At 48.6% G+C, this 57,671-nt stretch carries 55 protein-coding genes (2 of these 55 cut by a window edge); 23 read left to right on the top strand and 32 right to left on the bottom strand.

Annotated elements, in window-relative coordinates; translation table 11 throughout:
- Window positions 1-232, top strand: the final stretch of a protein-coding gene (locus GRF55_RS07185; RefSeq protein WP_220367774.1) for an NAD(P)-dependent oxidoreductase. The gene continues 686 nt to the left of window position 1, outside the view; the window shows 232 of its 918 coding nt (coding positions 687-918); its start codon lies off the left edge, out of view; the stop codon is at window positions 230-232.
- A gap of 76 nt (window positions 233-308) precedes the next feature.
- Here the strand turns inward: GRF55_RS07185 and GRF55_RS07180 are convergent, their stop codons facing one another.
- Complete coding sequence (locus GRF55_RS07180; RefSeq protein ID WP_220367773.1) at window positions 309-2,540, bottom strand: glycoside hydrolase family 5 protein; 2,232 nt, start codon at window positions 2,538-2,540, stop codon at window positions 309-311.
- A 141-nt stretch (window positions 2,541-2,681) separates the two neighbouring features.
- On the opposite strand from GRF55_RS07180, the gene GRF55_RS07175 reads away from it, so the two are divergent.
- From GRF55_RS07175 to GRF55_RS07155, 5 genes are all read left to right on the top strand, one after another.
- Window positions 2,682-3,671 carry an SUMF1/EgtB/PvdO family nonheme iron enzyme gene (locus GRF55_RS07175; RefSeq protein WP_220367772.1) on the top strand — a complete coding sequence of 330 codons (990 nt, stop codon included), beginning with the start codon at window positions 2,682-2,684 and terminating at the stop codon, window positions 3,669-3,671.
- 146 nt (window positions 3,672-3,817) lie between these two features.
- On the top strand, window positions 3,818-5,065 hold the full coding sequence (locus GRF55_RS07170) for a DUF1015 domain-containing protein (RefSeq protein ID WP_220367771.1): 1,248 nt from the start codon (window positions 3,818-3,820) through the stop codon (window positions 5,063-5,065).
- Between the two features lie 562 nt (window positions 5,066-5,627).
- On the top strand, window positions 5,628-6,905 hold the full coding sequence (locus GRF55_RS07165; protein WP_220367770.1) for a replication-associated recombination protein A: 1,278 nt from the start codon (window positions 5,628-5,630) through the stop codon (window positions 6,903-6,905).
- 18 nt (window positions 6,906-6,923) lie between these two features.
- The gene (locus GRF55_RS07160) at window positions 6,924-7,880 is read left to right on the top strand and encodes a D-2-hydroxyacid dehydrogenase (RefSeq protein WP_220367769.1); all 957 of its coding nucleotides are present in this window, start codon (window positions 6,924-6,926) and stop codon (window positions 7,878-7,880) included.
- Window positions 7,881-7,901: 21 nt separating this feature from the next.
- A complete protein-coding gene (locus GRF55_RS07155) occupies window positions 7,902-10,127 on the top strand; it encodes a BamA/TamA family outer membrane protein (RefSeq protein WP_220367768.1) in 2,226 nt (741 codons plus the stop codon).
- Here the strand turns inward: GRF55_RS07155 and GRF55_RS07150 are convergent.
- On the bottom strand, window positions 10,093-10,533 hold the full coding sequence (locus GRF55_RS07150; protein WP_220367767.1) for a hypothetical protein: 441 nt from the start codon (window positions 10,531-10,533) through the stop codon (window positions 10,093-10,095). The genes GRF55_RS07155 and GRF55_RS07150 overlap by 35 nt on opposite strands.
- Window positions 10,534-10,610: 77 nt before the next feature.
- On the opposite strand from GRF55_RS07150, the gene GRF55_RS07145 reads away from it, so the two are divergent.
- Complete coding sequence (locus GRF55_RS07145) at window positions 10,611-11,414, top strand: MBL fold metallo-hydrolase (protein WP_220367766.1); 804 nt, start codon at window positions 10,611-10,613, stop codon at window positions 11,412-11,414.
- Between the two features lie 20 nt (window positions 11,415-11,434).
- On the opposite strand, the gene recN is transcribed toward GRF55_RS07145, so the two are convergent.
- The 5 genes from recN to dnaN form a co-directional block, all read right to left on the bottom strand.
- Entirely contained in the window at window positions 11,435-13,105 is a 1,671-nt protein-coding gene (gene recN, locus GRF55_RS07140; protein ID WP_220367765.1) for a DNA repair protein RecN, read from the bottom strand.
- Window positions 13,106-13,145: 40 nt separating this feature from the next.
- Entirely contained in the window at window positions 13,146-14,048 is a 903-nt protein-coding gene (locus tag GRF55_RS07135; protein WP_220367764.1) for a DUF4835 family protein, read from the bottom strand.
- The gene (gene coaBC / locus GRF55_RS07130) at window positions 14,045-15,238 is read right to left on the bottom strand and encodes a bifunctional phosphopantothenoylcysteine decarboxylase/phosphopantothenate--cysteine ligase CoaBC (RefSeq protein ID WP_220367763.1); all 1,194 of its coding nucleotides are present in this window, start codon (window positions 15,236-15,238) and stop codon (window positions 14,045-14,047) included. Before coaBC ends, GRF55_RS07135 begins: the two co-directional genes overlap by 4 nt.
- Window positions 15,239-15,248: 10 nt before the next feature.
- A complete protein-coding gene (locus GRF55_RS07125; protein ID WP_220367762.1) occupies window positions 15,249-16,106 on the bottom strand; it encodes a 3'-5' exonuclease in 858 nt (285 codons plus the stop codon).
- A gap of 88 nt (window positions 16,107-16,194) precedes the next feature.
- Window positions 16,195-17,319, bottom strand: a complete 1,125-nt coding sequence (gene dnaN / locus GRF55_RS07120; protein WP_220367761.1) for a DNA polymerase III subunit beta — start codon at window positions 17,317-17,319, stop codon at window positions 16,195-16,197.
- Window positions 17,320-17,521: 202 nt separating this feature from the next.
- On the opposite strand from dnaN, the gene GRF55_RS07115 reads away from it, so the two are divergent.
- Window positions 17,522-17,947, top strand: a complete 426-nt coding sequence (locus GRF55_RS07115) for a DUF3127 domain-containing protein (protein ID WP_220367760.1) — start codon at window positions 17,522-17,524, stop codon at window positions 17,945-17,947.
- Window positions 17,948-18,340: 393 nt separating this feature from the next.
- Here GRF55_RS07115 and GRF55_RS07110 read toward each other — a convergent pair whose 3' ends face one another.
- From GRF55_RS07110 to GRF55_RS07045, 14 genes are all read right to left on the bottom strand, one after another.
- Window positions 18,341-20,800: a transglycosylase domain-containing protein gene (locus GRF55_RS07110; RefSeq protein WP_220367759.1), complete on the bottom strand. Its 2,460-nt coding sequence runs from the start codon at window positions 20,798-20,800 to the stop codon at window positions 18,341-18,343.
- A gap of 33 nt (window positions 20,801-20,833) precedes the next feature.
- A complete protein-coding gene (gene miaA / locus GRF55_RS07105) occupies window positions 20,834-21,760 on the bottom strand; it encodes a tRNA (adenosine(37)-N6)-dimethylallyltransferase MiaA (RefSeq protein WP_220367758.1) in 927 nt (308 codons plus the stop codon).
- 39 nt (window positions 21,761-21,799) lie between these two features.
- Window positions 21,800-22,570 (bottom strand): acyl-ACP--UDP-N-acetylglucosamine O-acyltransferase, encoded by a 771-nt coding sequence (lpxA, locus tag GRF55_RS07100; protein WP_220367757.1) that lies wholly within the window; start codon window positions 22,568-22,570, stop codon window positions 21,800-21,802.
- Window positions 22,571-22,608: 38 nt separating this feature from the next.
- Window positions 22,609-23,994, bottom strand: a complete 1,386-nt coding sequence (locus GRF55_RS07095; RefSeq protein WP_220367756.1) for a bifunctional UDP-3-O-[3-hydroxymyristoyl] N-acetylglucosamine deacetylase/3-hydroxyacyl-ACP dehydratase — start codon at window positions 23,992-23,994, stop codon at window positions 22,609-22,611.
- Window positions 23,995-23,998: 4 nt separating this feature from the next.
- Window positions 23,999-25,036, bottom strand: a complete 1,038-nt coding sequence (lpxD, locus tag GRF55_RS07090) for a UDP-3-O-(3-hydroxymyristoyl)glucosamine N-acyltransferase (RefSeq protein ID WP_220367755.1) — start codon at window positions 25,034-25,036, stop codon at window positions 23,999-24,001.
- Between the two features lie 101 nt (window positions 25,037-25,137).
- On the bottom strand, window positions 25,138-26,358 hold the full coding sequence (locus tag GRF55_RS07085) for an HD domain-containing protein (protein ID WP_220367754.1): 1,221 nt from the start codon (window positions 26,356-26,358) through the stop codon (window positions 25,138-25,140).
- A gap of 362 nt (window positions 26,359-26,720) precedes the next feature.
- Window positions 26,721-27,548 carry an orotidine-5'-phosphate decarboxylase gene (gene pyrF / locus GRF55_RS07080; protein WP_220367753.1) on the bottom strand — a complete coding sequence of 276 codons (828 nt, stop codon included), beginning with the start codon at window positions 27,546-27,548 and terminating at the stop codon, window positions 26,721-26,723.
- A gap of 35 nt (window positions 27,549-27,583) precedes the next feature.
- The gene (gene prfA, locus GRF55_RS07075; RefSeq protein WP_220367752.1) at window positions 27,584-28,693 is read right to left on the bottom strand and encodes a peptide chain release factor 1; all 1,110 of its coding nucleotides are present in this window, start codon (window positions 28,691-28,693) and stop codon (window positions 27,584-27,586) included.
- Window positions 28,694-28,767: 74 nt separating this feature from the next.
- Window positions 28,768-28,953, bottom strand: a complete 186-nt coding sequence (locus GRF55_RS07070; protein WP_220367751.1) for a hypothetical protein — start codon at window positions 28,951-28,953, stop codon at window positions 28,768-28,770.
- 21 nt (window positions 28,954-28,974) lie between these two features.
- On the bottom strand, window positions 28,975-30,159 hold the full coding sequence (locus tag GRF55_RS07065) for an AIR synthase related protein (RefSeq protein WP_220367750.1): 1,185 nt from the start codon (window positions 30,157-30,159) through the stop codon (window positions 28,975-28,977).
- Between the two features lie 12 nt (window positions 30,160-30,171).
- On the bottom strand, window positions 30,172-30,930 hold the full coding sequence (locus GRF55_RS07060; RefSeq protein WP_220367749.1) for a shikimate dehydrogenase: 759 nt from the start codon (window positions 30,928-30,930) through the stop codon (window positions 30,172-30,174).
- Window positions 30,931-30,958: 28 nt separating this feature from the next.
- Window positions 30,959-31,690: a bifunctional demethylmenaquinone methyltransferase/2-methoxy-6-polyprenyl-1,4-benzoquinol methylase UbiE gene (gene ubiE / locus GRF55_RS07055; protein ID WP_220367748.1), complete on the bottom strand. Its 732-nt coding sequence runs from the start codon at window positions 31,688-31,690 to the stop codon at window positions 30,959-30,961.
- Between the two features lie 4 nt (window positions 31,691-31,694).
- Window positions 31,695-32,642, bottom strand: coding sequence for a phosphoribosylaminoimidazolesuccinocarboxamide synthase (locus GRF55_RS07050; RefSeq protein ID WP_220367747.1), 948 nt, complete (start codon window positions 32,640-32,642; stop codon window positions 31,695-31,697).
- 87 nt (window positions 32,643-32,729) lie between these two features.
- Complete coding sequence (locus GRF55_RS07045) at window positions 32,730-33,686, bottom strand: PhoH family protein (protein ID WP_220367746.1); 957 nt, start codon at window positions 33,684-33,686, stop codon at window positions 32,730-32,732.
- 174 nt (window positions 33,687-33,860) lie between these two features.
- Between GRF55_RS07045 and GRF55_RS07040 the strand changes: the two genes are divergently transcribed.
- Window positions 33,861-35,276 carry a right-handed parallel beta-helix repeat-containing protein gene (locus tag GRF55_RS07040; RefSeq protein WP_370626701.1) on the top strand — a complete coding sequence of 472 codons (1,416 nt, stop codon included), beginning with the start codon at window positions 33,861-33,863 and terminating at the stop codon, window positions 35,274-35,276.
- A 43-nt stretch (window positions 35,277-35,319) separates the two neighbouring features.
- A complete protein-coding gene (gene cdd, locus GRF55_RS07035; protein ID WP_220367744.1) occupies window positions 35,320-35,802 on the top strand; it encodes a cytidine deaminase in 483 nt (160 codons plus the stop codon).
- Between the two features lie 8 nt (window positions 35,803-35,810).
- Here the strand turns inward: cdd and GRF55_RS07030 are convergent, their stop codons facing one another.
- From GRF55_RS07030 to GRF55_RS07010, 5 genes are all read right to left on the bottom strand, one after another.
- Window positions 35,811-36,917 (bottom strand): glycosyltransferase family 1 protein, encoded by a 1,107-nt coding sequence (locus GRF55_RS07030; protein ID WP_220367743.1) that lies wholly within the window; start codon window positions 36,915-36,917, stop codon window positions 35,811-35,813.
- Window positions 36,914-37,912 carry a glycosyltransferase family 2 protein gene (locus GRF55_RS07025; RefSeq protein WP_220367742.1) on the bottom strand — a complete coding sequence of 333 codons (999 nt, stop codon included), beginning with the start codon at window positions 37,910-37,912 and terminating at the stop codon, window positions 36,914-36,916. The genes GRF55_RS07030 and GRF55_RS07025 overlap by 4 nt, the downstream gene beginning before the upstream one ends.
- Complete coding sequence (locus GRF55_RS07020; RefSeq protein ID WP_220367741.1) at window positions 37,864-38,787, bottom strand: glycosyltransferase family 2 protein; 924 nt, start codon at window positions 38,785-38,787, stop codon at window positions 37,864-37,866. Before GRF55_RS07020 ends, GRF55_RS07025 begins: the two co-directional genes overlap by 49 nt.
- A 351-nt stretch (window positions 38,788-39,138) precedes the next feature.
- Window positions 39,139-40,347 carry a clostripain-related cysteine peptidase gene (locus tag GRF55_RS07015; protein WP_220367740.1) on the bottom strand — a complete coding sequence of 403 codons (1,209 nt, stop codon included), beginning with the start codon at window positions 40,345-40,347 and terminating at the stop codon, window positions 39,139-39,141.
- 1 nt (window position 40,348) lies between these two features.
- Window positions 40,349-43,120 carry a valine--tRNA ligase gene (locus GRF55_RS07010; RefSeq protein WP_220367739.1) on the bottom strand — a complete coding sequence of 924 codons (2,772 nt, stop codon included), beginning with the start codon at window positions 43,118-43,120 and terminating at the stop codon, window positions 40,349-40,351.
- A 165-nt stretch (window positions 43,121-43,285) separates the two neighbouring features.
- On the opposite strand from GRF55_RS07010, the gene mazG reads away from it, so the two are divergent.
- The 10 genes from mazG (at window position 43,286) to rpmA (ending at window position 50,058) form a co-directional block, all read left to right on the top strand.
- On the top strand, window positions 43,286-44,101 hold the full coding sequence (gene mazG, locus GRF55_RS07005; RefSeq protein ID WP_220367738.1) for a nucleoside triphosphate pyrophosphohydrolase: 816 nt from the start codon (window positions 43,286-43,288) through the stop codon (window positions 44,099-44,101).
- Between the two features lie 12 nt (window positions 44,102-44,113).
- The gene (locus tag GRF55_RS07000) at window positions 44,114-44,671 is read left to right on the top strand and encodes a lipocalin family protein (RefSeq protein WP_220367737.1); all 558 of its coding nucleotides are present in this window, start codon (window positions 44,114-44,116) and stop codon (window positions 44,669-44,671) included.
- Window positions 44,672-44,674: 3 nt separating this feature from the next.
- Window positions 44,675-45,592 carry a ribonuclease Z gene (locus tag GRF55_RS06995; protein WP_220367736.1) on the top strand — a complete coding sequence of 306 codons (918 nt, stop codon included), beginning with the start codon at window positions 44,675-44,677 and terminating at the stop codon, window positions 45,590-45,592.
- Window positions 45,593-46,058: 466 nt separating this feature from the next.
- A complete protein-coding gene (locus GRF55_RS06990) occupies window positions 46,059-46,310 on the top strand; it encodes a T9SS type A sorting domain-containing protein (protein WP_370626700.1) in 252 nt (83 codons plus the stop codon).
- Between the two features lie 116 nt (window positions 46,311-46,426).
- Window positions 46,427-47,860 carry a L,D-transpeptidase family protein gene (locus GRF55_RS06985; protein ID WP_255563744.1) on the top strand — a complete coding sequence of 478 codons (1,434 nt, stop codon included), beginning with the start codon at window positions 46,427-46,429 and terminating at the stop codon, window positions 47,858-47,860.
- 2 nt (window positions 47,861-47,862) lie between these two features.
- Window positions 47,863-48,414: an RNA polymerase sigma factor gene (locus GRF55_RS06980; protein WP_220367733.1), complete on the top strand. Its 552-nt coding sequence runs from the start codon at window positions 47,863-47,865 to the stop codon at window positions 48,412-48,414.
- A gap of 60 nt (window positions 48,415-48,474) precedes the next feature.
- A complete protein-coding gene (locus tag GRF55_RS06975; protein ID WP_220367732.1) occupies window positions 48,475-48,831 on the top strand; it encodes a hypothetical protein in 357 nt (118 codons plus the stop codon).
- Window positions 48,832-48,837: 6 nt separating this feature from the next.
- Window positions 48,838-49,269 (top strand): hypothetical protein, encoded by a 432-nt coding sequence (locus GRF55_RS06970; RefSeq protein ID WP_220367731.1) that lies wholly within the window; start codon window positions 48,838-48,840, stop codon window positions 49,267-49,269.
- Between the two features lie 200 nt (window positions 49,270-49,469).
- Window positions 49,470-49,787: a 50S ribosomal protein L21 gene (rplU, locus tag GRF55_RS06965; RefSeq protein ID WP_220367730.1), complete on the top strand. Its 318-nt coding sequence runs from the start codon at window positions 49,470-49,472 to the stop codon at window positions 49,785-49,787.
- A gap of 13 nt (window positions 49,788-49,800) precedes the next feature.
- A complete protein-coding gene (gene rpmA / locus GRF55_RS06960) occupies window positions 49,801-50,058 on the top strand; it encodes a 50S ribosomal protein L27 (protein WP_220367729.1) in 258 nt (85 codons plus the stop codon).
- Between the two features lie 114 nt (window positions 50,059-50,172).
- Here the strand turns inward: rpmA and GRF55_RS06955 are convergent, their stop codons facing one another.
- On the bottom strand, window positions 50,173-51,759 hold the full coding sequence (locus GRF55_RS06955; RefSeq protein WP_220367728.1) for a peptide chain release factor 3: 1,587 nt from the start codon (window positions 51,757-51,759) through the stop codon (window positions 50,173-50,175).
- 255 nt (window positions 51,760-52,014) lie between these two features.
- Here GRF55_RS06955 and GRF55_RS06950 point away from each other — a divergent pair, with 255 nt between their 5' ends.
- Window positions 52,015-52,278 carry a hypothetical protein gene (locus GRF55_RS06950; RefSeq protein ID WP_220367727.1) on the top strand — a complete coding sequence of 88 codons (264 nt, stop codon included), beginning with the start codon at window positions 52,015-52,017 and terminating at the stop codon, window positions 52,276-52,278.
- Between the two features lie 44 nt (window positions 52,279-52,322).
- Window positions 52,323-52,751 carry a PepSY-like domain-containing protein gene (locus tag GRF55_RS06945; RefSeq protein ID WP_220367726.1) on the top strand — a complete coding sequence of 143 codons (429 nt, stop codon included), beginning with the start codon at window positions 52,323-52,325 and terminating at the stop codon, window positions 52,749-52,751.
- Window positions 52,752-52,847: 96 nt separating this feature from the next.
- Here GRF55_RS06945 and rfbD read toward each other — a convergent pair whose 3' ends face one another.
- The 4 genes from rfbD to queC form a co-directional block, all read right to left on the bottom strand.
- Complete coding sequence (rfbD, locus tag GRF55_RS06940) at window positions 52,848-53,702, bottom strand: dTDP-4-dehydrorhamnose reductase (RefSeq protein WP_220367725.1); 855 nt, start codon at window positions 53,700-53,702, stop codon at window positions 52,848-52,850.
- A gap of 28 nt (window positions 53,703-53,730) precedes the next feature.
- On the bottom strand, window positions 53,731-54,282 hold the full coding sequence (locus GRF55_RS06935) for a DUF4924 family protein (protein ID WP_220367724.1): 552 nt from the start codon (window positions 54,280-54,282) through the stop codon (window positions 53,731-53,733).
- Window positions 54,283-54,286: 4 nt separating this feature from the next.
- Window positions 54,287-54,955, bottom strand: a complete 669-nt coding sequence (locus GRF55_RS06930; protein WP_220367723.1) for a LysE family translocator — start codon at window positions 54,953-54,955, stop codon at window positions 54,287-54,289.
- 82 nt (window positions 54,956-55,037) lie between these two features.
- Entirely contained in the window at window positions 55,038-55,697 is a 660-nt protein-coding gene (gene queC / locus GRF55_RS06925; RefSeq protein ID WP_220367722.1) for a 7-cyano-7-deazaguanine synthase QueC, read from the bottom strand.
- A gap of 497 nt (window positions 55,698-56,194) precedes the next feature.
- Here queC and GRF55_RS06920 point away from each other — a divergent pair, with 497 nt between their 5' ends.
- Complete coding sequence (locus tag GRF55_RS06920; RefSeq protein ID WP_220367721.1) at window positions 56,195-57,178, top strand: ROK family protein; 984 nt, start codon at window positions 56,195-56,197, stop codon at window positions 57,176-57,178.
- 106 nt (window positions 57,179-57,284) lie between these two features.
- Here the strand turns inward: GRF55_RS06920 and rpsA are convergent, their stop codons facing one another.
- Window positions 57,285-57,671, bottom strand: partial view of a 30S ribosomal protein S1 gene (gene rpsA, locus GRF55_RS06915; protein WP_220367720.1) — the final stretch only. Its footprint extends 1,386 nt past the window's final position; the window shows 387 of its 1,773 coding nt (coding positions 1,387-1,773); the start codon falls outside the window, past its right edge; the stop codon is at window positions 57,285-57,287.

Genomic DNA, 57,671 nt, shown 5'->3' with positions numbered 1-57,671 from the left:
CGAGCCTGAACTCGTGAAACTGATGACTGAGCGTGAGGACCTGAAGTTCGTTACCGACATCAAGCCCGATGCTGACGCAGACTTCGCTAAGTTCGAAGGACGCTACTTCGCAACACCGAAGAAGATGGGTGCTCAGACTGCAGAGGCAAATATCAATGCAGGTATTGCTGCTGCTAAGCAGATTAACGCTTACTTCGCTACGGGTGATACGAAGTTCCAGGTGAACAAATAAATAAAAGATAGAAAGCAAGTAAAAGAGGTAAGAACCATCGTTCTTACCTCTTTTCTTTTTACTATTATATTATTATCTACTTAATGATCATCTTTTTCCCATCAACGATATAGACACCTTTTTGGGTTGGTTGTCCGCTGAGACGCTTGCCGTCAATGGTGTACCATATACCGTTTGTGGTCTTATGATGTTCGTTCGTGATGGTTTCTATGCCATCAGTCTCGTTGAACGGATAGCTGAATGCTTTCGCCTGTGCGGCAGAGAGCGCAAGATAGGCTTTATGGGCACCGTTGGTAAATGCCGCGCCATTGGCTTTCGCATAGTAGAATCCTACAGAACTCGGATCGCTGTCGGCATTCAACGACAGCATATAGTAGCGGTCGCCACCAGTCGTCGTTTGTGCTTCGTCCGAACCGCACAACAGATTGCCCGTTGCTGGTTCACCCATTTCGTCAGATATACTGAACTTGTAGGTGTTTCCATTTTCGCTTGTAAGTACCACACCTATTCCTGCGGGAATCACATCCTTACTTTCATAGGTCTTTACAGGCTGCAACTTCTTTCCATCCACCGAATATGCCGTAGCCGTTACGTATGGCGGAACGACCAAATTCTTATCCCCATAATAAAGGGTAGAATATTTTAGGTCAGAGATTTTCGCTTTGATGTAGTTGGGGATAGAGTTGGTAGTTGCTTGAATTGTGGAATTACCTCCGCTAATAGTTTTTGGAACAACTTCAACTGTTGAACCATCATGTTTAATGAGATAAACATGTTTGATATTTATCGTTAAGCTACCATCACTTCTCCATTTTAGATTGATTTTATTGATAGGAGATTGTGAAACCGTACTGAAGTTCAATATCTCATCAGTAGATCTGACATAATTGTAATCACCATGTGTATTATCTGGCTTTATAGCTCTTATTCGTAATTCTTTATTGCTGGCAGGAGCTTCCGCCAAAACTAATCTAATCGCCTTGTAGTTAGTCTCAAGTCCATTAGCATCTTCTGCTAAGTTGATTTCTGCATATTGTTTTGCGAAATTAACTTGATATTCTTTATGATAATCATTTTGTGAAATCAGGTTAGGTTCATAATCCTCGCCATAATAAGCTTTGAGGATTTTTTCGGCAAGATCTGCTTGGTTGAATACGGGCAGGCTGCGGTTTGTCTTGTCGGAAAGTCCCATCCAGTAGAATGTGGCAATGTCATTCTCTTTCATCTTCTGGACAAAGTAGTCCACGAAATTGAACATATAATCTCGATGTAAATCGTAGTCGGTTTTTCCCGATCCGGCATCCACGTTTGAAGTTCCCCATTCACCGATAATGACAGGAGCGTTATATCTTTGTACAAAAAACGTATCAATGTTTGAAACCATGTAGTCAATTTGTCTTGCAATATACTCCATAGAGCGGAGTGTGTCATCGACAATGGGAGGGTATGTGTGGATTTCAAAAGCGATATGATTGCTGTCCTCCGGTTTCTGCATCTTAACAAACGGCTCTTTGTTATAAGTACCTTGGCTGCGTGCGTCGGCTGCAGCATAAGTGCTGACAATCAGGTTTCGATGAGCATTGTTCCCCCCGGTAGCCCTTACCGTCTCAACAAAACTTTTCGCATAAGCGTTTACGGCATCATAAGCCGATTGGGCTACGTCTGCGTCATACGGGATTTGTGCTACAACATCTCCTTGTTCATTTGTGATATTTATCCGTTTGTCAGTTTTATATGATGCATAATTAAATGAATCCAGCGTGTCGAGCATTTCGTTATATCCCTCAAAAAGTAGCAGGTGGTTATAGTCCTTAAACTCTGTCGCTATCTGTTGCCATATCATCTCAAAGCGCTCTTTGTTTTTCAAATAGTTTTCTCTTTTTGCCCGCAGCCATCCTTTGTTTTCGTCAGATTTGCCTGTCTTTCCCGTATCATGATGCACGTTGATGATGCAGTACATGCCTTGATTGATGACATAATCCACCACCTCACGAATGCGCGCCATCCATGCTGGGTCGATGTTGCCGGAAGCATCGAGATGCGGATACCAGGTCACGGGAACGCGGATGGCATTGAAGCCTGCCATTTTCATCATTTCCATCAACTCGGGTGTGGTGACAGCCTGACCGTTCTGTGTTTCTGTTTCCGTCACTCCTGTCACACCAATCTTGTGCGAATCAAACGTGTTTCCCAAGTTCCATCCCACCTTCATGTTCTTGACAGCCTCCGTTGCTGTTTCAAACTCCTGGGCATGGAGCGTGATGACTGTAATCAACAGGCAGATGATTGTAAATATGCGTTTGTTCATGGTAAGTCTATTATTATTAATAATGTTAGATGCTGCAAAAGTAAGAAAAATATCTGAATATAGCAATAAATCACGCTTTTTTGCATTTCAGTTTGATAAAAAAGTTTTATCTTTGTGGATTATAAAAAACAGAATTGAGAAATGAAATGTTGTAAGATGCTGTTTGCTGCCCCGATGCTTTTGTGGCTATTGGTGGGCTGTGGCGGTCAGCCGAAAGAGACAGGTGTTGCCGTGGTGGATTCGCTGATGAGCGACATGGTGGTCGTGGAGGGTGGTGTTTTTAAGGAAAAGAAGCTGGTTGCAGTGATAGATTCCGCAGCAACACGCAAGCAGCAGCCCGATGAGGAGGGCATGGTGCGCCTCGTCTATCTCCGCGATTCGGCAGGGCGTGTGGTACGCAAGACGCGTACACGCACTAAACCTATTAGTTCTTTCCTCTTGTTGCGCCATGAAGTGACGCAGGAGTTGTGGCAGGCAGTGATGGGAAACAATCCGTCGTTTACGAAAGGTAAGCGTTTGCCAGTGGAGAATGTGTCGTTGGCAGACTGTCTCGACTTTGTGGAACGGCTGAATGAGATGACAGGCAGGGAGTTTCGTCTGCCCACACGCGACGAATGGATGTGGGCAGCACACGGCGGCGTGAAAGGCAAGGGCTTCGCCTATGCCGGAAGCAATCAGGCGGACAGTGTGGCATGGACGGAAGAGAACAGCGACCTGCATACTCATGACGTGGGACTGCTTGCTGCCAACGAACTTGGACTCTACGATATGTCGGGCAACGTGGGCGAGTGGGCTGTGAAGGAATATCCTGAACCCATCCCGTCGATATGGATTCGAGGCATCAATAAGGTGAAACGGTGGCTGGGTATCAAACCCAAGAGACCTTCAAAAGAAGAAATCATGAAGGAAAGGCGCTCTCCCAAGCCCATTGAAACGGGGAAACTCGAGAAAGAAAGCATTCTCCGCGCGAATCAGTCGGCGGTGGTGCTTGGCGGCACCTTCTCCGTCAAGGCAGAACACATGGTTTTAACACCCGAACTGACAGACAGCCTTGCGCTGATAAATATGCGGGCACCTGCAAAGGAACGGCACATCATCTACGGCTTGAGATTGGCACTGACGAGCAAATAGCCGCGGGGGCTAAGGACTTTAAGGTCTTTAGGGTCCTTAAGGTTGCTTTGAAGTCTTTCCATACTTTTTTAGCCTTTTGCTTTTTTACTTCTCAAAAAAGCAGTATCTTTGCAGTCGGAATTTAATCTTAAACCTAAAATAAAACTATGGCAATCGTAAAACCATTCAAGGGCATCCGCCCTCCGAAAGAGTTAGTGGAGAAGGTCGAGAGCCGTCCTTACGACGTCCTCGACAGTGAAGAGGCACGCGCCGAAGCTGGCGACAACGAGATGAGCCTCTACCGTATTATCAAACCCGAAATCAACTTCGAGCCGGGCACGAGCGAGTATGATCCGCGCGTCTATGAAAAGGCAGCTGAGAACTTCCAGATGTTCCAGGACAAAGGCTGGTTGAAGCAGGACGACAAGGAGCAGTATTACATCTACGCTCAGACCATGAACGGAAAGACACAGTATGGACTCGTGGTAGGCGCATACGTGGACGACTATATGACAGGCGTCATCAAGAAACATGAGCTGACCCGTCGCGACAAAGAGGAAGACCGCATGAAGCACGTGCGTGTGAACAATGCCAACATCGAGCCGGTGTTCTTCGCTTATCCCGACAACAAGGTGCTCAACGACCTGATTATGCGCTATGCTGCCACCGAACCGGAATACGACTTTATCGCACCTATCGATGGCTTCGGACACAAACTTTGGATTATCTCCGACGAGAACGACATCAAGACCGTGACTGAAGAGTTCCGCAAGATGCCTGCACTCTACATTGCCGACGGACACCATCGCTCGGCTGCTGCAGCACTCGTCGGCGCAGAGAAGGCAAAGCAGAACCCCAACCACAAGGGAGACGAGGAGTACAACTACTTCATGGCAGTATGTTTCCAGGCAAGCCAACTCACCATTCTCGACTACAACCGCGTGGTGAAAGACCTGAACGGACTCACCAGCGAGCAGTTTATCGAAGCCCTGAAGAAGAACTTCACCGTAGAAGACATGGGTACGGGAATCTACAAGCCCGCTAAGTTGCACGAGTTCTCACTCTATCTCGACCAGCATTGGTATCGCCTCGAAGCGAAAGAAGGAACTTATGACAACAACGACCCCATCGGCGTGCTCGATGTGGATATCTCTTCAAGACTCATCCTCGATGAGATTCTCCAGATTGGCGACCTCCGCTCCAGCAAGCGCATCGACTTTGTAGGCGGTCTGCGCGGACTTGAGGAACTGAAACGCCGTGTGGATAGCGGTGAGATGCGCGCAGCACTCGCACTCTATCCGGTCAGCATGCAGCAGATTATGGACATCGCCGACAGCGGAAAAATCATGCCGCCGAAGGCAACTTGGTTCGAGCCGAAACTGCGCAGCGGACTGATTATCCATAAATTGGACTAATAATTTATTTTTTTCATAATTTTTTGTGAGCGGAAGCCTGCATCAGCAAGCTCTCCGCTCATTTCTTTTTTCAGATGCAGACGCTTCTCTTGCGAATGTCAGTCCGAGGATTTTTCATCGTGTCCAGCCGTCCGTCGTCCATTTCCCGATGTTGTATATTTATACATAGTCAAGTGTTTTGGATGTCCGTTTTTAAACATCTGTTTATCAATGCGTTAGGGTGTGCTTTCCAAAAGTTCAACTTTTAGCTTGCAAAAGTTGAACTTTTAGGCGATGAAAGTTGAACTTTCAGGACGCAAAAGTTGAACTTTTGGAATGTGAAAGTTCAACCGCATATTTATACGCCCTTTTCCGTATGTTTATACGTTGTGGGTTTTGTGTTCATTTTCGCCGAACTTTCGTTTTTTATTCACGCTTTGTAGTGACAAATAGGAGCGCATGCCGGAATCGCATTAAAAGGACTATTTTTAGCGTAGGACTGCAATAATTGAAAGAACCTTTGCACGGGTTGGATTTTTTTTGTAGCTTTGCAGGAATATCAAAAGGAGGCAATAGCAGAACTATGTCGGCACCATTAGCAGAACGAATGCGTCCACGCACGCTCGAAGAGTATATCGGGCAGCAACATCTGGTGGGCGAGGGGGCAGTCTTGCGGAAGATGATAGACGCAGGACGCATATCGTCGTTCATCCTTTGGGGTCCTCCGGGAGTGGGGAAGACGACGCTTGCCCAGATTATTGCCCATCAGTTGGAGACCCCGTTCTATACGCTCAGTGCGGTGACGAGCGGCGTGAAGGACGTGCGCGACGTGATAGAGCGTGCAAAGAGTGGCAGATTCTTCAACCAGGCGTCGCCCATCTTGTTTATCGACGAAATACACCGTTTCAGCAAAAGTCAGCAGGACTCATTGCTCGGAGCAGTGGAGAAAGGGGTCGTCACGCTGATTGGTGCCACGACGGAGAATCCTTCGTTTGAGGTTATCCGCCCGCTGTTGTCGCGTTGCCAGCTGTATGTGTTGAAGTCTTTGGAGAAAGAAGACCTCATGACGTTGCTGGAGCGTGCGGTATCGACCGATGTGGAACTGAAGAAACGCCACATCGAACTGAAAGAGACCGCTGCCATGCTGCGTTATAGTGGTGGCGATGCCCGCAAGTTGCTGAATATCCTTGAACTGGTCGTTGAGTCGGCAGGCGAGGGAGATGTCGTCATAACGGATGAAATGACCGTGGAGTCATTGCAGCAGAATCCGCTGGCATACGATAAAGACGGCGAGATGCACTACGATATCATCTCTGCTTTCATCAAAAGCATTCGCGGCAGCGACCCCGATGCGGCGCTCTATTGGATGGCACGGATGATTGAGGGCGGGGAAGATCCGCAGTTCATCGCCCGGCGGTTGCTGATTAGTGCGGCGGAAGACATCGGACTTGCCAACCCGAATGCCCTCCTGCTTGCCAACGCAGCTTTCGATGCTGTCATGAAGTTGGGCTGGCCCGAAGGAAGGATACCACTCGCCGAGGCGGTTGTCTATCTGGCTGCCAGCCCGAAGAGCAACTCTGCCTATCTCGGAATTGACACCGCGCTGGGCATTGTCAAGGAAACAGGCAACCAGCCGGTTCCCCTCCATTTGCGGAATGCGCCCACATCGTTGATGAAAAAACTGGGTTATAGCGACGGTTATAAGTATGCACACGACTATGACGGACATTTCGTGGAGCAGCAGTATATGCCCGATGAGCTGAAGACAACACGCATCTGGCATGCACAGCATTCGCCGTCGGAAGAGAAACTCTACCAGCAGATGCTGAAATGCTGGAAGGAACGATATAAAGAAGAATAACAAAAAAGGACGAGAAATATGAAAATCGTAGTTTTAGACGGATACGGAATGAACCCGGGCGACCTCTCGTGGGATGCGATGAACGCGCTGGGTGAACTGACGGTATATGACAGGACTGCCCCCGCAGATGTCGCAGAACGGGCAAAGGAAGCAGATATCGTGTTGACAAACAAGGTGGTGCTTGATAAAAGTAAAATACAGGCATTGCCGAAACTCAAGTATATCGGTGTGCTCGCCACGGGCTATAACGTGGTTGACACGGCGTTCGCACGCGAACGAGGCATCGCCGTGACCAATATTCCGGCTTACAGCACGGAGAGTGTGGTGCAGATGACTTTCGCCCATATCCTGAACGTGATGAATCGGGTGGGACATTATGCGGAACAGAACAGTCATGGCAGATGGAGCAGCAATCCGGACTTCTGCTATTGGGACACGCCACTTCCCGAACTGGCAGGGAAAACCATCGGTATCGTCGGGCTGGGCAATATCGGTCATCGGGTGGCGTGTGTTGCACGGGCATTCGGCATGGACGTGTTCGCTTGTACGAGCAAAAATGCGAGTGAATTGCCGGAAGGCATACAGAAGACAACGCTCGAAGGTCTTTTAGGCATCAGCGACATCCTGACCCTCCATTGTCCGTTGACAGACTCCACCCGTGAGATAATCAACAAGGAGTCACTTGCGAAAATGAAGCAGGGAGCCATCCTCATCAATACCGGCAGGGGACCGCTGGTCAATGAGCAGGATGTGGCGGAGGCACTTCACAGCGGACAGTTGGGCGCTTACGGTGCAGACGTCATGTGTCAGGAACCGCCGGAGGCAGACAATCCCTTGCTTTCGGCTCCCAATGCGTTTCTCACTCCGCATGTGGCGTGGGCAACCTATGAGGCACGCGTCCGCCTGATGGATATCGCCACCGCCAACGTGAAGGCATTCATCGAGGGAAAACCCGTCAATGTGGTGAATTCTTAGTGTTGATAAAAAATAAATAAGATGATAAGGAAGAAAGGCTGTCGCTTAGGAGTGGTTATCGGTTGCTGTCTGCTGGTAATGGCTTTCGTGTCTTCCTGCTCGTCAACAAAGTTTGTTCCCGAAAACGAATATCTGCTGGAGAAGGTCGAAGTCAAGTCCGACGTGAAGGGATTTGACGCTTCGGCATTGCTCCCCTATGTGCGTCAGCGTGCCAACTCGCGCTGGTTCTCGCTGTTCAAAGTGCCGTTGGGAACCTATTCCCTCGCCGGACGCGACTCGTTGAAATGGATTAACCGCACGCTCAAGAATTTGGGTGAAGAACCCGTGATTTTCGATTCGGCACAGGCACGCATCTCCTGCGAAATCCTGACATCGGCGTTGAAGAACATGGGTTATATGAACTCCCGCGTGAGTCTGAGTACTCACGTAAGAGGGAAGAAGTTGAAGGCGGTATATATGCTGCATCCGGGAGAACCCTATTTCATCCATAGCGTCAGTTACGACATTCAGGACGACAGCATTGCAGCCCTGCTGTCATCGGAGAAAGATTTCTCTTATGAGTTGAAGGCAGGGGTGCCCTTTACCGTGAACCGCCTGGACCAGGAGCGACAGCGGATAACGTCTTATCTGTCGGACCGTGGCTATTACCACTTCCATAAAGACTTCATCCATTTCGATGCCGACACCGTGCGGGGCAGCCGGTTGATAGACCTGACACTGCGATTGTTGAAATACAAAGCCAACGATGATGAAGAAGAAACGCTTCATCCGCGTTATCATGTGCGTAACGTGACGTTTCAGAGTTCCGACGGTGATGCACTTAAAATCAGGAAAGGCGTATTGGAGAACAGTACGGCGATAGAGTCGGGGAAACCATTCAGCACGTCTGCTCTGCAAAAGACCTACAACAATTTCTCCCGTCTGAATGCCATCAGATATACGAATGTGAGGTTCACGGAACTTCCTGACACGACGCTGCTGGACTGCCAGATACAGCTGAGCACGGGGAAGCGCCGCTCAATCATATTCCAGCCGGAAGGGACGAATACGGCAGGAGATTTAGGTGCTGCTGTCTCGTTGACCTACGAGGACAGGAACCTGTTCAAGGGGTCGGAGATGTGGAGTGTGCAGCTGCGCGGTGCCTTTGAGGCTATTACCGGGTTGGAAGGCTATAAAAATGAGGATTATGAAGAGTATGGGTTGGAAACAAAGTTGACCTTCCCACGTTTTGTGGCTCCCTTCCTCTCTCGCAGCTTCCGCCGTAACATCAATGCCACATCGGAAGTGTCGCTCAGCTACAATCTTCAGAACCGTCCAGAGTTCCATCGACGGGTCTTTTCCGCCGGATGGCGCTATCGGTGGGGAGAGCCCCATCATCACACGACCTATAAGCTGGATCTGCTGGATATGAACTATATCTATATGCCGTGGATTTCCGAGACATTCAAGCATGAGTATCTGGACAGCGTGAGCAGTAGGAACGCCATATTGCGCTATAATTATGAGGACCTGTTCATCATGAAGATAGGTTTCGGCTTGTCCTACAATAATGGCGTACGCGCCTTGAAAGCCAATTTCGAAACGGCAGGCAACCTGCTGAACCTCTCTTCAAACCTGTTCTCCTTCAAAAAAAATACCGACGGGCAGTACACATTATTTAATATAGCTTATGCGCAATATGTGAAAGTCGATTTTGATTATACCCGCATGTTTCAGTTCGATACCCACAATTCACTCGTCCTGCATGGAGGTATAGGTGTGGCATATCCTTACGGTAACAGTAAGATTCTGCCTTTTGAGAAGCGCTACTTCTCAGGCGGTGCCAACTCTGTCCGTGGCTGGGGAGTAAGGCGCTTGGGACCGGGAACATACCGACGCACCAACGGAGGAATAGATTTTATCAATCAGACGGGCGACATCAAATTGGATTTGAACGTGGAATACCGTACTTTCCTCTTCTGGAAAATCAACGGGGCGTTGTTTATTGATGCGGGTAACATCTGGACCATACGGAAATACGACGAGCAACCAGGCGGAGAATTCCGTTTCGACAAGTTCTATAAACAGATTGCTGTATCATACGGATTGGGATTGCGGTTGAACTTTGACTATTTCATCCTGCGTTTCGATGCGGGCATGAAGGCGATAAATCCTGCGTATGAGAATTCTCGCGAGCACTATCCGCTCTTACATCCGAAATGGAGCCGCGACTTCACTTTCCACTTTGCGGTAGGCCTTCCATTCTGATGCGCCAGTCACTTCCTTCCAGATATGCTTTCAACATGAATTGCGCTTCGTTGATGATTCGTCCAGGCTTTCCGATGCTGTCGTGCCATAGAAAGTTATGGACGGTGATGCGGATATCGGCATTGGTCTCCTGCGGATCAATAAACATGATGTCATCCACACTGACAGATGCCCCTTCCTCTTGTGACCGAAGGATATCCACATCCTCTTGCGTGACATTGGTGGCAACATATTGAAGCCATTTCTCAGACTCCTCATCCACATGTTTCATTGCCTCTTTGAACTGATAGTTGAAAAAGGCAGTAGAGAAGCTGTCGGCGCGCTCTTCCAACAACTGTTTGCTGCTCTTCTCCTGAGTGCAGCCGGCAAAGAGCACAAGCATGAGGCATATTAGGGAATTTTTCATGTTCGAAGTATTAAATCACGTCAAAGGTACGAATTATATCCAATCTTTTTGCTACTTTTGCACAAAATTTGTCACAAATGCTGAAATTTATATCGTTTGGAAGTGGAAGCAGCGGCAATTGCTACTATCTTTTCACGGAGAAGGACGGACTCTTAATAGATATTGGGATGGGGATGCGTAGCCTGAAGAAACGCTTTCAGGAGTACGGGCTTTCGCTCCATAATATCCATCACGTACTTATCACGCATGACCATGCTGACCACATTAAATCGGTCGGCAGCATCAGCGGTGACTATCATCTTCCTGTCTATGCGACGGAGAAAGTGCATAAGGGCATCACGGGAAACTATTGCATCCATCGCAATATACAGTCGGAATATGTGCGCTATATAGAGAAGGGAGAGACGGTGCAGCTCGGCGATTTCAAGGTTACGTCTTTTGACGTGCCGCACGATAGTTCGGAGAATGTTGGTTATCAGATTGAATGTGAGGGGATTGTGTTTTGCCTGATGACCGATGTCGGACATGTGACGGAGGAGATGTTGCAGTATATTTCAACAGCAAACTATCTGATTCTGGAGGCAAATTATGACGAAGAGATGTTGCGGACGGGAAATTACCCTCCCCATCTGAAGGTAAGGATAGAGGGACCGTCCGGCCATCTGAGCAATAAATGTTGTGGAGAGGCGCTCGTCAGTGCGGCTACTCCTGCGCTCCGCCATGTGTGGCTTTGTCATTTGAGCGAGGAAAACAATCATCCGGAACTGGCGCGCAAGACGGTAGAACAGGTCTTGCGTAGTCATGGCATTATCGTCGGTGCAGACTTTCAGCTCGATGTGCTGAAGCGGAAAGTGCCCAGCGGTATCTGTGAACTGGTATAGAGGGAGTTTCAAGAGAAGGTCTATTGTGTGGAGGAAGCCTGTTTGAGCAATGACCTTGCATTGTTGATGGCTTCCTGGGTGATGTCGCTTCCGCTGAGCATCTGGGCTATTTCGCTGACGCGCTCTTCTGCTGAGAGTTGCAGCATGTTGCTGATGGTCTCGTCTTTCGTGTCTTCCTTGAACACTTTGTAGTGGGTTGTGCCCATTGCTGCAATCTGTGGCAGGTGAGTGATGCTGATGACTTGCCGGTCGTTCATTCCCATCTCCTGCATAATGCGCGCCATCTTCTCTGCAATGGCACCGCTCACACCAGTGTCAATCTCGTCAAAAATAATCGTAGGCAGTTTGACAGCCCCGCTAATCATGGCTTTCAGTGAGAGCATGACGCGGGCAATTTCTCCACCGGATGCAACTTGTGAGACTGGTTGCAGGGGTGCATTCTTGTTGGCGCTGAACATAAACGCCACTTTGTCAATGCCATTCGCACTCAGTTGCTTTTCCTCGAGCGTGATTTGGAAACGTACGTTCGGGATGCCGAGCGGGATGAGTCGTTTTCCCATCTCTTCCTCAATCTTTCGTGCAGCCTTCTTGCGTGAGGTGGAGAGGGCATCGCCTTTCTGCTTACATTGCTCATGTAAGGAAAGCATCTGTTGTTCCGCTTCGCGCAACGTTTCGTCGCTATGGTCTATGTGGTTCAACTGTTCCTCCAAAGAATTCTTGATATCAATCAGTTCTCGGACGGAGGCGGCATGATATTTCTGCTGTAAGCTGTATATGGTGCTGAGTCTGTCGTCAGTCAGTCTGAGTCGTTCTCCATCGAAATCGATGCTCTCTGCCTTGTCAGCAATATCCTCAGCAATGTCTTTCAGCTCAATATAGCAGCTGTCAAGGCGCTTGATGGCAGAAGAAATTTCGGGATAGGGCTCAATGATTTCCGCAAGGTTTTTGGACACTTGCTTCAGGTCGTTAATCAGATTGCGCTCTCCGTTCAGCACATCTTCAGCGAAGAAAAGTCTTTTTTTGATTTCTTCGGCGTGGGTCATCATCCTGCTCGTCTGTTCCAATTCTTCCTGTTCGCCGTCAATCAGGGCGGCGTTGTTCAGTTCTTGTTGCTGGAAGCGAAGCAGCTCCTCGTTTTCCCTGCCTTTTTCTATTTCCTCCTTGAGCTGTTCAAAGTGCTGCTTGGCGTTCTGATATTCTTTGAAACAAGTTTGGTAGTCAACCAAGAGTTGTGTGTTTTCAGCCATCACATCGACCACGCTCAGTTGGAAATCCTCCTTGTTGAGCAACAGATTCTGATGCTGGCTGTGTATATCTACTAGTTTGTCGCCCAGTTCGCGCATCAGCGAGAGCTGTACAGGGATGTCGTTGATGAACGAGCGGCTTTTTCCTGCTGCCGTCAGTTCGCGCCGCAAGATGCAGTCGTTCTCGTCGTAGTCGATGTCGTTCTCTTCGAAGAAAGGTCTCAGGTTGTATCTACTGATGTCAAAATGTGCCTCAATCGTGCACCGGTCTTCTCCCGCTTTAATGCTTTTCGTGTCGGCACGCTGTCCGAGTAACAGTCCGATAGCTCCGAGAATAATGCTTTTTCCTGCACCAGTCTCTCCTGTAATGACCGAGAATCCGCGGTTGAACCGGATATCAAGTTCATTGATGAGCGTGAAATGTCGGATATATAGTTGAGTTAGCATAATCTTTTATTTCGTTTATCTCCTGCAAAGATAATGAAAACTATTCTTTGATTTTCTCCCACGTGTTGTTTTGTGAGGCGTTGATGGAGAAAAGAATGTCATAGACAAGTTCCTTCTCTTTCTGTGTGCCTTTTCCTTTATAAATATTGGCAAGTTCATCTTTCTTGTAGTCCGTCCATATTTGCGGGAGCATGCTGAGCGGCTTGTTCTCGTGGCATTTTTTCAATCCCTCTTCCAATGCTGTCGTGATGTTGGTGCGTCCGCGCTCCACATTGTTTGCCATTTCGTCGAGCCCTTTGCGGTAGTAGTCGTATTGCAGCTGTCGGAAAGGTTGCATGCCGCCATCGAGGTAGTCGTTGATGATAGCAAAGCGGTTGCGGTCGTTGTCGAACGATTTCCATCCTGGGAAGTTCAGGTTCTGCGCGTTGTTCGTAAGGTTCATGCACCGTTGGAGCACATCTTCGCCGCCCATGGGTGCAAAACTGTCAAGATTGAGTCCGATGATGAGATAGGCATAATAGGCGATGAGTGCCGTCAGTTGGTTGTCGATGTTTTCTTCATTGAACTCGAGTTGGTCGAACTGTGCGAATTTGAAATTGAAGTCGGCATCCCTATTATTATATAATGTGGTGGTGTATGCCGAGTTGTAAACCGGTCGGTTTGCCTGAATCAGTGCTGTACAGGTAAATGCGTCGTCCGCCTTTTCGTATTTTGTGACGGTGATGTTGAAATTGCATGCGATGCGTTCGTTTTTCTGGAATTGCAAATTGGTCCACTGCCGTTCGTTGATGAACTGCTCCAAAGTCCGTTGCAGACTTTCGAACACCGAAGCATCGGTGCCCTGTATCTGGCTGTGGTTAATGTTGACTTTCGCAATCAGTTCCTGTGCATGTAGATGGGCACAGAAGATGAGCCCACATACGGCGAAGAGCAGTTTTTTCATATGCGTTTCTCCAGTTCGTCAATGATGTCGCGTGCGACTTCGTTTTTGTTTTTCTTTTCGTAATCGACAATGTCTTTTTCAGAGAGGATAGATATCTGGTTGTCGTCGCTTTGGAAGCAGGTGCCTTTATTTCTCATGCTGTTGAGGACGATGAAGTCCAGATTCTTTTTCCTCAGTTTCTTCATGGCGTTGTCGCGTTCGTCGTTGGTTTCCAGGGCGAAGCCGACCAGCACTTGTTTTTTCTTTTTGATTTTTCCGAGTGCGGCGGCAATGTCTTGCGTGGGAAGCAGTTCCAGCGTGAGCCCGTCTTTTCCGCGTTTGATTTTCTTCTTTTCGGTCTTTGCTGTCTTGAAGTCGGCTACTGCCGCACAAAGGATGGCTGCATCGGCGTTCTTATAGTTGTCAACCGCTGCATGATACATCTCCTCGCAACTCTCAACATCAATGCGGTGAATATCTTTGGAGCATGACAGTGAGACTGGTCCGGCAATGAGCGTTACCTCAGCACCCCTTTTGTGGCACTCTTCTGCAAGTGCAAAGCCCATTTTCCCACTGGAGTAGTTGCCGATGAAGCGAACGGGGTCAATCTTCTCGTAAGTGGGTCCAGCCGTGATAAGTATCTTTTTTCCTTTCAGTGTCAGATCCTTGTTGAAGAAATGTTCCAATGCCTGCACGATTTTCTCAGGCTCTTCCATGCGCCCTTTTCCTTCCAGACCGCTGGCAAGGAATCCGCTTTGTGGCTGTATGATGTGGTTGCCGTAGTTTTCCAATGTTTTCAGGTTGGCTTGTGTCGAAGGGTGCGCAAACATGTCAAGGTCCATTGCCGGTGCAATGAATACCGGTGCTTTCATGGAAAGATAGGTCGTGATGAGCATGTTGTCGGCAACGCCCGTCGCCATTTTTCCCAGCGTGCTTGCCGTGCATGGCGCTATGAGCATGGCATCCGCCCACAGTCCGAGGTCAACATGCGAGTTCCATGTTCCGTCGCGTTGGGCGAAAAAATCGCTGATGACAGGTTTGTGGGTGAGTGCGGAGAGGGTTATTGGTGTGATGAACTCTTTTCCTGCCGGTGTGATGACCACCTGCACCTCAGCTCCTTTCTTTATACATTCGCGGATGATGAGGCATGCTTTGTATGCAGCGATAGAGCCTGTGATGCCCAAAACGATTTTTTTTCCTTGTAGTGTCATTTCTTCTGATTTATGTTTTGTCTTTCATGTCCCTTAGTCGGATGCGTGTGAGGACTTGTTTGGTGTCCTGCGTGAAGTCGCTGTTCAGTATCCATCCGTAATATCCGGGATCTTTCCGGAGTGCTTCGACGACAGCTGTCCCTTTGTATTTGCCGAAAGCGAAGGTTTCTTGCATTCGTGGTTTCCCGTTTTCATCAAGGACGGTGTTGCCGTTGCCGTCTTTCATCTCTTTCCAAACGATGCGCCCGGCAAAGTCCACATTGTTGTTGGCTTTCGAGAATGCAGCCAGCGCCTCCATGTCGTTTGGAAGCTGGCGGTCTTCCTCTGTCTGACGCTCCGGGTTGTACATCTCCAGCTGCCCTTGCAGGATGCGATAGGTTGCCTCCGTGTCTTGGTCTGCCTTGTGTGCAACGAAATCATCTTCCATCTTTCTTCCGCAATAGAATTTATATGCAGCGGCGAGATTGCGTGGTTCCATTCTTGTAAAGATGCTGTGTACATCGATGAGATGGCAGTCTGAGAAGTTGAAGTCGATGCCCGCTCTCAGAAATTCTTCAGCCAGCATGGGGATGTCGAAATGATTGGAGTTGAAACCGGCAAAGTCGCATCCTTCAAACTCTTGTGCTATCTCTGCGGCAATCTGTTTGAATGTCGGAGCCTTTTGCACTTGCTCGTTGCTTATTCCAGTGAGTGCAACCACTTCTGCGGGGATGCTTTTGCCTGGGTTGACGTATTGGTTTTTTCTTGTTTCCTGTCCGTCGGGTGTTATTTTGATGAATGAAATCTGGATGATGCGATCTCTCACGAGGTCAAGTCCTGTTGTCTCCAAGTCAAAGATAATCAGGGGCTTTTTCAATTTCAGCTTCATATTGCACTATTTAATATAGGAAAGGGTGAAACAATGGAACGTTGAAAAGTCCGTGTCCCATAGTTCCACCCTGTGTGATTAGATACTATTAGTCGTTCAGCAGCATTGGCATGATCAGCATCAGCACGTCCTCGTTCTCTGGTTGTGTGACGGGAACGATGACACCTGCGCGGCTGGGGTCTGCCAATTCTACAACCACTTCGTCGCTTTCCAGGTTGTTGAGAATCTCGGTCAGGCTCGGGCCCTTGAAGCCGATGCTCATCGGCTGACCGCTGTACTCGCATGTGAGGTTCTCTTTTGCGCTTGTTGCGAAATCGATGTCTTCAGAAGAAAGTTCCAGCTTTCCTGTCTCCACATGGAAGCGGATGAGTTGGCTCGACTCGCTGGCGAACGGGAGGACACGGCGAAGTGCGCCGATGAGCGAACGCCGGTCGATGGTCATTTTGTTCGGGTTGTTCTGAGGAATCACCGAGTTGTAGTTCGGATAGCGTCCTGCCAACAGGCGGCATGACAGAATGCCTTCGGAATAAATGATTTCAGCATTTTTGTCATCGAACTTGATGGTGACGTCTCCACCGTCCTTGCCCAGCACGCCTTTTAGAAGCATGGCGGGCTTCTTCGGCAGATTAAATGATGCGGGGGTATCGTTCTTGATGCTGAAGTTCTTGTTGCGTACGAGCTTATGACCGTCACTGGCAACAATGGCGAGGCTGTCCGGCGTCAAGTCAAAGTAGATGCCGTTCATGACAGGGCGCAACTCATCTTGTGCCGTAGCGAAAAGAGTACGGGTGATATTGTTGTTCAGGACAGATGAGTCGATAACGATTTCTGTGGCATTCTCCGTAATCGGCTGAATACGCGGGAACTCCTCAGCCTTCTGCGCTGTGAAGTTATACACACCGTTCTGGTAAACCACTTTAATCGTGAAATTAGTCAGGTCAATCTCAAATGTGAGCGGTTGTTCCGGCAACTCCTTTACTGAATCGAGAATGGTGCGGTTTGAAACACAGAAGTTTCCGTCACCGTCGCATGTGTCCAGCGGAAGGATAGACTTCATCACGTTTTCACTGTCTGATGCAGTGATAGTAAGCTGGTTGTTCTCAACTTCAAACAAGAAGCACTCCAGGATGGGGAGGGAGTTCTTGCTGTTAATAACTCTTGAGAGTGTTGAAAGCCGACTGCTAAGGGCTGTACTTGATAATGTAAATTTCATGGTCTATTTTTCTTTCTTATATTTTTTATATTGATTTCTATATTGACCACAAAAATACAAAAAAGCATTGTTTTGAACAAAAAAACAAAGGAAAAGTTTTTCTTTTTAGAACAATTTTAGTAATTTCGCAAACGAAAAAGAATTTTAGAGTAAAAAACCAGTGTCTCCATCGGAGACATCAATCATTAAAGAATTAACAGAAATGGATTTACAAGGAAGAATTATTGCAGCATTGCCTGCAAGGGAAGGTGAGTCTGCGCGCGGACCATGGAAAGCTCAGGATTTTGTGTTGGAGACACATGATGCATATCCGAAGAAGATGGTTTTCTCTGTTTGGGGAGAAGACCGTCTGCAACGATTTAATGTCCAGGAAGGACAAGAAGTGATGGTGTCTTTCGATATTGATGCCCATGAGTATCAGGGACGTTGGTATAACTCGATTCGTGCATACGATGTGCGCTTGGTTGATCCGTCAACAATTCAGCCCGTTCAGCCCGTGGCTCCTGCGGCTGCTCCGGCGAGCGCTCCTGCTGCGTCGGCTGAGGCTCCTGCAGCTGCGCCTGCTCAAGATGCTGTTCCGTTCCCCGAGACGGCAGAGGGTGAGAGTGCTGACGACCTGCCATTCTGATATAGCATAGACGATAATGTATAGGGACAGTTCTTACGCAACGTAGGAACTGTCCCTGTTCTGTTGATAAGGAGATGGTTGGTGCACCGATTTCTTTCGGAAAGGATTTGGAAAAAACAGGACTTTTTGGTCATCGGTAGCCGTTGTATAAACATACAGAAAAGGTTGTATAAATATGTAGTTGAACTATCGCTTTCCAAAAGTTGAACTTTTGCGTCCTAAAAGTTCAACTTTCATCGCCTGAAAGTTCAACTTTTGCAAGCTAAAAGTTGAAATTTTGGAAACCATATCTTAAAGTGTTGGAACTCAATAGTTTGCAACACGGTGCCCAGTTCTTCCACTCGCGTATAAATATACAATTGTGGCGAGATGGTAAACGAATGGTTGCGGCGGTTAAATTTCTGTCGGAGAGGGTGGCGGTTCGTTGCCTGAGGGCGGGGTGTTTTCCTCATTGAGGGGCGGTTCTGTCCTAAGGATGGGATTGCCGTCCTCGTCCAACACTTCCTCTTCCATCAGTTCGAGGCTGTCGGGCTTGTTGGCGTTCTCGTTCACATAGTAGCTGGAACATGAATATAAAGATGTCGGAACATCCTTGTTGTTGGCTTTGTTGAACCGCGCATGGTATTTGCTGAACTGCGAATCGTTGAATATCGATGCGAGGAAGGAACCGCAGATGGGGAGTGCCGTGCGGCTGCCCTGTCCTAAGGCTCCGGTACGGAAATGGATGCTGCGGTACTCTCCGCCGACCCATGCGCCGACCACCAGTTTTGGACTGACAGCCATGAACCATGCGTCGGAATGGTTGTTTGACGTTCCGGTCTTTCCTCCGAAGTCTGTGTCGTAGATATTGCCGATGTATGCTCCTAATGCCTGCGATGTGCCGCCAGGCTCGCGCAAGCCTCCCATGAGCATCATTTGCATGAGGAATGCGCTTTTGTATGGAATAGCTTGCCGCACTGCGGTTGGCGCTGCATATATCTCATTTCCGTTTCGGTCGAGTATCCGCGTAACAAGTACTGGTTCGTGATACTTTCCGTTGTTGGCAACGGTTCCGTAGGAAGATACCAGTTCAAGCAGGTTCACGTCGGATGAACCGAGTGCGAGTGACGGCTCTTCCTGGAGTTCGCTTTTGATGCCCATGTCGTGAGCACATTTCACGATATTCCGGATGCCCATCTCCTGTCCTAAGCGGACAGCGATAGAGTTGATGCTCTGTGCAAATGCTCCTTTCAGGGGAATGGAATCGCCGGAAAAACGCCCGTTGGCGTTGGAGGGAGTCCACGTCACTTCTACTTTCCGCTTGCGGTCAAATACTTGCATGGAGAGGTACTCGTCTCGCCGTTTGTCACAAGGAGACAATCCCTGGTTCATCGCTTCGGTGTAAACGAACAGCTTGAACGTGGAACCGGGTTGGCGCATGGCGGTCACCTTGTCGTATTTCCATGAGTTGAAATCAACGTCGCCGACCCACGCTTTGACTTCTCCCGTTTGCGGCTCCATGGCAACAAACGAACAGTGCATGAAGTGTAGCATGTAGCGGATGGAGTCCAGGGAGCTCATTTCCCTTTCGATTGTTCCTTTCTCGTAATCGAATAGTTTCACCTTATGCGGTTTGTTCAGGTAGTAGTTGATGGAGTCGGGCTCGTTGGGGAATCTGTCCTGCAAATCGCGGTAGAAGGGTTGTCGCTTTGCAATGTTTTCCACGAAGTTGGGAATCACCCTTCCGTATTCATCTCTCCAAGGCTCCATGTTTCCCCAATGGTTGTCGAAGTTTTGCTGAATCTTTCGCATCTGCATGACGGCAGCCTCTTCTGCGTATTTCTGCATCCGCGTGTCGATGGTGGTATAGATTTTCAGTCCGGAATTATAGAGGTCGTATCCGTTCTCATTACACCAATAGCGCAGGTGGTCGGCAACTGCTTCCCGGAAATATAGAGCTTGCCCGTCGTAATGGTTTTCGACGCGATATTTCAGGTTGAGCGGCAGTTGGCTGAGCGAGTCATATTCCTCTTGGGACAAGTCGCCGCGCGACACCATGTTGCTCAAGACCGTATTCCTTCGTTTCAGACAGTTCTCCGGATTGCTGATGGGGTTGTAGAAGGTTGTTGCTTTCAGCATACCGACCAATACGGCAGCTTGATCGGTCGTGATTTTGTCGGGTGTCGTGCCGAAGTAAGTCTTGCAGGCTGTCTTGATGCCGTATGCGTTGGAACCGAAATCCACCGTGTTGGCATACATCGTTATAATGTCTTTCTTGTCGTATGCCATTTCAAGTTTGGTGGCGATAATCCACTCCTTGCTCTTCATCACGAGAATTTTCAGACCGGGTATTTTCCCAAGCAGTCCCGTTGAGTATTGGGAACGAACGCGGAACATGTTTTTCGCCAGCTGCTGCGTGATGGTTGATGCGCCACGAGCATCCTTCTGAGTCACAGCGTCTTTGGCAGCTGCGAACAGCCCAATAGGGTCAACACCCCAGTGTTTATAGAAGCGTTCGTCTTCGGTGTCAATAAGGGCTTTCCAAAAGACGGGATTCACCTCTTCGTATTTTACGGGCGTGCGGTTTTCACTGAAAAACTTTCCGATTAACACCCCGTCTGCACTGTAAATCTCTGAGGCTTCGTTCGATGGCGGATTCAAAATGTTGTTTTTCCCGAAAAATCCGGGAGATTTTCCAAACAACCACAGGAAGTTGATGTCCACAGCGATGAAATAGAAGAGGGAAAAGACGATGAAGGATACTATCCCAACGATTGCTTTTGTGTACCACCGTCTCCCACGGTACAGTCCTTTATACCAGGAGAAAATCCGTTTGATGGGTGAGATACATTTCTTGATGATATGCAGTGCCATGGTGTCTTCTTCTATGATTTATATTGCACAAAGTTACAAAAAAATGCTTTTGGGCAATGATGTTTCAATATAATTTATGATTTCTTTAGGATTTTCGGGTGAAAACCATCTGATTGCCGAATCTCTCTTGAACCATGTGAGTTGTTTTCTGGCATATCTTCGGGTGTTTCCTTGTATGCGTTCAATGGCTTCTTCCAGTGTCCACGTTCCTTCAAAAAACTTGAACAATTCTTTGTAACCTACTGTTTGTAACGCGTTTAAGTGGTGTTTGTTGTATAAACTTCTGGCTTCGTCAATAAAACCATTTTCAATCATTTTGAGAACGCGCTGATTGATTCGTTCGTACAACTCTTCCCGTGGCAGGTTGATTCCTACCTTGATGATGTGGAAGGGACGTTCTTTCTTTTGTTGTGTCCGGAAAGAGGTGTATGGCTTTCCCGTCTGATGACAGATTTCCAATGCGTGGATGACTCTTCTCGTATTCTTCCTGTCAACAATCTGATAGTATTCGGGGTCAACGCATTTCAGCTCTTCGCACAACTTCTCCAAGCCTTCTTCTTTCAGTTTTCGCTTGTACAGTTCCCTCGTATTTTCGTTGATGTTCGGAATGTCGTCTATGCCGTTGCATACGGCGTCGATGTACATCATGCTTCCTCCTGAGAGAATAATGGGGGAGTGGCTTGTTGCGAAATGCTGTTGAATGATTCTGAGCACATCTTCTTCAAACTTCGCGGCACTATAATAATCTGTGATGTGATGTGTGCCGACAAGATGGTGGAACACCTGGCGTCGCTGTTCCTCAGTAGGGGCAGCAGTTCCTATGGGCAGTTCCTGAAATATCTGTCTGGAGTCGGCATTGATGATTTCGGTATTGAAGTAATGTGCTATCTGTAGGCACAATTCCGTCTTCCCAACGCCAGTCGGACCAACAATGACGATGAGTGTTTGATTTGTGTTCATACGATGGGGTGGTATGGGAGGAACGGTGTGCGTGTCTTCCTACCGGATGATTCCTCTCTTGGAAGACTCAACGAAACTGATAATGTATTGAATCTCCTCGGTGAGCGGCAATTTTTTCCGTATTTCCTCAATACCTTCAGCGAGAACGCCCTTAGAGTATAGCAGGCGATATGCCTCGTGAATCTGTTCGATTTGTTCGTTGCTGAAGCCTCGTCTGCGCAGTCCGATGATGTTTACTCCCGCATATCGGATAGGTTCTTTGCCTGCGATGATATATGGGGGAATGTCTTGACTTGTCCGGCTGCCTCCTTGGAACATGACATAGCCTCCGATTCGGCAGAACTGATGGATAAGTGCTGTGGCACTGATGATGGCATGGCTATCGATAGTCACCTCACCGGCAAATTTCGTAGAGTTTCCGATGATGCATCCGTCTCCCATCACACAGTCGTGAGCCACGTGCATATTCTCCATGAGCAGGTTGTTGTTGCCGATGATGGTCGTTCCTTTTGAGGCTGTTCCTCGGGAGATGGTCACGTTTTCCCTGATACTGTTGTTGTTGCCTATCTGACAGGTTGTTTCCTCGCCTTGGAACTTCAGGTCCTGTGGCTTTGTGGAAATGCTTGCTCCAGGCATGAATTCATTGTTGTCGCCGATGCGGGCACCGAAATTGACCGTCACGCTATTTTGGAATACGTTGTTGTTTCCAATGACCACATTCTTGTCGATATAGCAAAACGGACCGACTATGTTGTTCTCTCCAAGGACAGCTTCCGGGTGTACGAAAGCCATTGGGCTGATCTGATTCATGAGTGTCTTTATATTAGAATAGATGAAGGTGCGCTCTTTTATTTATTCTTTACAATTTGGGCGGTGAACGTCGCTTCGGAAACCAGTTGGTCGCCGACAAACATGTATCCTTTCATGGAACTGATGCCGTGACGTACCGGAGCCAGCAATTCTACTTTGAAAACGAGCGTGTCACCGGGTACGACCTTCTGGCGGAACTTCACGTCGTCTATCCGCATGAAGTATGTGGACCAGCGTTCAGGTTCGTCAACGGTGTTCAGGACCAGCAGTCCGCCACACTGCGCCATGGCTTCTATCTGTAACACTCCCGGCATGACGGGTTCTTGTGGGAAGTGTCCCACGAAGAAAGGCTCGTTGCTCGTGATATTCTTTACACCGATAATGTTGGTCGCTCCCAATGCAATCACTTTGTCCACGAGCTGCATCGGATAGCGGTGTGGGAGCAGTTCGCGAATCCGGATATTATCCATGATTGGTGTCTCGTTAGGGTCGTAAACAGGAGCCTGCACTTCGTGTTTGCGAATCTCCCTGCGCATAAGCCGTGCAAACTTGTTGTTGATAGAGTGTCCGGGGCGAGTGGCGATGATGCGTCCTTTGATGGGCTTGCCTATCAGAGCCATGTCGCCGATGATGTCGAGCAGTTTGTGACGGGTGCATTCGTTCTCCCATACGAGCGGTTTGTTCTGGATGTAACCGAGTTTGGTGGCATCTCTGTGCGGCACGTTGAGGAGGTCAGCCAATTTGTCGAGCCGTTCCTGCGTTGTCTCCCGTTCGTAGATGACGATAGCATTGTCCATGTCGCCGCCTTTTATGAGGTTGGCATTGATCAGTGGCTCGATGTCTCTCACGAAGACGAAGGTGCGTGCAGGAGCAATTTCCTTTGCAAATTCGTCCACGTTTTCAATCGTTGCGAATTGGCTGTTGATGAATTTCGACTCGAACGAGCACATGGCTGTGATGCTGAAATTCTCATCGGGCAGGATGGTGATGCATGAACCGCTCTCTTCATCTTTTACCTCAATCTTCTTCTTGATGATGTAATAGTCTTTGGGAGCGTTCTGTTCCTCGATGCCCACTTGCTGTATCTTCTCTACATACATGGCTGCACTGCCGTCCAAAATAGGAAATTCCGGTCCGTTCACTTGAATGAGACAGTTGTCTATCCCCAATGCATAAAGGGCGGAAAGTCCATGCTCGACGGTAGATACTCTTACGTCGCCGACTCCGAGAACCGTTCCTCTCTGCGTGTCAATCACTTTTTCAGCGACGGCATCAATGACGGGTTGCTCGTCGAGGTCGATGCGTTGTATTTTGTAACCGGTATTTTCTGGGGCTGGATTGAACGTAACTGTGAGACTCAATCCCGTATGTAGTCCTTTTCCACAAAGTGAAAAACTTCCTTTCAGCGTGTTTTGTTTTGCCATGTCTTTATTGGTTGTTTTTTAGTTCTTCAATTTCTTTTTGCAGTTTTTGTATGTTTTGATACATATCAGATAGTCTTCGGAAGATGGCTGCCGACTTCATGAAGCCTCTTGCATCCCATGCGGGCGAACCGATGATGGTCTGTCCGCTCTCGCGAACGGTGTTTGTGATGCCGGCTTGTGCACCGACAGTCGTGTGGTCGGCAATACTGATGTGTCCTGCCATTCCCACTTGTCCGCCAAACATGCACCATTTGCCGATTTTCGTGCTTCCTGCCACTCCCACTTGCGCTGCCATGACGGTGTTTTCGCCGACTTCCGCATTGTGCGCCACCTGAATCAGGTTGTCCAGTTTCGCGCCTTTACGGATGTAGGTGCTTCCCATCGTGGAGCGGTCAATACAGGTGTTGGCACCGATTTCCACGTCGTCTTCTATCGTTACAATACCTATCTGCGGCATCTTGTCATATCCGTCGGCATTGGGCGCGAAGCCGAATCCGTCGGCTCCGATGACGCTGCCCGAGTGGATGATGACGTTATTGCCGATGTGGCAGTCGTGATAGATGCTCACGTTCGGATATATGATGCAGTGGTTGCCTACAATCGCCTTGTCGAATATCGTGGCGTGGGGATAGATTTGCGAGTGGTCGCCAATCTCCACATCATCGCCGATATAGGCGAAGGGACCGATGTAACAGTCTTTTCCTATCTTTGCTTTCGGTGAGATGAATGCCAATGGGTCGATGCCGGTTTTCTGCGGCTTCATCGATTCGTAGAGTTGCAGCAGTTTAGCCACGCACTCGTAGGCGTTATCCACGCGAATCAGTGTGGCGTTGACAGGTCTTTCCAGTTTCACATCCTCATTGACGAGGACCACACTGGATTGTGTCTCATATAGGAAATGGGTGTATTTGGGGTTTGAAAGAAAAGAGATGGCGCCGGGTTTCCCTTCTTCAATCTTTGAAAACGTGGAGACTACAGCGTTCTCATCGCCCTCTATACGACCGTTTATCAGTTCAGCAATTTGCTTTGCGGTGAATTCCATGGGTTCGTCTGTGAAATTTTTAACGTTGCAAAGATACGGTAAAAAATCGATTTAGTGGCAAAATGTGACTTTTATTTTATGAAAGTTTGTCAAAATATGTTTCAGAAGCGTTTGTAGCATAGATAATACTTGCTGATATCCTTGGCAGGATGCGTCATGTGGAGGATTTCGGAGGCATCTATGACTTCTTTGAGCGTGCCGTCTTTGTAGAGGATGTCGATGTGGTCGTCGTGCACGTCATACATCGCTTTCTTGATGCTGTCCATGTGCATGAGGAATTTGGTGTCTTCCCGACTGACGCCTGTGTGTTTCATTATTTCGTCCTTGATGCTTTCCACATATTCCTCCGTGAACGGCTCTTCGCTGATTTCCACCCTGAAAAGTTGTCGGCTGAGCAGGTCGCCGGCGAGCATGGAGAGGATGCGGTCGGGATGGTCTTTCCACACTTTCACCGTTGTCCAGATGTCGTTGTCGTCGAGTTGTTCGTACCAATACAGCGCTTTCGGGTCTGAAAGGAACGTCTGCCTGTCCACATGGTTGTGGATGAAATAGTGCAGTGCCGGCGGAGCGTAGAGTTCTGTCCCTTCGTTAGCAAGATGCTTGGCGCGAAGCAGCGTGTTGACCAACAGTTTTTCACAGGCAACGGTCGTCTTGTGGAGATAAACTTGCCAGTACATGAGCCTGCGGGCAACCAGGTAGTTCTCAACGGAATAGATGCCTTTTTCTTCCACGACGAGATGGTCGTCCACCACGTTCATCATCTTGATGATGCGCGAACTGCCGATGTTTCCCTCGTTGACACCCGTGAAGAAGCTGTCGCGGCAGAGATAGTCGATGCGGTCCATGTCGAGCTGACTTGAGATGAGTTGGTGCAGGAAGCGCTGATGGTATTCGTCTTTGAATATTTTCAGGGCGAGTGTCAGTCTGCCGTCCATCTCACGATTCATCTGTTCCATCATCATCAGCGAGATTTCTTCGTGCGAGATGCCGCTTGTCAGGGTGCGTTCGAGCACGTGCGAGAACGGTCCGTGCCCGATGTCGTGCATGAGAATGGCTGCCTGGACGGCTTCCGCCTCCGACTCGAAGATGAAGATGCCTTTCTGGCGGAGCGAGGTGATGGCTTCGCTCATGAGGTGGTAGGCTCCGAGAGAATGGAGGAAACGTGTGTGTTGCGCACCGGGATATACGACGGATGCCATGCCCAGCTGTTTGATTCGTGACAAGCGCTGCATCAGCGGGTGCTTCACAATGTCGAGCAGGAGCCCGCTTGGAATCTTGATAAACCCGAATACGGGGTCGTTGATGATTTTTGTTTCGTTCACGGCGCAAAGTTATGAAATGTTTTTGTATAAACGGCAGTTCGGAAAGACTTTTTCGCAAACTCCCTTGCAGTGCATCGCAAAGAACTTTGCAGTGCGCTGTCTGTTTTTCAAATCAACTTGATTTGGTCATCAATTCAACTTGATTTGGTCTCCAATTCAACTTGATTTGCCAGAGGAAAGTTCAACGTTCGAAAACCAAATTCAGTGAATTTGCTCACCAATTTCACTGAATTTGGTCATCAATTTCACTGAATTTGGTTGGTGAGAGTTCTGTTTCTGATTTTCGGAAGGGTAGGGAATGGAATGAAAAAAGGCATTCCTGAGCAGAGGAATGCCTTATGTTCTGTCTTGATGTTTGTGGCTTATATGCCGTGTTTTTCGAGTTCGGCTGCCATTTGCTGTTGCATTTCGCGTGCCTTGTTGCCTGCCATTTCGGCGTAGAGCTCGGTGTGGTCGGCATAGATGATGCTGCGCGATGCGTTGACGAGCAGTCCGCAGTCTTTGTTCATGCCGTATTGGCATACTTCTTCGAGGCTTCCTCCTTGTGCGCCTACGCCTGGAACGAGCAGGAAGTGGTCGGGTGCGATGCGCCGGATATCCTGCAACATAGAGGCTTGCGTGGCTCCAACGACGTACATGAGGTTGTCTTCAGTGCCCCATTTCTGTGAGGTGCGGATGACTTTCTCGAAGAGTCGCTCGCCGTTTTCGTCTTTCATGAACTGGAAGTCGTTGGCTCCTTGGTTGCTGGTGAGTGCGAGCAGGATGGTCCATTTCCCTTCATGTGCGAGGAAAGGGGCTATGCTGTCTTCTCCCATGTAGGGTGCCACGGTGACGGCATCGACGTCGTATTCGTCGAAGAATGCGCGTGCGTACATGTCGGCAGTGTTTCCGATGTCTCCGCGTTTGGCGTCGGCGATGATGAAGTGGTCGGGATATTGTTCCTTGATATAGCGTACGGTCTTTTTGTAAGCAGTTATTCCGTGAATACCGAACGCCTCGTAGAATGCGAGGTTGGGCTTGTATGCCACGCAGTAGGGTGCCGTTGCGTCGATGACGGCTTTGTTGAACTCGAGCAGCGGGTCGTGCATGTCGAGCAGATGGATGGGTATGCGCTTGGCATCGGTGTCGAGTCCCACGCACAGGAAGGTTTTCTTCGTGCGTATCTGGTGGATAAGTTGTTGTCTGTTCATGGCTTGTCTGTTGTTTATATATATAATAATGTGTGTCAGAGTTCCGCTTCTTTCATTCGCTCTGCGTTTTCCGCCACGGTCAGTGCGTCAATCATCGGTTGGATGTCGCCGCCGAGAAATCCTTGCAGGTCGTGTGTGGTGAAGCCGATGCGGTGGTCGGTGACGCGTCCTTGCTGGAAGTTGTAGGTGCGTATCTTGGCTGAGCGGTCACCCGTGGAGACGAGGCTCTTGCGCCGGGAAGCGATGTCATCGACATATTTCTGGTGTTCCTTGTCGTAGATGAAGGTGTAGAGTCGGGAGAGTGCGCGCTCCTTGTTTTTTGGCTGGTCGCGCGTCTCGGTACACTCGATGAGTATTTCCTCGGTCTCGCCGGTGTTCGGATTCTTCCACATATAGCGCAGGCGGACGCCCGATTCCACCTTGTTTACATTCTGTCCGCCGGCACCCGACGAGCGGAACGTGTCCCATTTGATTTCGCCTTCGTTGATGTTGACTTCGAACTTGTCGGCTTCGGGCAGCACGGCGACGGTCGCTGCGGAGGTCTGCATGCGTCCGTTCGATTCGGTCACGGGCACTCGCTGTACGCGGTGCACGCCCGACTCATATTTCAGCGTGCCATAGACATCGGCTCCCGAAACGGCGAAGTCGATTTCCTTGTAGCCGCCGACGGCACCTTCCGAGACGCTGGTGATGGCGAGTGTCCATCCCTTTTGGTCGCAGAATCGCTTGTACATGTTGAACAAGTCTCCGGCAAAGAGGCATGCTTCGTCGCCACCCGTTCCCGCACGGATTTCCATCTGCACGTTCTTGGCGTCTTCGGGGTCTTTTGGTATGAGTGCGATTTTTATTTCTTCTTCGAGCTGCGGCTGCAGTTCTTCGTTGGCGGCAAGCTCTTCGCGTGCCATTTCCTTCATGTCGGGGTCGCTCTCGTTGGCGAGAATGTCCTTCGCTTCTTTGATGGTGTTGAGGCATGCGACGTAGCGGCGGCGTGCGTCCATGATGTCGCCGAGGTCCTTATATTCCTTAGTGAGCTTGACGTAGCGCTGCTGGTCGGCTATCACGTTGGGGTCAGTGATGAGCGTCGATACTTCTTCGAAGCGTGCCTCGAGCCCGTCGAGTTTCTGTAAGATGCTGTTATTTTCCATATTCGTTGGCAAAGGTACGAAATTATTTGTGTTTCCTTGGCAGATAAATGCTTACTTTTCTCTAATATCTGTTTCTATTCCTTGCTTTTGTTCTTATATCTGGAATAAGAGAAGGAAAAGACAAATACCATGGCTATTGCTCCGCAGATGTTTCCCCACTTGGTTGTGCCAACCTGTATGCCGTCATAGACAAGAATCAGATTGGCAACGAGCAGAATCGCTGCAAATATCATGGCGAAGATGGCTAAAGGTTTGTTCATGCGCTTTGATGTTTTCTGGTGTTAATAATTAAATTCTCCAAACTCGCTCTTGATGGTGAGGCTCTTCCTGCCTTCCTCAATATGACCGACAATCTGTGCGTCGATATTGAACGACTTCGAGATGGCGATGATGTGTTCTGCGATTTCGGGTTGCACATAGATTTCCATACGGTGTCCCATGTTGAACACTTGGTACATCTCCCGCCAGTCGGTCTGCGAACAGTCGTGGATAATCTGGAACAACGGCGGTACGGGGAAAAGGTTGTCTTTCACGACGTGGCAGTTGTCGCTGACGAAGTGCAGGACTTTGGTCTGCGCGCCACCCGTGCAGTGCACCATGCCGTGGATTTCCCGGCGGTGACGGTCGAGCATCTGTTTGATGACCGGAGCGTAGGTTCGCGTTGGAGAGAGTACAAGTTCGCCTACGGAAAGCCCATCTCCAATCTCTCTTCCGTAGGGAGAGGTTTCTGTCAACTTATATTTCCCGCTATACACCAACTCGTCGGGCACGTTATGGTCGAAACTTTCTGGATATTTTTCTGCCAGATATTTGGAAAAAACGTCGTGGCGTGCGCTGGTCAGTCCGTTCGAGCCCATGCCGCCATTGTATCGCTTCTCGTAAGTAGCCTGTCCTGTGGACGAGAGTCCGACGATGACGTCGCCCGGTCGTATGTTTGCGTTGTCGATGACATCGGCTCGCTTCATGCGACACGTGACGGTGGAATCGACGATGATGGTGCGCACCAGGTCGCCTACGTCTGCCGTCTCGCCACCCGTTGCGTGTATGCCGATGCCCATGTCTCGGAGTTCTTGGAGAAGCTCATCTGTACCGTTGATGATGGCAGAGATGACTTCGCCTGGGATGAGGTGTTTGTTGCGCCCGATGGTGGAGGAGACAAGGATGTTATCGACAGCGCCTACGCAAAGCAGGTCGTCGGTATTCATCACGATAGCGTCCTGTGCGATGCCTTTCCACACACTCAGGTCGCCCGTCTCTTTCCAATACATATATGCCAGCGACGATTTGGTGCCTGCTCCGTCGGCGTGCATGATGTTGCAATACTCGGGGTCGCCTCCCAGAATGTCGGGGATTATTTTGCAGAACGCCTGCGGAAATATCCCTTTATCGATGTTCTTGATGGCTGCGTGCACGTCTTCTTTGGCAGCAGAGACACCACGCTGCATGTATCTGTCTGTAGTATTCATGATTTAGGTTTGTTATAGATAGTTCTCTTCTTCGCCGTTCCATATCTCCCAGCTTACGAATGCCTGCAGCAAGAGCATCTCAAGTCCGTTCTTCACGGTTGCCCCGCGCTCGGCACCCAGTCGGAGGAATTTCGTCTCGTCGGGATTGTAAAGTAAATCGTAGAGCAACGTGTGGCTGTCCATCGCCTCGTAGGGCAACTTCGGACATTCGTCGATGTGCGGATACATGCCTACAGGAGTGCAGTTGACGATGACGTTATATTCGCGTACGATGTCTGCTGTAACCTCTTCGTAAGTGATGGCGTTCTTCTTTTTCGTGCGACTGACGAACAATGTCTCGATTCCGAGCGATTGGAGACCGTACTGAACGGCTTTTGCCGCACCGCCAGTGCCCAATATCAGCGCTTTCTTATGGTACGTATTCAATATCGGTTCGATGCTTTTCGTGAAACCTATCACGTCGCTGTTGAAACCTTTCAGTACCGTTTTGTTGCCCTTGTGCTCGATGCGTATCACATTGACGGCGCCGATAGCCTTCGCCTCCGGGCTCAACTCCTTGATGTATTTCAGCACCTGCTGCTTGTACGGAATCGTCACATTGAGTCCCTTCAAGTCCGGGTTGGAGTCGATAATCTCCTTAACGTCTTCAATTTGAGGTATCTCAAAGTTCTCATACACAGCATCGATGCCCTCGCTTTCAAACTTCTCGTTGAAGTAGCTGATTGAAAACGAGTGGCCTAAAGGATAACCGATAAGTCCGTATTTGTCCATATTCTGAAGCGTATAGATGTTTGTTCTTTTACTTTTTCGCAAGATACATGGTGCAGATGCCGCATGTCAGTCGTTTGAAAGATGATTCTTCGAAGCCCGCCCGTTGCAGGATTTCCACCATTTGCTCGCCCTGTGGGAACGCCTCGATAGTCGCCGTGAGATACCTGTAGGCACTCCCGTCCTTAGAAATGAGCCTCCCGTATAGTGGCAATATCGTGTGGCTGTACAGCCAGAATAGTTGCTTCATCGGGAAACGGACGGGCGAGGTCAGCTCAATAATGCTCAGATGACCACCCGGGCGCAGCACTCTGTGCATCTCCCTAAGCCCTTTGTCCAAATCGGGAAAGTTGCGGATGCCGAACGCAGCAGTAACCGCATCGAAGCTGTTGTCGGCAAACGACAGCTGCATACAGTCCTCCTTGGCAAACGAAATGACATCATCAAGCCGCTCCTTCTTTACCTTTTCGCGCCCGATTTCCATCATTCCTTCACTGATGTCGGCTCCGACAAGCCGTTTGGGAGAGAGCATCCGGGCAGCAAGAATGGCAAAGTCGCCAGTCCCCGTAGCTACATCCAGCACCTCTTTCGGTGCGAATGGTGACAACTGGGCGATGGCTTTTCGCCTCCATCCGCGGTCGATGTTCCACGAAAGGCGATGGTTCAGCGTGTCATAAGCGGGAGCAATGTTGTCGAACATTTCCTCCACCTGTTTCCCTTTGTCTCCCTTGCGGTAGGGAGTTATTCTTTCCTGTTGATACACGATACTAACGTGTTGCTAAGTATTCGCGAACATTCTTTTCAATGCGGGCGGCAATATCACCAGCCTCGGCAGCCTTGTCGAAGCGCTCACCGATGATGTGCTCATAGAGTTCGATGTATCGTTCACTCACGCTTTCAGCATATTCGTCGGTAATTTCGGGCATCGTCTGTCCCGGTTCGTTCATGAAATCGTGCTCAATGAGCCACTGGCGAACGAACTCTTTTGACAGTTGGCGTTGCGGTTCGCCCTTCGCGAACTTCTCTTCATATCCCTCTGCATAGAAATATCGGCTCGAATCAGGGGTGTGAATCTCATCAATGAGGTACACCTTGCCATCGCGCTTACCGAATTCATACTTCGTGTCAACAAGAATCAAGCCCTGTTTTGCGGCAATCTCCTGACCACGTGCAAAAAGTTTTCGCGTGTAATCTTCCATCACCGCATAGTCTTCAGCACTAACAAGTCCCTGCGCAATGATTTCTTCTTTTGATATATTCATGTCGTGCCCCTCATCCGCCTTGGTCGTAGGAGTGATGATGGGTTCTGGGAAACGCTCGTTTTCACGCATGCCATCGGGCAGACGTACGCCGCAAATCTCCCGGCAGCCATTCTTGTAGTCGCGCCATGCCGAGCCGGTGAGGATGCCCCGGATAATCATTTCCACACGAAAACCTTCGCATTTCAAGCCAACAGTGACCATCGGGTCGGGCGTAGCCAGTTTCCAATTCGGGCAAATGTCAGCAGTAGCATCCAGGAACTTGGCTGCTATTTGGTTAAGAACTTGCCCCTTGAAAGGGATGCCTTTAGGCAGGATGACGTCGAATGCCGAAATGCGGTCGGTTGCCACCATCACCAGCAGGTCGTCGTTGATGTCGTACACGTCGCGTACTTTACCATGGTACACGCTTTTTTGTCCTTCGAAATGGAAATCGGTTGTAGTTAATGCTTTCATCTTAATGTTTGAATCTATGTTCTTGAATATGAGTAATGTGCAAAGATAGTCATCTTTTTAGGAATACGCAAATAAATGCTTAAAAACCTATCGTTCTTCACTCTTTGTTGCCTTGTCGGCTGCTTCGTAAGCGTTGACAATGCGTGTGACGAGCCGATGGCGTACAATATCTTTCTTCGTAAGTTCCACGACGCCGATTCCCTCTATCCCTGTCAGGATGCGGAGTGCTTCCTTAAGTCCGCTTTTTTGTTCGCGCGGCAGGTCTATCTGTGTCATGTCGCCCGTGATAATCATCTTGGTGTTCCATCCCATACGGGTGAGAAACATCCGGATTTGTGCCGGAGTGGTGTTTTGGGCTTCGTCGAGTATGACGACCGCATCGGAAAGCGTCCGTCCCCGCATAAATGCAAGTGGCGCGATTTGTATGACGTGTTTCTCCATCATGTCTTGCAGTTTGGCACCGGGAAGCATATCTTCGAGCGCATCATAAAGCGGCTGGAGGTATGGGTCGATTTTGTCTTTCATGTCGCCAGGGAGGAATCCGAGTTTTTCACCGGCTTCAACGGCGGGACGGCTCAGGATGATGCGCTTGGCAGTCTTTTCCTTGAGCGCTTTGACAGCGAGTGCTATTGAGAGATAAGTCTTTCCCGTTCCGGCAGGTCCTACGGCAAACACCATGTCGTTTTGCTGATAGGCGTCGATGAGCCGTTGCTGGTTTTCAGAGCGGCTCTTGATGGGTCGTCCAGACGTGCTGTAAACGATGATGCCTTTTGCAGCGTCAGCTTCGGGCAGTGTCCCATTGATAATGTTAATGATGTCCTCTTCCGTGATTTTATTATATTTTGCCAAGTGTAGCCGTATCTGTTCTATGTGCTGTTCAAGCCGCTCGGTCTGTTGTTCTTCTCCCATGATTTTGATAATATTGTCGCGGGCTACGATGCGCACCTTTGGGAAAAGCGCCTTGAGCAGTTGCAGATGGGCATTGCCCGTCCCGTAGAAAGAGACGAGGTCGATGCCTTCAAGTATAATATGTCTTTCGATCATAAGTGATTTTGTTTGTGCAAAGATACGTCTTTTTTGAAAGCTATAAAAGTAAAAAACAAAAAAATATAGAAGAATGTTTAATGTAAAATGCTATTGTCATTTGACAATAAAAAGGCGGCAATAGCGTTATATAGATTGATGATACGTATTTTGAAATACTTTTTATGTGCGACTTTGGCAGTAATTGTTATTGCCTGTACGGATGATGATAGCTTCACGGCGTCGCCAAATAATCGTCTGACGTTCTCAACCGATACGGTGGGAATGGATACGGTTTTCTCCAGTGTACCTACCTCCACCCGCACCTTTTGGGTGTATAACCGTTCGGGGGATGGGATTCGATGTTTGAGTGTCGGACTTGAAAGGGGAAATCAATCTGGTTTCCGGGTGAATGTTGACGGCAGTTATCTGGGGTCATCATCAGGCTATCAGGTATCGGATATCGAGGTGAGAGATAAGGATAGTATCCGCGTGTTCGTAGAGTTGACCTCACCGTTGAACCATGGCAACACGCCTCAGAAGATAGAGGACAACTTGGTGTTCCGTCTGGAGAGTGGGATAGAGCAGAAAGTGAATCTGAACGCTTGGTCGTGGGATGCCGATATGATGCGTGATGTCGTTGTGGAAAGCGATATGACCATCGGCGGAGATGTTCCGGTGATTATCTATGGAGGTATCGTTGTGCGTGAAGGGGCAACGCTGACTCTGAATGACGGTGTGACGCTCTATTTTCATGATGGTGCCGGCATTGACGTGTATGGGCGTCTGGTCGTGAATGGCACGGCTGAGAAGAACGTCGTGTTGCGTGGCGACCGCTTGGACCGTATGTTTGACTATCTGCCGTACGATCATGTGAGCGGACAGTGGAAAGGCATTCGTTTCCATGAGAAATCATACGAGAATATCATTGATTATGCTGACATCCATGCAGCTTGTGATGCGATTGTCTGCGACTCTTCGGATGTGACCCGCATGAAACTGCTGTTGTCAAACTCGATTGTTCACAACTCGAAAGGCTATGGTGTGGAGGCGGTGCATTCCAATGTGGATATCCGGAACTGTCAGATAACAAATAGTTTGAATGATTGTCTGGCTGTTTATGGCGGAAAGGTCAGTGTCTGGCATTGTACGCTTGCCCAGTTCTATCCCTTTGATGCAGCGCGTGGCATGGCATTGCGGTTTACTAATTATCGTGACGAATATGTCTATCCCTTGCAGGATTTCACTTGCGTGAACACGATTGTGACAGGCTATGCGGATGATGTCCTCAGCGGAGCTTTCAAAGATGAGACAACGGCTTTCTCTTGGCAGTTCAGCCATTGTCTCTTGCGGACACCACAACCCGAAACTGATTTGGAGAAGATGGTGGAAGTGGTGTTTGAGGAACCCGAAGACACGACCGTGTATGGTGTGAAGAATTTTGAGAAAATAGACGATAAACTGTTGCGTTACGATTTCCGTCTGAGTAGCGTGTCGAAGGCTGTCGGGACAGCAGATAAGGAGAATTTCTTGGAGTATGACCGGCTGGGCATCCGTCGCAAAGAATCGGCACCGGACATGGGGTGCTATACCTATCGTGCGAAAGAATAGGATTTTTGAAGAAACTGTGTATGAACAAAGATATTAACAGAATATGAAAGAAATAGGGTTACACATTAAAATCCATTTTTATGAGATGGAGGAGTTGCCAAAAGAGGAGCGTGAACTTGTTGAGAGAGCCATTGCAGCGACCGACCATGCTTATGCGAAATATTCTAATTTCAGGGTGGGTGCGGCAATCCGCCTGTCTGACGGGTCGGTCATGATAGGTGCGAACCAGGAGAATGCCGCTTTCCCGTCGGGCTTGTGTGCCGAGCGGACGGCTATTTTTGCGGCTCAGGCGCAATATCCTGAGAAGGCAATCACGATGCTTGCCGTTGCTGCAAGAAACGAGAACGGACTTTTGAAGGAGCCTGTCACGCCATGCGGCTCATGCCGACAGGTGATGCTTGAGGTGGAAGACCGCTATCAGCAACCGATGAAGGTGCTGCTCTATGGGACAGATGGCGTTTATGTCATCGATTCGGCGAAAGACATGGTGCCGCTTTCTTTCATCAGCGAAAACCTGAAAGGGTAGTTCCTTCCTTATTTTTCCAAAAGCTTTTTGTAGAAGTTGACGTATTGTTTCGCAACTTCGATGTAGTCATGGTGTCGGCGGATGTATTCCACGCTTTGCCGTTTGAGTTCTGCCAATCGTTCTGGGTGCAGGATGAGTTGTTCCGTTTCGTGATATACACTTTCCCGTGTCGGTTGTACGTTGATAATGGGTCGCAGTTCTTTTTCTCCAATCAGTTCGTAGTTTTCCGGTTCGCCTCCGCCAATACACACGATGCCTTTCGACATAGCGAGCAGCGAGTTCATGGATGGTGTGTAGCTGTATAGTTGGTCTAAGATGGCATCGGAGCCGTTGAGCAGTTGCTGATAGGTCTCAAAGGGGACAGACTCAACCTTTATCACCTCCATTTGTTCCGGATATTTGCGTTGCAGTTCGAGTGCTGCCTCCAGCATGATATCTGTTCCTTTGTATGCACTTCTGGTTTTGTTGATTCCGATAAAGATTTTGATTTTTCCGTCAGTTTTTTCTGTCGGTTTCCAATGCGGATTCTCCATCTTGATGGGGTATGGAATGTACGTCGTCTTTTCAGGGAAGGCTGGCTGATAGCAGACGTGGTATTCGTAGAGTCCTGTCACGATGCCGTCGCACTCGTTGGCTATCTCTTTGTTCAGTCGCTCTTTCGCAGTGCCGAGCCAGTCTTTCCGTTCTTTGAGTGCATCAGCGTCTGTTCGCAGTTCGTTTCCGATATTGAAATCACTGTATCTCAGTGGTTTCTCTGTGCAACAGGTGTTTACCCAGTACCAGTCCATGCCGAATCCGCAAAGTATCACTTTCCGGTTATGCCGTCTGAGGTAGTGGTATATCGGGAAGATGCGCTCTGCTTTCAGTTCGAGGAACATGGGGTTGATGAGTTGTACGATGTCGAATCCCCGTAGTCGAGGCAGCAGTCGATAGAGTTTTGCCAGATATTTGATGCCTCCCCATTTGGTGTAGGTGCGCACCAGGTTGATGTCTCTCGGGTAGTTTTTCCAGAAATCTCCATTCGACATGACCGTCACTTCATGTCCGAAGTGTTTCAGTCCTTCGGCAAGTGTCGCATGCACGTTGCTGTATTCTCCTATAAGTAGTATCTTCATCGTTCTTTGTTGATAAGGGGGATGACACGCATGAGCAGGCTGAGCCCTTTTGATGAGTTCGTCATTCGCCTGAACCAGGTGTATTTTGTGGTATACCGGCGGTCGGGAAGTGGGAAAAGTCCTTTTTGGTGCAGGTCTTTTATTTGTCGGTCCAGATAGCGTCGCGACCTTGTTTCCCGAATGACGTTGTAGAGATAGTCCATCGTCAGTTGTGCTACCCGCCGTTGCAGGGCGCTCTTGTCGTTGGGTGCCATGCGGTCAGCCTGCAGGTTCAGCCGACAGATGATGTCCTTTGTGTCGTTGAGTCTTTTCAGGCGTTTCCGGATATTCTTGTCGGTCATGATGGAGTGGGGGCGCTGTTGGTACAGATAAGCCTTTGCATTTGTCGTGCGGACGTTCTCTATTCTCAGCAGCAGGAGTGGTGTGAACTCTTCGTCTTCGTTGAAGATGCCTGGCGTAAATCGCAGGTCTCCGAGTATGGAGTGCTTGAACATGTAGCCGCAGGCGGTAGCACGGATGTTGTTGCGGCGCATGTATTCACTGCCGCTCAACGGTTTGCTGATGTCGAACGGTTCTTTCTTCGTGTCTCCTTCGGAATGTGTGAAGTCGAACAGAAGCATCTCGGGGCTTTTCTCTCTGACGATGTCCAGGCAGAAATCGTAGGCGGCAGGTAGCAGCCGGTCGTCGCCGTCGATAAATTGCAGATATTCGCCCCGTGCCATTTGTATGCCGGCATTGCGTGCCTCGCTGAGTCCCTTGTTCCTCTGTCTCAGATAGATTACTTCGTCACCGTATCTCATCAGTTCGTTGATGGGGCTTTCTTCCGACCCGTCATCCACGACGATAATCTCCCGTTCGCTCTCTTTCAGTGAGAGTTCCCGGATGCTGTCTATGCATTCGCCAATGAGCTTTGCAGGCAGATTGTAGCAAGTGATGATAAAGCTCACTAATGGCTGCGCCGACAGAGTTTGTGAATGGTTTTGTAGAGTTTGCATAAGCCTTTGGTGCCGAATATTTTTTGTAGGAATAATTTCGTCGAACACTCTGTCCACCCGATGTTGAGTTCGGGCAGTATGGGCGTGTTTCCCGTCATTTCGCAGACATCTATCTGAATGTTCAGAATCTTCTCGTAATAGCTTTTCAACATTTGGGGCGTGTATCCCTCGTCGTTGCTGAGTCGGTTGAGCATCATGACGTGGCTCTCCAAGAGTTGTGCCAGTTCCTCTCCCGTGGCAGTCGCCGTGATGCCTTGCGGGTTCCAATAGTAGTAATACATGCCTTCCGGAGTGGTTGCTGCAACACGGCTGTTTGCTAATAGCCGGGGCAGGGTGTAGGCATCTTCGAACACTCTGCCTTCAGGGAAACGCACGTCATGGAACAAATCGCGTCTGTAGATTTTGTTCCAAGCGTATGTATGCTCATAGACCTTTTCCTCAAGCCAATATGTCGTCATGCAGCGATACGCCTTTTTGGGAAATGTCAGCACTCTCTGTCTGTCGGATTGGTAGAACAGGCAGACAGGATATTCCAGTATGTCGTATTCCGGATGCAGTTTCAATTCCTCCATGAGCGGTCTCAGTGTGTTTTTCCCTATCGTGTCGTCAGAATCCATGAAGGTGATATAGCTGCCCTGAGAAAGTGCGATACCCGTATTCCGGGCTGCCGACAGCCCTTTGTTTGCCTGGTGGACGACGCGTAACTGGCGATGCTTGGCTGCCAGTTCGTCACAAATGGCAGGGCTGCGGTCGGTGGAACCGTCGTCGATGAGAATCACCTCCATATCATTGAAGCCCTGTGTGAGAACGCTGTTCACACATCGTTCAAGACTTTCTTCGACCTGAAATACCGGTATGATTACACTCAGTTTCATGTTACAAATGTAGGCATTTTTTTTCAAACGCTCTTTCTTTTTAAGGAGATATTTTCATTCTTTGACGGGGTTCGTCGTTCCCTATATATATAATAATGTGTACGCTTGCTGACGGAAGATGTGCTGTCGGAAAAAAAAACAGCAACTTTTTATACCTCGTTCAACCCTTGCATAAGCATGTGAATATGTATGCAAAAACAGGGGGTTAAACTTCCGTTTTTCAAAAGTTGAACTTTCAGCGTGCAAAAGTTCAACTTTTGGAAGACACTTTACAAGCGATTGATATTCAAGCGTTTACGAAACGTCTCTCGTTGATGCAGGTCTTGTATAAATATACATTTCCGAGGGTGCTCAATGGGTGGCGCCGTACCAAGATGTCTTTTCGATGTTCTTGGTCACTGCCGGATTTTTTGATGGGTCGGACACGGTGAGCCCGGAGAATGCGTTGAGCGCGATTCGTTTCTCGTTGTGGTCGGAGTAGAACGTCGGTGTGTTCACTTTGTGCACCACAGTTTTGCTCAGTTGGGCATTGAACTGGTTCAGTAAGGCGTTGTCCTTGCACAATCGTGCGGCGTAGTCGCCGAGATCAAAGAAAATGGAAACGGTCAGTCCGTCGAGCACTTGAATCTTCTTTGCGTCATCGTCGTTCAGCGTAAACTCGCTGTTGATGCGTTTCATGACGGTTGCCAGCGCCTCTGTTTCCCTGCAGTCGGTGACGGAGAGCGTGCCACAGGGCGGGTTGTATGCGTTGTAGAAACTGAGGAAACCTTTGCAGACGTTGTTGAATTCGGCATTGAGCAGATAGGCTCCAACCTTCTCGTAGGGTATCCCTTCCATGAATATCTCGCATGTGGAAGCAATGAGGTAATCCGTTACGGCGCGCAGTTCGTATGCCGTCTCGATGTTTGCCATGTAGCAGTCGTCGAAGAGGATATAGCCCATGTGCAGATTCTCTCGTTTGAGCGCATCAGCCAGTGTCTTGATGTCGGCTTGAAACTTGGTATCCGTCTGGTGTCCGAAGTATCTTGTGCGGGGAATCTTGTTTACTTTTCCGAAAAGTGACGGCTTGGCGAGTGTGCTTTGCGGAACGGTCGTGCCCACGGGCAGCCATCCCATGCCGTGACTTCCGATGAGCAGGGCGTATTTCTCAGCAGGTGCAGCCGTCTTCATGTCATGGAAAATGTTGCTGATGCCCTCTTCTGTGTTGAGAGTGGGCGAGGTGTATTCCTGCAAAGTGTCGCAGATGCATTTTCCGTTCTTGATTTTCACTTCGAACAGGTGGGATTTCCTGTCGGATTTGGAGATAAATACCAGTACGCGTTTATTGCTGATGCTGCTTTGATTCTTGCTGATGGTATTCTCTAAATGTTTGATGTTGTTGAGAAATGCGTTGTATATGGTGCTGCCAGCCCATGGCATATAGAAAAAGAAAGTCTGCTGCGTTGTTGACGCTTCGCGGTTGTTGATGTTGTATTCCTCTTCACAGGAAAAACAGATTCCTATCGCGCAGAGGGCGAGAAGAATGTGCACGACTCTTCTTTTTTTTAGCAGCCACTTCATCTTACAGTTTCTCTTTTAGGTCGGCAATAGACTTTCTGAGGGCATCGATTTTCTCTTCCGAATCGCTCTCTTTCTTGCGTTCCAGGGCGACGACAGCTTCCGGTGCGTTGGCAACGAACCGCTCATTGGAGAGTTTCTTCCGTATGCCGGCAAGGAATCCTTCGAGGTGCTTGAGCTGAGCCTCCTGTTTCTCGATTTCCGACTTCACGTCGATAAGCGTTCCGAGCGGTACGGCAAACTCGTCTGTCCCCACCATGAAGGTGCTGGCGTCGGGAGCCTTTTCGTCCACTTGCTGGATGTCGGACAGGTTGCCCATCTTAATCATCAACTCATGATAGTCTTTGAAGCGGTCTGTATGAATCGCCTGTAATTGCAACTTCTCCTTTGGCGGGATGTTTTTCTGATTGCGAACCATTCGTACGCCGCCCACTACCTGCTTCACTGCCTCGATGTCGCCAATCAGTTTGCCGTCGTTGGGAGTAGGAGAACTGATGTCGAGTCGCTCGAGCATGATGGATGCTCCCTTCGGTCGCTGATAAAGCGCTTGCCACAATTCCTCCGTGATGAACGGCATGAACGGGTGGAGCATTTTCAGCAGGGCATCGAAGAAGCCGAGCGTTGCCTCCATGGTCGTGTTGTCGATGGGTTGTGGCTGTCCGTCAATATAGGCAGGCTTGATCATCTCCAAATACCATGCGGAGAACTCGTCCCAGAACAGTTTGTAAACTTCCATCAATGCTTCCGATATGCGGTATTTCGAGAACTGGTCGTTGATGGATTCGTTTGCCGCGCGGAGCTTGGCTTGGAACCATTCAACGGCTATCCGGCAAACTTCCGGCTGCTCCGTCTCAGCCGTCTGCCATCCTTTCACCAGTCGGAAAGCATTCCATATCTTGTTGTTAAAGTTACGTCCCTGTTCGCAGAGAGTCTCATCGAAGAGGATGTCGTTGCCGGCAGGCGCCGAGAGCATCATGCCCATGCGTACGCCGTCGGCACCGAACTTCTCTATCAGTTCGATGGGGTCGGGAGAATTGCCAAGCGATTTCGACATCTTCCGTCCGATTTTATCGCGTACGATTCCCGTGAAATAGACGTTCTTGAAAGGCACGGTCTTCATGTATTCCTCGCTTGCCATAATCATGCGCGACACCCAGAAGAAGATGATGTCGGGTCCAGTCACCAAGTCGGATGTAGGATAATAGTAATTCAGTTCCTCGTTGCCGGGATTGTTGATGCCGTCGAAAAGGCTGATGGGCCACAGCCATGATGAGAACCAGGTGTCGAGCGCATCTGCTTCCTGGTGCACGAGATGGGTGAGGGCGAAGTCGATATTCTTTTCATCATATCCCTTTTCTTCGTAAACCTTCTTAATCATGTCTTTTGCAGCGTCTTCGTTTTCTGCAACGACAAACTCAAAGGCGGCATCTTCTGTCGCGTACGTATCTTTGATTTCGGTCGGATAGTACCACGCAGGTATGCGGTGACCCCACCACAACTGTCGGCTGATGCACCAATCCTGAATGTTCTCCAACCAGTTTTTATAAGTGTTCTTATATTTCTTGGGATAGAACTTGATGTCGTCGTTCATGACGGGCGGCAGAGCGATGTCTGCAAAGTGCTGCATTTTCAGGAACCATTGCAAAGAGAGGCGCGGCTCGATTGCCGTGTCGGGGTTTCGCTCGGAATATCCTACTTTATTGACATAGTCCTCCACCTTTTCCAGTAGTCCCGCGTCCTGCAGGTCTTTGGCAATCTGTTTCCTGCAATCAAAGCGATCCATGCCTACATACAACGGGCTGGCATCTGAGATGGTGCCGTTCGCATTGAATATGTCGATGGTCTCGAGATGGTGGGTCTTTCCCAGCATGTTGTCGTTTACATCGTGGGCAGGCGTAACCTTCAGGCAGCCCGTTCCGAACTCTACATCCACATAACGGTCCTCGATGACGGGGACAACGCGTCCGACGAGCGGCACAATGACTTTCCGTCCCTTCAGCCACTGGTTCTTCGGGTCTTTCGGATTGATGCACATGGCGGTGTCGCCCATGATGGTTTCCGGACGTGTCGTGGCAACTACGGCATAGTAGCCCTTCGCATCCTTATGGATGATGTTCCCCTCGTTCTTCAGTTTTTCTATATTTTCCAGTTCTTCGAGTCCATCCACATAGTATTTCAAATGGAAAAGGTGGCTCTGCTCTTCGCGGTAGATGACCTCCTCGGTGCTTAAAGCCGTCAGTGCTTTCGGGTCCCAGTTCACCATTCGCAGTCCCCGATAGATGAGCCCCTTGTTATATAAGTCAACAAACACCTTGATGACACTCTCCGAGCGTTTCTCGTCCATCGTAAAGGCAGTCCTGTCCCAATCGCACGACGCACCTAACCGACGCAACTGTTTCAGAATGATGCCTCCATGCTCATGGGTCCAATCCCAAGCATGTTTGAGGAACTCCTCACGCGTCAGGTCACTTTTCTTGATGCCTTTCTCAGAGAGCTTTTTCACAACTTTGGCTTCGGTAGCAATCGAAGCATGGTCGGTGCCGGGAACCCAGCAGGCATTTTTCCCCTCCATGCGTGCACGGCGCACAAGAATATCCTGAATGGTATTGTTCAGCATGTGTCCCATGTGCAGCACGCCGGTCACGTTTGGCGGCGGTATCACCACCGTATAAGACTCTCTGCTGTCGGGCTTGCTTGAGAAAAGTTTGTTCTCAACCCAGTAATCATACCATTTTGATTCAACCTCTTTCGGATTATACTTTGTTGCCAGTTCCATATATTCTTTCTGTTTTATCTGATTTTCTTCAAAAAACATTTTCAGCCTACAAAGATACAGTAAACCCCAAACAATACAAAATAAATTGCTCTTTTATTTTTCTCATAGGCGTCGTATTATAAAATAAATATGTATCTTTGCAACATCAAAAGAAAAGTAAGAGAAATGCATACGCGTGAAGAAAAACTGGAAGCATTCGGACGCTTGCTCGATGTGTTGGATACACTTCGGGAGAAGTGTCCGTGGGACAGGAAACAGACCAACGAAAGTCTTCGCCCCAATACGATAGAAGAGACCTTTGAACTGTGTGAGGCTCTCCTGCGAAACGACACACATAATATCTGCAAAGAGCTCGGCGATGTGATGATGCACGTCATGTTCTATGCGTTGATTGGGAGTGAAAAGGGAGAGTTTGATATTGCTGATGTGTGCAATGCCGAAGCAGACAAGCTGATATTCCGCCATCCGCATGTCTATCCGCCCACTTCCGAAGAGATGAAAAAGACGGGATTCGAGCAGGCGGTAGACAGCAGTGAGGTGTTGCAGAACTGGGAGCAAATCAAACTGAAAGAAAAAGACGGCAATAAGAGAGTGCTCTCCGGAGTGCCCAACTCGCTTCCGTCGCTGATTAAAGCCTATCGGATACAGGACAAGGTGCGCAACGTGGGATTTGATTGGCAGCAGAAAGAAGACGTCTGGGAGAAGGTGCATGAGGAACTGGGTGAGTTGGAGGCAGAACTCCGCAAGGGTGACGAGGAAAATGCAACGCAGGAATTTGGCGATTTCTTGTTCAGTCTGATCAATGCGGCACGCCTCTATCATCTTAATCCAGACAATGCGCTCGAGTTGACAAACCAGAAGTTTATTCGCCGTTTCAATTATGTGGAAGATAGAGCCGTTTCGCAAGGTAAGTCTCTTAAAGACATGACGTTGCCAGAAATGGATAAACTTTGGAATGAAGCAAAGGAAAAGGAAAGATAAAAGCATTTGAATATGAAAAGGAATAACATTTTTTTAGTCGTTCTCACTCTTTCGCTGTCGGTCTTTTTCGGTTGTAAAGATAGCAAGCAGCCGACGGAAGCAAAGATTATCGGCGGACTCGTTGATGAGGAAGTGATAGACACAACCATCTATGGCAGGTGTGTGGATGGCGGAATGAGCTCGTTGCTCCTGGTGAATGAAAGCGGCGATACCGTCGAGTTTGTACTGGAAACAGTCGATACCGTTGCAGATGTGCAGGGAGGCGTGTTCGTTGGCGACAAAATGGCAATAATCGGCGAAGAAGTCGATGGTGAACTCTTTGCGAAGAAGGTAATCAACCTCACCTCTTTGCTGGGTAAGTGGACCAGTCTTGACAGGAACTTCGATATCAAGGACAATGGAGTGGTGGAGTCGCACCTGACGACAGAGTCCAATCCTTACACGTCATGGTCTATTGTCAATGGGCGGTTGGTGCTTTCTTCAGACACTTTTGACGTCTTGAGCCTGGGACACGATTCGCTCAGTCTTGAAAACAAAAAGGGAATCTACGTTTTTAAGCGGCAGAAATAGCGATTGGAACCGTTCAGAGTACATATATTGGGCTGTGGCAGCGCAACGCCTAATCCGCGGCATTACACCTCCTCGCAAATCGTGGAAATCAGAGGGAAGTTCTTCATGATTGACTGCGGAGAGGGAACGCAGATGCAGTTGTATAAAACCCACATCAATTTTTCGAAATTCAATGCCGTTTTCATTTCCCACCTGCATGGCGACCATTGTTTCGGACTAATCGGAATGATATGCTCTTTCGGCTTGTTGGGGAGGATGGCGCCGTTTCATATTTATGCACCGGAAGAACTCTTTCCGATGTTTGAAATGCAGCAGCGCATGTTCTGTCACGACTTGGGTTTTGAAATCGTCCAGCATCCTATCGACACAACAGTTTCGGAAACAATTTATGATGATCGCAGCCTGACGGTCCAGACGATACCTCTGGATCATCGAGTGCCTTGTTGTGGCTTTCTTTTTAAGGAAAAACCGACTTTGCCCCACATCCGGAGGGACATGATAGACTTTTATCAGATACCCGTCAGCCAGATAGCCAATATCAAGAATGGCGCAGACTGGACGACATCCGAGGGAGAGGTCGTTCCCAATGAGCGCCTGACCAGTCCGCCTGATGCTCCCCGTTCGTATGCCTATTGTTCGGATACGCGCTATATGCCAGATCTTTTCCGCCAGTTGAAAGGTGTGAATATGCTCTATCATGAAGCGACCTATGCGGATGATTACCTTCCCAATGCGTGCAAATACTACCATTCCACAGCACGGCAGGCAGCACAGGTAGCACGTGATGCCGGGGTGGGGCAGTTATTGCTGGGGCATTACAGCGCCCGTTATAAAGACGAAAACCAGTTGCTTCAAGAGGCGAAAGAAGTCTTTCCCGATACATTTTTGACCAACGAAATGAAGGTGTTCAGTGTTAAATAATGTGATTTAACAACATTCCGAATCAGCCATTTGCCTTTGCATGAATATGCAGCAAAACGTATGGATATGCATAGTTAAACTTTCGTTTTCCAAAAGTGCCACTTTTACGTTCCGAAAGTTCCCCTTTTGCGTCCTAAAAGTTGCCCTTTCGCAAGCTAAAAGTTGCCCTTTTGAAAACCGTCTGCTAACCTGTTGGATTACAGATGTTTATAATTCGTTATCCAAGAACGCCCCTAGTGTATAATTATGCAGATGTAACAGTGTGCGAAACGGGTCGTAGGGGCAGTGAAAAACACTACTATTTGTTAAATAATACTAATAAACGAAATGTTTATACAATATTTTCTTGTATTTCTTTTGTGATTCCGCATTTTTTTGTATTTTTGCACCAAACTATAAATGTGTGCGTATGATAAAAAAGATACTTACAATATGCTTTTCTGCGGCTTTAATCCTTTGTGTTCCAATGATATCAAGAGCAATTACCGCCGTGGAAATCATCGACAATGACATACAGACTATCACGATTTCTGTGACGGAATCAACGCTCCATGTTGCCGGTGCAAATGGACAGATGTTGCAGATTTACAATGTGGCAGGTATTTGTGTCATGAACATAAAGGTCGAAGGTGCTGACAAGCGTTATGAACTTAATCTTCCAAAAGGTTGTTACATCGTAAAAGTAGGAAAGGTAACTCGCAAGATTTCTATCAGATAATCAGTCGCGTATGCCTGTTTTCAATAACCATGATTTTCTTGGCAATGAGTACTTCATCTTGCCAAGAAAATTCTTTTAATCCCAATAAGGAACTCACCCTTGATGCTTTTTCCGATATGCGGAATTCCAAATACCAACTGAATCATTCCCAGATAAACCGGAAATTACAGCGCCTGGCAAAGACGGAGTTGAGCGCAACGGCAGCTGACAGGCAGACGCTGAGGCACTATATTGATGGTGGTGAATATCTTTGGATTACCTATGATGGCGTGGACAGTCGTGCAGACACCCTGTTGAACTATCTCTCCCATGTCAGTCGGATGGGGTTCAGCGAGCAGCCTTTCAGTGTCGGGCAGATTCGGAAAGACTTGGAGCGTGTGCGCACGTTGGACTTCAGTAAGTTTGAGATAAACGATGTGTATGCCCGTCTGGAATTTAACCTTACAAAAGCATACTTCCGCTATTGTGCCGGGCAGCGTTATGGATACGTGAATCCGGAATTCGTGCTTAACCGTTTTGACGTGCGCGACTCCGATTCCGTCAGGGTTCGGTACAATCGGGTGTACGATGTACGGATGGAGCATCCGACGGACAGTTTTTTCCATGTTGCGATGCGGAAAATCATGCCCGACAGTTTGGGGCGCTTCCTCCAGTATGTGGAACCGCAGGGAGACATGTATAGAAGTCTGGCAGCCGAGCTTCGGCGCACGGACATCAGTCCGGCATACCGGCAGAAGGTGCTTTGCAACATGGAGCGCTGTCGTTGGCAGACTAAGCAGAAATGGGAAGGGGAGCAGAAATATGTTTTGGTCAACATACCGGCTTTTCGTCTTTATGCCGTAGGAGGCGACTCGGTCCTCAGCATGAAAATAGGATGTGGCACGGTGAAGACCAAGACGCCATTGCTGAACAGTTCTTTGATGCGAATAGATGTGAATCCCAAATGGGTTATTCCGTATAGCATTATAAAGAAAGACATCGCCCACCATGCTGGAGATGAGGGCTATTTCCAACGCCGACATTATTATATATGTGAGCGCCCGTCATTTAAGAAAGTTCCCACGTCCAGCGTCACGAGCAGCATGTTGTTGAGCGGAAAGTATTCGGTGGTGCAAGAAGGCGGTGCTGGCAATTCGCTGGGACGCATCATCTTCCGCTTCAATAATAATTTTTCTGTCTATTTGCATGACACATCGACACCTGCGTTCTTCAGCAGAGACAACAGGAGCGTCTCCCATGGCTGTGTCCGTGTGGAAAAGCCGTATCAGTTGGCATTGTTCCTTTTGGGTGACGATTCTGACGGAGTGGCGGATAAGATAAAATATTCCATGGAGACAGATCTCACGAATAAGCAAGAACTTCCTCCGGAAAAGCGTCCGAAGATAGACAAGTCGAGGTTGGTCAATACCATAAAAGTAGAGCCTCAAGTGCCGTTGTTTATCACCTATTACACCTTGTTTCCCAGTCAGGATGGACATTTGATGGAATATCCCGACGTGTATGGATATGACGGTGCACTCTATAAATCCCTTCAAAAATACCTTCAGTAATAATGGCAAACTACGACGAATCGCTCATACTCAATCAACTGAAGAATCCTGCAACGCAAAGGCAGGCATTCGAAAGTCTGGTTAGTCAGTACAGTCAGATGCTGTATTGGAAGATTCGGCGTATCGTTCTGACTCATGATGATGCGAATGATGTCCTCCAGAACACCTTCCTGAAAGCATGGATGGCACTCGATGATTTTAAGGGTAAGTCGAAGATTTCCACATGGTTGTATCGCATCGCCGTCAACGAGTCGCTGGACTTTCTTCGGCATAACAAGAATGTCACCGATACTGGAGGCGACGAGAGCCTGGCTGTTGTCAAGATGCTGACCAGCGACCCTTATTTCGACGGAGATGAAGCACAGGTGTTATTACAAGCCGCTATTGCCATGCTGCCGGATGTGCAGCGGACGGTTTTCAATCTCCGCTATTTTGATGAGATGAAATACAGTGAAATCAGCCAGCTGCTCGGAACATCCGAAGGAGCACTGAAAGCCTCTTATCATATAGCCGTGCAAAAGATTACTGCATACATAGAAAAAGAGAGCGGTTAATATATTTGTTATTTAAATTAAACTTTTTTTTGTAATTCACGTCATAACGTAAAACAAACCATGAAAATGAATGAAGAAAAGCTGATAGAAGAGAGATTTTCAAAGGAAATGCCGTTCAAGGTTCCCGAAAACTATTTTGAGGATTTTACGGCACAGATGATGTCGCAGCTGCCGGAGCGTAAGCCGAAACAGTCTCGTCAGCGCCCTTATATGTGGGTTGCAGCTTGTTTCTGTGCGGTAGCATTAGGTATCGGGGCATACCTTCATTTCAATCAAAAGGTGGTGTCTCCCGCAAACTCTTCCTCTGCGGGACAGCTGGCAGCAGAAGTAGGTCATGAGGGTGACTTGCTTGATCAGGCAGCTGATTATATGATGTATGATGACCATGATTTTTATGCATATTTGTCTGAAGAATAAGAAAAGATGATGAAAAAACTGATATTAATACTCGCCTTGTCTTTCTCGTTCCATACGCTTTGTGCGCAACAGAAAGATCGTAAGTTCGATAAGGAAAAATTCAAAGCCGAACTTTATCAGTACATAACCAATCAGGCGTCACTTACGTCCCAAGAAGCAGCAGCCTTTTTCCCATTGTATGAAGAGATGCTGGTCAAGCAGCGCGCCCTTTTCGTGAAAAAGAAGAAGTCGTGCAAGACAAAACCCGCAGACGAAAAAGGATGCCGTCAGTTGATCCTGAACATGGATAAACTGGAAATTGAGATGAAGGAAATACAGGCGCAGTATCATAAGAAGTTCCTGCATGTGATGCCCGCAAGCAAGCTTTATGACGTACTGAAAGCGGAGGAAAACTTCCATCGCCAGGCATTTAAGCGTGTGGCACACAGGAGGCGCTGAAGTGTGTATCGTAGGCAGCGGGAAGGTTGATATATTCCAGATGTGTTAATAAACCGTAAATACGCGGTAATATATCAGTCATTTTTTAGGTTATACCAATTATTGTTCGTAAATTTGCAGCCGATTTAGTCCGTAGGGGCTCGGAAAAGTGCCGGCACGAAGTCGGACGCCTCGCGGAAACCGTTTTACAATAAAGAAAAATGTACGCAATTGTAGAAATTAACGGTCAACAGTTTAAGGTGGAAGAGGGAAAGAGACTTTTCATCAACCACATTCAGGAAATTGAAGAAGGAAAGACTGTTGAATTTGAGAAGGTTCTGCTCGTTGACAACGGCGGAACCGTAACGGTAGGCGCACCGACCGTAGATGGTGCGAAAGTAGTGGTAGAAGTGGTAAATCCGCTGGTGAAAGGTGACAAAGTCATTGTCTTCAAGAAGAAGCGCCGCAAGGGCTATCGCAAGAAGAATGGTCATCGCCAGCAGTTTACAGAAGTAAAAGTTAAACAAGTAATCGCTTAGGAGGACGTTAATTATGGCACATAAAAAAGGTGTTGGTAGTTCAAAGAACGGACGCGAATCAGCTTCACAGCGGTTAGGTGTCAAAATTTGGGGTGGTCAGAAATGTGTGGCTGGTAACATTATTGTTCGTCAGCGTGGCACAAAACATAACCCAGGAGAGAATGTAGGAATTGGTAAGGATGACACGCTGTATGCACTTGTTGACGGTACGGTGAATTTCCGTAAGACCCGCAACGACAAGAGTGTTGTTTCTGTAATACCGGAAGCATAGGCAGTATTTTCAATACAATTCTAAGAAGAATGAAGCATCCCGGATCTCAAACGAGAGTCGGGATGTTTTTTATGTGTTTTTGATAGGTAGATGCTTTTGATAAATGAGCCGATGTCAGAACTCGCTGGTGAAGTGAAACCGGATTGATTTGAAGTCCTCTTGTGCCATTTGCAGCACGTATCCGGAGTCGGCAAGAAATACGTCGCGGCCCTCGCGGTCTTTGGCTATATATTGGTATTTGCGCTTTTTGAAGTTGTCGAGTTCTTTCTCGTCGTCAGCTTCTATCCAACATGCTTTGTAGAGATGTATAGGTTCCCATCGGCAGCGGGCATTATATTCGTTTTCCAATCGGTATTGAATCACTTCAAACTGGAGCTGTCCTACGGTTCCGATGATTTTTCTTCCGTTGAACTGGTTGACGAAAAGCTGCGCCACGCCTTCGTCCATGAGTTGTTGTATTCCTTTTTCGAGTTGTTTTGATTTCATTGGATCATCATTCTCGATATATTTGAACATCTCCGGTGAGAACGAAGGGAGCCCCTTGAAATGTATCTTTTCGCCCTCGGTGAGCGTGTCTCCGATTTTGAAGATGCCGTTGTCTGGTAGTCCGACGATGTCGCCGGGCCATGCTTCGTCAATGGTTGATTTGCGTTGTGCCATGAACTGTGTGGGAGAGGAGAAACGGAGGGTTTTCCCTTGTCGCACATGAAGGTAGGGCTGGTTACGCTGAAACTTACCGCTGCATACTTTGCAGAATGCGATGCACGAGCGGTGGTTGGGGTCGATGTTTGCTGTGATTTTGAAGATGAATCCGGTGAACTTTGGTTCGTCGGGTGTGATTTCGCGTTCTTCCGCTTTGGTGGGTCGCGGTGATGGTGCAATTTCCACGAAGCAGTTGAGCAGTTCCTGTACGCCGAAGTTGTTGAGCGCAGAGCCGAAGAATACCGGTGCTACTTCGGCTGCTTGGTAGTTTTCGACGTTGAAATCGGGATAGACGCCATCCACCAGTTCCAAGTCATTGCGCAGCTGTTCGGCATCTTGTTCGCCTACTTGCTCGTCAAGCTGTTTGCTTGTAATGTCCACTTCAACTTTCTCCGTGACCCGTTGTTTGTCGGGAGTGAAGAGGTCGAGTTTCTTCTCATAGATATTATATACACCTTTGAACTTTGCTCCTTGATTGATTGGCCAGCTGAGTGGGCGCACCTTGATTTTGAGTTCTTGCTCCAGCTCGTCGAGCAGGTCGAACGGGTCGCGTCCTTCGCGGTCCATCTTGTTGATGAAGATGATGACAGGTGTACTTCTCATTCTGCAGACTTCCATCAGTTTCCTGGTCTGTGTCTCTACGCCTTTTGCGCCATCGACAACGATAATGGCAGAATCCACGGCTGTAAGTGTGCGATAGGTATCTTCCGCAAAGTCTTGGTGTCCAGGGGTGTCGAGGATGTTCACCTTGTATTCCACATCTGAGTTCTCAGGTGTATAGTCAAATTCCATGACAGATGTAGATACGGAGATTCCGCGTTGTTTCTCGATTTCCATCCAGTCGCTCGTGGCGGTCTTTTTTATCTTGTTGCTCTTCACGGCGCCTGCCACTTGAATCTGTCCTCCGAAGAGCAGGAACTTCTCCGTCAGTGTGGTCTTTCCTGCATCGGGATGGCTGATGATGGCAAACGTGCGTCTGCGTTCTATTTCCGGGTTCATCTTTCTCTTCTTTCTATGATTTGCGTGTGCAAAGATACGGCTTTTTTGAGAGTTGGGAAAGGAAATAGTGGGAAAAGGGAACTTATTATTAAGCTTTTTGTGATATATATATATGGTGGCTGTTGATACACATTATTATATATATAGGGCGTAAAAAGTGTCTCTTTGTAGAATTAAGTGACAGTTTCAGGTGTTTTTCAGAATTTGTAATTATATTTGCAAAGTGACATATTAATATTATTAAAGATGAAGGAAATGAAAAAAATTATGATTGTTTTGGCGATGATGTTGAGTCTCACGCTCTTCACGTCGTGTGAAAAAGAAGGTCCTATCGATGTGGGACAGTTGCCTGAAGCAGCGAGGGTATATCTCCAGAAAAACTATCCGGAGAAGACCATCGTCTTTGCAAAGAAGGACTCGGAATTATTCAAAACCAGGTATGAAGTGGCTCTGGACGACGGCATGAAGATTGAGTTCGACAGCGACGGACTGCCGGTTGACGTTGATATGTATGACTAAGCAATGAGTATAAACTCGTATTATTAATTTAACACCTAAAAACCATGAAAACGAAAAGACTATTCCTTGTGACACTTCTGTGTCTGTTGATGTCGGTATCAAGCTATGCGGATGGCAGGATGATTCCTGTTGAGAAGTTGCCGAATGCAGCTAAAACTTTTGTTGCTACTAATTTTCCTGGTAAGAAAATGATTTATGCTGAGCGTGATGAGGGTCGGTATGAGGTGCGTCTTGATGACGGAACTGAGATTGAATTCTATCGTAATGGTGAGTGGGATAAGGTGGATTGCTACATGTTGCCCGTTCCTGCTGCCCTCGTTCCTGAACCTATCAAGCAGTATGTCAAAGCAAACTTCCCGGATGCGGTTATCAACAAGATAGACAAAGAGCGCTATGGCTATGAGATTGAGCTCTCTAATAATCTTGAGTTGAAGTTCAACAAGCAGGGTATGCTCATGCAGATAGACCACTGATTTGAAGAGTTGTCTATCAATTTAGCAAGTAAAAAAACGGCTTTCAGAGGGAACACCTTTGAAAGCCGTTTTTTTGATGTTGGTTTGGAATGTCTGTTAACCTTCCAATAGTTTGATACACTTGACGAGGCTCGTCTCCCAATGGGGTATCTCAATGTCATACGCCTGTTTGATTTTCGTCTTGTCAAGCACGCTGTAGTGTGGTCGCATGGCAGGTGTGGGGTATTCTGCCGTGTGCAGCGGCTTCACGTGGCATCCTTTGATTCCGGCGATGCGGTGGATGGCGAGGGTGAAGTCGTACCACGATGCGACGCCTTCATTTGAGAAGTGGAATACGTCTGGCGTAATGCCTTTTTTCACTGCGGTCATGATAGCTTTTGCCAGGTCGGCAGCATAGGTCGGCGTGCCGATTTGGTCGAAGATGACGCCGAGTGTTTCTTTCTCCCTTCCAAGTCGTAGCATGGTTTTTACGAAGTTGTTGCCGAAGGTGGAGTAGAGCCATCCGGTACGGATAATCATCGTGCGTTTGCAGAGTTTCTGTACGCCGAGTTCGCCCGCCAGTTTCGTGTTGCCATAGACGCTGTCGGGGCAGGGCGTGTCGTTCTCCACGTATGGCGTATGTTTCGTTCCGTTGAAAACATAGTCGGTGGAGATGTGTATGAGCCATCCAGCGCGCTTCTCTATCGCTGCTGCCAGATACGCCGGTGCCACGGTGTTGATGGCGGTGCAGGTCTCTTTGTCTGTTTCTGCTTTGTCCACAGCGGTATAGGCGGCACAGTTGATGATTCCGTCGATATTGTTTTTGTCAACGAATTTCTCGATGGCGTCGGCATCGGTAATGTCGAGTTCTGCCACGTCGGTATTGAAATACGTGTGTTGTGTGTATTCTTTTTCCAACAGCTTAATTTCGTTTCCGAGTTGTCCGTTGCAACCAGTAATTAAGATATTCATACGCTTACGCTTTGTTGTTTGTTATTTTTCAATCATCATTTAGGACGAGGCCTTCGGTCTTGTCCGCCAGATAGTAGTCGGACAGCATGCCGATGAGTGTTGTGATTTCGTCGATGGCATGTTTGGTGTTCGGTGTGATTTCTTTCTTTTGTAACCGAAGCATCATGGTGCCGTAGAGTGCATTCATGCATGTCTCTATCTCGTTTTCCTCCGGATGTTCTCCGCGCTGTCTGAGTTCAACGATGAACGGCAATACTTTGTAATATTGTGCGTTGTAGAATGGGAATTTGGTGCTTGCCAGCAGTTGCGCGTGCAGTTCGGCGAGGTCTTGCAGCACGATTTTGTTGATTTGCAGATGACCTTTTTCGCGCAGCCCTTCGCCATTCATCATGGTGACGAGGTTACCAAACCAGTCTGTCAGTTCCTCCTTCTGCTCCTCAGAGTAGTCGAACCGGCTAATATATTCGCGGCGGATGCGTGTCAGGCTGCACCCGTATGCCCGTATGATGTCCTCCACTTGCCACATATAGAGCAAGTATTCGGCAATATTTTTCTTGCGAAGTTCTTGTGAAATGAACATAGTGTCAATATTCGATGGTGAACAGGTTGAACACCGTTCCCAGCAGGATGATGAGTGAAATCAGGATGACGATGCTTCCTATTACCTTATTAATAATAATGATGCCCGTCTCTTCGAACTTGTTGCGTATCTTGTCGATGAGCCACGTGAGCCCGAACCACCATAGCAGTGCGCCTGCAATGATGCTCAGATAGCCGATGCACATCTCCAGCGGCTTGCCCGGCATGATGAATGCCAGCTGTGCGAAGACTGCCATGAAGAGCAGGATGATGAGCGGATTGGACAGTGTGACGAAGAATGCCGTCAGCCCGTTGTGGAAGAGTGTGCCCTTCGTCTTGCTGCTGCGGTGGATGTTCTTCACGGGATTCGAGCGCCAGCTGTATATTCCGAAGAAGAGCAGCATGATGCTTCCGGCTATTTGCAGGATGAAGCGGTTCTGCGAATTGTAAACGAGGTTCATCACAAAACTCATGCCCAAACCCGTAATCAGCGCGTAGATCAAGTCGCTCACCGTTGCTCCGATGCCTGTCACGAAGCCATACCAGCGCCCTTTGTTCAGCGTGCGTTGCACACACAGGATTCCTACCGGTCCCATTGGAGCCGACACCAATATGCCTATCAGCATTCCTTTGAAGATGATGTCGAGTATGTCGATATGAAATTCAAATGGCATAACGTCTGCAAATTTAGGCATTTTTTTCGAGATTATAAGCCTCTCTCATCAAGAAATTTCATTTTTCTTTATCCCTTCCTTCTTATTTCTCATACTCGGTCGGGTCGTCGATGCCCGCCTCCCTGAGTGCCTCTTTCCTCTCCACGCAAGTGCCACACTTGCCGCAATGCTTCTCGCCACCCTTGTAGCAGGAGTATGTCGTGGCATAGTCGATGCCCAGCTGTTTGCCGATGGCTGCTATCTGCGTTTTCGTCAGCGAGGTGTAGGGGGCGTTGATGCCGATGTGGTCGTATGTGCCGTAGCTCATGGATTCAGACATCGATGCGATGAACGTCGCCCGGCAGTCGGGATAGATGGCGTGGTTGCCTGCATGGTTGGCGATGAACACCGATTTCAGTCCACGGCTCTCAGCCAGTCCGCAGGCGATGGCAAGCATGATGCCGTTGCGGAAGGGGACCACCGTCGATTTCATGTTCTCGTCCTCATAGTGCCCTTCGGGAATGGCATCTGCGCCCTCCAGCAGCGACGACTTGAAGTATTTGCCCATGAACTCGAGCGGAATGACGATGTGCTCGATGCCGAGCAGTTTGCAGTGGTAGGCGGCAAAGTCCGTTTCCCGTTTGTTGTGGTTACTGCCGTAGTCGAATGTGACTGCGAGGGCGATATGTTCTTTGTAGTCGTGCAGCAGGGTCACGCTGTCCATGCCTCCCGACAAGATGATGATGGCGTTTTTTTCTGTCATACCACAAAGGTACGCAATAATCCTTACACCGACAAGAATTAAGAATTAAAAATTATGAATTAAGAATTATGATTAGAGCTTGTTTTCCTTCCGTCAGGCATTTCCTCCCCATTTGGGGGAGGGTTAGGGAGGGGCTCTTTTTCACCTGCATAAACATGCGGAAATGGGTGCATAAACATGCAGTTGAACTTTCGCTTTCCAAAAGTGCCACTTTTGCGTTCCAAAAGTTGCCCTTTCAGCTCCTAAAAGTTCCCCTTTTACAAGCCAAAAGTGGCACTTTTGGAAGGTTGTGTGTAACGTATTGAAATACAAGACTTTACAATCGACCTTTCAAAAGGGCGTTGGTTGTATAAATATACATTTCCCGATTTTGCTGTCTGGTAAACTTTTTCCGAAATATTCGCCGTTTTTCCTTCCGAAGTTGCTTGGGTATGGTGTTTTTTTTGTATCTTTGCAACAGATAGTATCAGTAACAAACAAAACTAAAAAGCATTTTTATGGAACAGCAAGCAAACATGAAACCTTATGTTATCGGGCTGGACCTCGGTGGCACGAACTCGGTGTTCGGTATCGTGGACAGTCGTGGTGAAATCAAGGCGACGACCGCCATCAAGACACAGCCTTACCAGAATGTGGACGACTATGTGGATGCAGCCATTGAAGCGCTGCAGGTGATTATCGAGCAGGTGGGCGGCATCGAGAAAATCAAGGCAATGGGTATCGGTGCGCCTAACGGCAATTTCTATAACGGAACCATCGAGTTTGCCCCGAACCTGTCGTGGGGACGCGACGGGGTGGTGCCTCTTGCAAAGATGTTCAGCGAGCGGCTCGGCATTCCCGTGGCACTGACCAACGACGCCAACGCTGCCGCTATTGGCGAGATGACTTATGGCGTGGCGCGCGGCATGAAGAACTTCATCGTCATCACACTCGGAACGGGTGTCGGTTCGGGCATCGTCATCAACGGACAGCTGGTCTATGGATGTGACGGCTTCGCAGGCGAACTGGGACACACCATCATCCGCCGTGAGAACGGACGTCCGTGTGGTTGCGGCAGAAGCGGCTGTCTGGAATGCTATTGTTCGGCGACCGGCGTGGCTCGCACGGCACGTGAGTTCCTCGAGACGAGCAACGAGCCTTCACTGCTTCGCGACATGGCTCCCGAGGATATCACCTCGCTCGATGTGTCTATCGCAGCCGGAAAGGGCGACGCACTGGCTAAGCGCGTCTATGAGTTCACGGGGCTGATGCTCGGTGAGGCTTGCGCAGACTTTGCAGCGTTCTCGTCTCCCGAAGCGTTTATCTTCTTCGGCGGACTGACCAAGGCGGGCGACCTGCTGATGGACCCTATCAAGCGCGGCTACAATGCCCACATTCTGAAGATATTCAAGGACAAGGCGCAGTTCCTCATCAGTGGTCTGGACGGTTCTTCGGCAGCAGTGCTGGGCGCTTCAGCCATCGGATGGGAGATTCAGGAATGAGCCGTCGTCGGCAGGAACGCCTTCTGATGGTGCGTTCTTCGCTAACGGGCATAAAAAAAGTGCTTGCCGCTCGGCAAGCACTTTTTTATTGTGATGAACAGTGAGATTATTCGTCGCTGTTCTCCATCTTAGCTTTCAGTTCAGCAAGAGCATCGATATCACCAAGTGTGGTGCTTGCTGCTACGTTGTTGATAGTAGCTTCGTCCTTCTTCTTGGTGGTCTTCTTTGCTGCCTTCTTCGGCTCTTCCTTCTCCTCCTCGAATGTGCGTGAGTGAGAGAGGATGATGCGCTTGGTTTCTTTCACGAACTCGATTACCTTGAATTCGAGCTCTTCGCCCAACTGTGCCTGGCTGCCGTCTTCCTTCACGAGGTGCTTCGGAGTGGCGAAGCCTTCACCGCCTTCGTTCAGTGCGATAACAGCACCTTTGTCCATCATCTCGGCAATTTTGCCGGTGTGAACGCTACCCGGTGTGTAGATGGTCTCGTAAGTATC

Origin of the sequence: Prevotella sp. Rep29, from assembly GCF_019551475.1 — a bacterium.
Lineage (GTDB): Bacteria > Bacteroidota > Bacteroidia > Bacteroidales > Bacteroidaceae > Prevotella.
This window is presented reverse-complemented; position numbering and strand designations above follow the sequence as displayed.

Bases quoted from the DNA above. Each gene is read 5' to 3' on its own strand.
- GRF55_RS07180 (WP_220367773.1), bottom strand. From the start codon at position 2,540: ATGAACAAACGCATATTTACAATCATCTGCCTGTTGATTACAGTCATC.
- GRF55_RS07175 (WP_220367772.1), top strand. From the start codon at position 2,682: ATGAAATGTTGTAAGATGCTGTTTGCTGCCCCGATGCTTTTGTGGCTA.
- GRF55_RS07170 (WP_220367771.1), top strand. From the start codon at position 3,818: ATGGCAATCGTAAAACCATTCAAGGGCATCCGCCCTCCGAAAGAGTTA.
- GRF55_RS07165 (WP_220367770.1), top strand. From the start codon at position 5,628: ATGTCGGCACCATTAGCAGAACGAATGCGTCCACGCACGCTCGAAGAG.
- GRF55_RS07160 (WP_220367769.1), top strand. From the start codon at position 6,924: ATGAAAATCGTAGTTTTAGACGGATACGGAATGAACCCGGGCGACCTC.
- GRF55_RS07155 (WP_220367768.1), top strand. From the start codon at position 7,902: ATGATAAGGAAGAAAGGCTGTCGCTTAGGAGTGGTTATCGGTTGCTGT.
- GRF55_RS07150 (WP_220367767.1), bottom strand. From the start codon at position 10,533: ATGAAAAATTCCCTAATATGCCTCATGCTTGTGCTCTTTGCCGGCTGC.
- GRF55_RS07145 (WP_220367766.1), top strand. From the start codon at position 10,611: ATGCTGAAATTTATATCGTTTGGAAGTGGAAGCAGCGGCAATTGCTAC.
- recN (WP_220367765.1), bottom strand. From the start codon at position 13,105: ATGCTAACTCAACTATATATCCGACATTTCACGCTCATCAATGAACTT.
- GRF55_RS07135 (WP_220367764.1), bottom strand. From the start codon at position 14,048: ATGAAAAAACTGCTCTTCGCCGTATGTGGGCTCATCTTCTGTGCCCAT.
- coaBC (WP_220367763.1), bottom strand. From the start codon at position 15,238: ATGACACTACAAGGAAAAAAAATCGTTTTGGGCATCACAGGCTCTATC.
- GRF55_RS07125 (WP_220367762.1), bottom strand. From the start codon at position 16,106: ATGAAGCTGAAATTGAAAAAGCCCCTGATTATCTTTGACTTGGAGACA.
- dnaN (WP_220367761.1), bottom strand. From the start codon at position 17,319: ATGAAATTTACATTATCAAGTACAGCCCTTAGCAGTCGGCTTTCAACA.
- GRF55_RS07115 (WP_220367760.1), top strand. From the start codon at position 17,522: ATGGATTTACAAGGAAGAATTATTGCAGCATTGCCTGCAAGGGAAGGT.
- GRF55_RS07110 (WP_220367759.1), bottom strand. From the start codon at position 20,800: ATGGCACTGCATATCATCAAGAAATGTATCTCACCCATCAAACGGATT.
- miaA (WP_220367758.1), bottom strand. From the start codon at position 21,760: ATGAACACAAATCAAACACTCATCGTCATTGTTGGTCCGACTGGCGTT.
- lpxA (WP_220367757.1), bottom strand. From the start codon at position 22,570: ATGAATCAGATCAGCCCAATGGCTTTCGTACACCCGGAAGCTGTCCTT.
- GRF55_RS07095 (WP_220367756.1), bottom strand. From the start codon at position 23,994: ATGGCAAAACAAAACACGCTGAAAGGAAGTTTTTCACTTTGTGGAAAA.
- lpxD (WP_220367755.1), bottom strand. From the start codon at position 25,036: ATGGAATTCACCGCAAAGCAAATTGCTGAACTGATAAACGGTCGTATA.
- pyrF (WP_220367753.1), bottom strand. From the start codon at position 27,548: ATGAACAGACAACAACTTATCCACCAGATACGCACGAAGAAAACCTTC.
- prfA (WP_220367752.1), bottom strand. From the start codon at position 28,693: ATGGAAAATAACAGCATCTTACAGAAACTCGACGGGCTCGAGGCACGC.
- GRF55_RS07070 (WP_220367751.1), bottom strand. From the start codon at position 28,953: ATGAACAAACCTTTAGCCATCTTCGCCATGATATTTGCAGCGATTCTG.
- GRF55_RS07065 (WP_220367750.1), bottom strand. From the start codon at position 30,159: ATGAATACTACAGACAGATACATGCAGCGTGGTGTCTCTGCTGCCAAA.
- GRF55_RS07060 (WP_220367749.1), bottom strand. From the start codon at position 30,930: ATGGACAAATACGGACTTATCGGTTATCCTTTAGGCCACTCGTTTTCA.
- GRF55_RS07050 (WP_220367747.1), bottom strand. From the start codon at position 32,642: ATGAAAGCATTAACTACAACCGATTTCCATTTCGAAGGACAAAAAAGC.
- GRF55_RS07045 (WP_220367746.1), bottom strand. From the start codon at position 33,686: ATGATCGAAAGACATATTATACTTGAAGGCATCGACCTCGTCTCTTTC.
- cdd (WP_220367744.1), top strand. From the start codon at position 35,320: ATGAAAGAAATAGGGTTACACATTAAAATCCATTTTTATGAGATGGAG.
- GRF55_RS07030 (WP_220367743.1), bottom strand. From the start codon at position 36,917: ATGAAGATACTACTTATAGGAGAATACAGCAACGTGCATGCGACACTT.
- GRF55_RS07025 (WP_220367742.1), bottom strand. From the start codon at position 37,912: ATGCAAACTCTACAAAACCATTCACAAACTCTGTCGGCGCAGCCATTA.
- GRF55_RS07020 (WP_220367741.1), bottom strand. From the start codon at position 38,787: ATGAAACTGAGTGTAATCATACCGGTATTTCAGGTCGAAGAAAGTCTT.
- GRF55_RS07015 (WP_220367740.1), bottom strand. From the start codon at position 40,347: ATGAAGTGGCTGCTAAAAAAAAGAAGAGTCGTGCACATTCTTCTCGCC.
- GRF55_RS07010 (WP_220367739.1), bottom strand. From the start codon at position 43,120: ATGGAACTGGCAACAAAGTATAATCCGAAAGAGGTTGAATCAAAATGG.
- mazG (WP_220367738.1), top strand. From the start codon at position 43,286: ATGCATACGCGTGAAGAAAAACTGGAAGCATTCGGACGCTTGCTCGAT.
- GRF55_RS07000 (WP_220367737.1), top strand. From the start codon at position 44,114: ATGAAAAGGAATAACATTTTTTTAGTCGTTCTCACTCTTTCGCTGTCG.
- GRF55_RS06990 (WP_370626700.1), top strand. From the start codon at position 46,059: ATGATATCAAGAGCAATTACCGCCGTGGAAATCATCGACAATGACATA.
- GRF55_RS06985 (WP_255563744.1), top strand. From the start codon at position 46,427: ATGCGGAATTCCAAATACCAACTGAATCATTCCCAGATAAACCGGAAA.
- GRF55_RS06980 (WP_220367733.1), top strand. From the start codon at position 47,863: ATGGCAAACTACGACGAATCGCTCATACTCAATCAACTGAAGAATCCT.
- GRF55_RS06975 (WP_220367732.1), top strand. From the start codon at position 48,475: ATGAAAATGAATGAAGAAAAGCTGATAGAAGAGAGATTTTCAAAGGAA.
- GRF55_RS06970 (WP_220367731.1), top strand. From the start codon at position 48,838: ATGATGAAAAAACTGATATTAATACTCGCCTTGTCTTTCTCGTTCCAT.
- rplU (WP_220367730.1), top strand. From the start codon at position 49,470: ATGTACGCAATTGTAGAAATTAACGGTCAACAGTTTAAGGTGGAAGAG.
- rpmA (WP_220367729.1), top strand. From the start codon at position 49,801: ATGGCACATAAAAAAGGTGTTGGTAGTTCAAAGAACGGACGCGAATCA.
- GRF55_RS06955 (WP_220367728.1), bottom strand. From the start codon at position 51,759: ATGAACCCGGAAATAGAACGCAGACGCACGTTTGCCATCATCAGCCAT.
- GRF55_RS06950 (WP_220367727.1), top strand. From the start codon at position 52,015: ATGAAAAAAATTATGATTGTTTTGGCGATGATGTTGAGTCTCACGCTC.
- GRF55_RS06945 (WP_220367726.1), top strand. From the start codon at position 52,323: ATGAAAACGAAAAGACTATTCCTTGTGACACTTCTGTGTCTGTTGATG.
- rfbD (WP_220367725.1), bottom strand. From the start codon at position 53,702: ATGAATATCTTAATTACTGGTTGCAACGGACAACTCGGAAACGAAATT.
- GRF55_RS06935 (WP_220367724.1), bottom strand. From the start codon at position 54,282: ATGTTCATTTCACAAGAACTTCGCAAGAAAAATATTGCCGAATACTTG.
- GRF55_RS06930 (WP_220367723.1), bottom strand. From the start codon at position 54,955: ATGCCATTTGAATTTCATATCGACATACTCGACATCATCTTCAAAGGA.
- queC (WP_220367722.1), bottom strand. From the start codon at position 55,697: ATGACAGAAAAAAACGCCATCATCATCTTGTCGGGAGGCATGGACAGC.
- GRF55_RS06920 (WP_220367721.1), top strand. From the start codon at position 56,195: ATGGAACAGCAAGCAAACATGAAACCTTATGTTATCGGGCTGGACCTC.